We start from the raw sequence: 57,671 nt of genomic DNA, 5'->3' as shown, positions 1-57,671 counted from the left end.
GACGAGCTGACGCTGGGCGGCAAGATTCTCGACTACTTCTGGCACTTGGCGCTTCCGGTCACGGCTCTGGTCATCGGCAACTTCGCGACCCTGACCCTGCTGACGAAAAACAGCTTTCTCGACGAAATCAACAAGCAGTACGTGATCACAGCGCGGGCCAAGGGCCTGAGCAAAAATCGCGTGCTCTACGGTCATGTCTTTCGCAACGCAATGCTGATCATCATCGCGGGTTTTCCTGCCGCCTTTATCGGTATGTTCTTCACCGGTTCGCTGTTGATCGAAGTGATCTTTTCCCTCGATGGCCTTGGCCTGCTCAGCTTCGAAGCTGCCATCAACCGCGACTATCCCGTCGTGTTCGGCACCCTCTTTCTGTTCACCCTGCTCGGCTTGGTGGTCAAGCTGATCGGTGATCTGACCTATACATTGGTCGATCCACGAATCGACTTCGAAAGCAGGGAGGCCTGAGATGCAGCTGTCGCCGCTGAATCAGCGCCGCTTCGCCCTGTTCAAAGCCCACAAGCGCGGCTGGTGGTCGCTTTGGATATTTCTCACCCTGTTCGTGCTGAGTCTCGGTGCCGAACTGATTGCCAACGACAAGCCGATCGTAGTGCGCTTCGACGGCGGCTGGTATTTCCCCGTATTCGAACGTTATCCGGAGACGGTGTTCGGCGGCGAATTCCCGCTGCAGGCCGATTACAAGGGGCCGTACATCCAGGAGCTGATCGAAAAGAAGGACGGCTGGATGATCTGGCCACCGATTCCATTCCATCACTCCAGCATCAATTACGACCTTCAGGTGCCTGCGCCCGCCCCGCCGTCATGGAGTAACTGGTTGGGTACCGATGATCAGGGCCGCGACGTGTTGGCCCGGATCATCTACGGTTTCCGCATCTCGGTATTGTTCGCCCTGACCCTGACGCTGATCAGCTCAATAATTGGCGTGATCGCCGGCGCGTTGCAGGGATTCTACGGTGGCTGGGTGGATCTCGTCGGACAGCGGGTACTAGAAATCTGGTCCGGACTGCCGGTGCTCTATCTACTCATCATTCTTGCAAGCTTCGTGCAGCCAAATTTCTGGTGGTTGCTCGGCATCATGCTGCTGTTTTCCTGGATGAGCCTGGTCGATGTCGTGCGGGCCGAGTTCCTGCGTGGACGCAACCTTGAATACGTCCGCGCTGCACGGGCGTTGGGCATGCGCAACGGCGTCATAATGTTCCGTCACATCCTGCCGAATGCGATGGTGTCGACCATGACCTTCATGCCGTTCATCCTGACCGGAGCAATCGGCACGCTAACCGCTTTGGACTTCCTTGGCTTCGGCCTGCCGCTTGGCGCCCCATCACTGGGTGAACTGGTGGCGCAAGGCAAAGCGAATCTGCAGGCGCCATGGCTTGGCATCAGTGCATTCATGGTGCTGGCCATCATGCTGACTCTGCTGGTATTCATCGGCGAGGCCGCTCGCGATGCCTTCGATCCAAGGAAATAGCATGGCTGAGAATCTGATAGAGGTCCGCGATCTGGCCGTCGAGTTCGTCACCGGGGACCGGGTCCAGCGGGTCGTCGAAGGTGTTAGCTTCGATATCCGCAAGGGCGAGACCCTGGCACTGGTGGGAGAAAGCGGTTCCGGCAAGTCCGTCACGGCTCATTCGATCCTGCGCCTGCTGCCCTACCCGCTCGCCCAACATCCAGCTGGTGAAATCCGCTACGCCGGTGAAGACCTGCTCAAAGCGACCGAAAAACGCATGCGTGGCATACGTGGCGACCGCATCGCGATGGTGTTCCAGGAGCCGATGACGTCGCTCAACCCATTGCATACCGTTGGCAAACAGATCAATGAAGTGCTGCAGATTCACAAGGGGCTCAACGGCAAGGCCGCCACGGCACGCACCCTCGAGCTTCTCGAACTGGTCGGCATTCCAGAACCCGCCAAGCGTATACGGGCCTATCCGCACGAACTGTCGGGCGGTCAGCGTCAACGTGTGGTGATCGCCATGGCGCTGGCGAACGAACCCGAACTGCTCATCGCCGACGAACCGACCACAGCGCTGGACGTAACGGTCCAGCTGAAAATCCTGGAGCTGCTCAAGGATCTGCAGGCACGCCTGGGCATGGCGCTGTTGCTGATCAGCCATGATCTTAATCTCGTTCGCCGAATCGCTCATCGTGTATGTGTCATGCAGAGCGGTCGCGTCGTCGAACAAGCGCCTTGCGAAGAATTGTTTCGTTCGCCCCAGCACCCCTATACCCGGGAGCTGCTTGCGGCGGAGCCTAGCGGCGATCCGGTAAACGTTGAAGCATCGTCTCCGACGTTGCTGGAAGTGAATGATCTGCGCGTCTGGTTCCCTATCAAGAAAGGGTTATTCAGGCACACCGTCGATCACATCAAAGCGGTTGATGGTGTCACCTTCAGCTTACCTAAGGGCCAGACGCTGGGCATCGTCGGGGAAAGCGGCTCGGGGAAGTCTACGTTGGGGCTTGCGATCCTGCGGCTATTAGCCAGCAATGGCGAGATCCGGTTTCAGGGTCAGGCACTGGAGAAGATGTCGCAACGTTCGGTACGTCCGTTGCGGCGTCAAATGCAGGTCGTGTTTCAAGACCCATTCGGTAGTCTCAGCCCCCGAATGTCGGTCGGCCAGATTGTTGGCGAAGGGCTTAGCATCCATGGAATGGGCAGTGCTGAGGAACAGGCGCAGGCGATTATCGATGCACTGGTCGAGGTTGGGCTCGACCCGGAGAGCCGCCACCGCTATCCCCACGAATTTTCCGGGGGCCAGCGGCAGCGTATCGCGATAGCCAGGGCTCTGGTGCTCAAGCCGGAGCTGATCCTGCTGGATGAGCCAACCTCAGCCCTGGATAGAACCGTACAGCGGCAAGTCGTGGAGCTACTACGCTCGCTACAGGCCAAGTACAACCTGACCTACCTGTTCATCAGCCACGATCTGGCGGTGGTACGGGCGCTGAGCCACCAGATGATGGTCGTCAAGCAAGGCAAGGTCGTTGAACAGGGAGTGGCCGAGGCTATCTTCACCACTCCCCAACATCCATATACACAGCAGTTGCTGGAATCCGCCTTCATGGTGCCAGCGGCTGAACAACCAGAAGAGGGACAAGCACATGGGTTTTCTTACCGGTAAGCGCGTACTGATTGTTGGCGTCGCCAGCAAATTGTCGATCGCCTCGGGTATCGCCGCCGCCATGCATCGCGAAGGCGCTGAGCTGGCTTTTACCTATCAGAACGAAAAGCTCAAGGGGCGCGTCGAAGAGTTCGCCGCCGGCTGGGGCTCAGGTCCGGAGCTGTGCTTCCCGTGCGACGTTGCCAACGACGATGAGATCGTCCGGGTCTTTGAAGAGCTAGGCAAGAAATGGGACGGCCTGGACGGTATCGTTCACTCGGTCGGCTTCGCTCCGGGCGATCAGCTCGACGGTGACTTCACCGACGTCACCACTCGCGAGGGATTCAAGATCGCTCACGATATCAGTGCCTACAGTCTGGTAGCGCTGGCCAAGGCCGGTCGCCCGATGATGAAAGGTCGCAACGGTAGCATCCTCACCCTCAGCTATTTGGGCGCCGAGCGCACCATGCCCAACTACAACGTGATGGGCATGGCCAAGGCCAGCCTTGAGGCAGGCGTTCGCTACCTGGCCGGTAGCCTCGGGCCAGAAGGCACCCGTGTCAACGCCGTATCGGCGGGCCCGATCCGCACATTGGCGGCTTCTGGAATCAAGAGCTTCCGCAAAATGCTGGCAGCTAACGAGAAGCAGACACCGCTGCGTCGCAACGTCACCATCGACGAAGTCGGCAACGCCGGCGCGTTCCTCTGCTCAGATCTCGCTTCCGGTATCAGTGGTGAAATTCTCTACGTCGACGGTGGCTTCAATACCACCGCAATGGGTGCGATCGAAGACTGAACCAACGCCCACAAAAAACCCGCACTAGGTGCGGGTTTTTTGCATCTGAGCGAATCGAATCAGAAGGTTTCGATGTCAGCGTTGGCGTGAAGCATCTGCCGGTAGGCAGCGAAATCCTGCTGCCCACTACGCGAGGCCAGGAAGCGGCGATAGCTTTGCTTGTCCTCTTCAGACAGCTCGGCTTCCGGCTCGCTAACTCCACTTAGGCGAACGACTACGAAGTCCCCACCGGAAAGCCGGACGCTGCCGTAAGTCGGCGTTTCATTCGTCTCCGGCTTCGGCATCCGGAACACCTGCTGAAGCACTGCCGGATCAACGCCTTCATGGTTGCGCGAAGCGGCCTCTACCACCTGCCATTGCTGCTCAGCCTGCACGCCTTCGCGCAGTCTGGCAACTAGCGCCTCGCCTGCCTCACGCGCCTGGTCAGCCGCTTTGCTGCGCTGCAGTTGAGCGACGATGTCGTCTTTCACTGCATCGAACGGCTTCACTTCCGGTTGTAGGTGCTCCTTCACACGCACCGCAACAACGGTGTCCGGATCCAGTTCGATGACACTGCTGTTGGCGCCATCTATGAGAACTTCTTCGCTGAACGCCGCCTGGATAACCTGCCTATTGGCTGCAACACCGCTGCCACCGCCCTCACGTCCGAACGCCTCGGTCGTATGCACGGACAAGCCTAGCTCCTGAGCCGGCTGGGCGAGGTCGGAGGATTCGAACGCGGTATCTTCCAACAACTTGGTTGCTTCGACGAAACGCTGCTCGACCTGTTGCACCTTGAGCTCACGAACCAGCTCCGGTTGCATGCTTTCCAGCGTAGGAACTTCAGGCGATTGCACACCCAACAGCTTGATCAGATGCCAACCAAAGTCAGACCGGACAGGAGCCGATACCTGTCCTTCTTCGAGCGCATACAGCGCTTCTTCGAACGCCGGGTCATAGACCCCCTGACCGGCAAAGCCCAGATCGCCCCCTTCGTTGGCCGAACCCGGGTCGTCGGAGGTTTCTTTGGCCAATGCCGCGAAATCCTCACCAGCAGACAAGCGCTTGGCAATTTCGTCGATCTTCGCTTTGGCCTCAGCGTCGCTGGAACCATCTGCCTCGATCAGAATATGCGCGGCACGGCGCTGCTCGGCAAGATTGGCGATGCGCTGTTGATAGAGGTTAGTCACTTGCTCGTCCGAGACATCAACCTGATCGAAGAACGACTCCTTCTTCAGCTCAACGTACTGAAGAACAACCTGCTCAGGTGAGCGGAAACGATCAGTGTTCTGTTCGTAGTACTCGCGCGCCTCATCGTCACTGACTTCAACCACAGTCGTATCTGCCGGCACGGTAATGGTGGCGAAATCGCGAGTTTGCTGTTCCAGTCGAGCAAAGGCTTCAATCTGATCATCCGTGACGAAACCGGAACCAGAAATACCGGCACGCAGCTGCCCAATGAGCATTTCCTGCTTCAACAGCTTACGAAACTGGAATCGGGTATAGCCCATCTGCTGGATGACCTGATCGAACCGTGACGCGCTGAAAGCGCCGTCGACTAGAAATTCAGGCGTCTGCAGTATCAGCTGATCGAGCGCAGCCTCCGAGAAAGCGAAATCGGCTTCACGAGTGCCTTGTAGCAAAAGCGCACGATCAATCAGCGCTCGCAGAGATGATTCGCGAACTAACCTGTCATCCAGAAGTGAGGGGTCGAAATCACCTCCCAACTGCTGGGTCAGCTGTCGGCGCTGCATGTTCATTGCCTGGTTGAGCTCATCCTGCGATATTTCTTCGCCATTGACCTCGGCGGCAGTTCGGCTGTTGCCCGCACTATTGAATATGGCCTCGAAGCCTGTAAGCGCCAACAGCACAACGATGATGCCGATGATGGTTTTGGCAATCCAACCTTGTGAATTGTCCCTGATGTTCTGAAGCATGCGTCCCCCAGGAGTCAGCTGCGCAATGATCGTTGCAGCGCGGGTGGAATCCGAATAAAAGAAAGGCGCATCCAGGGATGCGCCTCTCGGAGCTTTGGAGCGGTTGGACCTTATCCCCCAGGCCCGAACGCAACAGGCCGAGCCTGTTCGGTTAACCGCTCCAAGCCAGGGCCAGCGCTAACTGACAACTGGCCGGATCGAAAACGCTTAGTTGACAGCGTCTTTCAGAGCTTTGCCGGCTTTGAAACCTGGGATCTTGGCGGCGGCGATGTTGATTGGCTTGCCGGTCTGAGGGTTACGGCCAGTGCGGGCGGCGCGCTCCTTGACAGCGAAAGTACCGAAACCAACCAGTACCACGGAATCACCAGCCTTCAGAGCACCAGTGACGGATTCAATCACTGCATCCAGCGCGCGGCCAGCAACAGCTTTCGGGATATCAGCAGATGCAGCGATGGCATCGATCAGTTCCGACTTGTTCACTCTAAGTCCCCTTATTTCTGTTGAGTCGTATCTTTAATTTTTTGGGTGTAAGCAAAGCGGTGCCGAAATAGCGACGACACAAGGGGCCGGCTTATATCAAGGCCGGCGAAAATGTGTCAACAAAGCCTTTCAGACTAATGCGTGCTGATTCGCTCCTTGGAATCAGGCTCGCGCTTATCGTCCTTTGCAACAATCTCGGAAGCCGCATCGGGCAAGGGCTCCGGCGCGTATTGCAGCGCAATTTGGAGGACTTCGTCAATCCACTTCACCGGTTTAATCTGCAGGTCCTGCTTAATATTCTCAGGAATCTCTTTCAGATCACGCTGATTTTCTTCGGGAATGATCACAGTCTTGATTCCACCCCGATGCGCAGCGAGCAGTTTCTCTTTCAATCCACCGATAGCCAATACCTGACCACGCAACGTGATTTCTCCGGTCATCGCAACTTCGGCGCGAACCGGAATCTGCGTAAGCGCTGACACGAGCGCCGTGCACATTCCAATTCCCGCGCTAGGTCCATCCTTGGGTGTTGCACCTTCCGGCACGTGGATATGGATATCCTGCTTCTCATGAAAATCTACCGGAATCCCCAGGCTTTTGGCTCGGCTACGCACGACCGTAAGCGCCGCGGTGATCGACTCGCCCATTACATCACCGAGCGAACCCGTCTTGGTCAACCGGCCCTTGCCGGGCACCACAGCGGCCTCAATCGTCAGCAGCTCGCCGCCAACCTGGGTCCAGGCCAAGCCCGTCACCTGGCCCACCTGATCCTGCTGCTCGGCAAGCCCGTAGCGGAACTTGCGAACGCCAAGGAAGTGCTCGAGTGATTCGGCGGTAACCTTCACCTCGAAGCTCTTCTCCGCAGCATGTTCCTTGACCACTTTCCGGCAGACCTTCGCCACCTGACGCTCCAGGCTGCGAACGCCAGCCTCGCGGGTGTAATAACGGATGATGTCGCGGATCGCCTCTTCCTCGAACAGCAGCTCGGTCTTTTTCAGTCCGTTGGCCTGTATCTGCTTCGGGACCAAGTAACGAATCGCGATGTTGATTTTCTCGTCTTCGGTGTACCCCGGAAGACGGATTATCTCCATACGATCCAGCAAGGGAGCCGGGATATTCATGGAATTCGCAGTACACAGGAACATTACGTCGGATAGGTCATAGTCGACCTCGAGGTAATGGTCGTTGAAATTATGGTTCTGCTCTGGGTCGAGCACTTCAAGCAACGCCGACGCCGGATCGCCACGCATGTCGTTGCCCATCTTGTCGATCTCATCGAGCAGGAATAGCGGATTGCGCACGCCGACCTTGCTCATCTTCTGGATCAACCGGCCAGGCATCGAACCGATATAGGTCCGCCGATGGCCTCTGATCTCGGCTTCGTCCCGCACCCCACCCAGCGCCATCCGCACGAACTTACGGTTGGTGGAGCGCGCAATGGACTCCGCCAGCGAAGTTTTACCCACGCCCGGCGGGCCGACCAGGCAGAGCACCGGTCCCTTGAGCTTTTTCACGCGTTTCTGGACCGCAAGGTATTCAAGAATGCGATCTTTAACTTCCTCGAGGCCGTAGTGGTCGGCATCGAGCACTTCCTCAGCCTTGGTCAAATCCAGACGCACCTTGCTCGCAGCCTTCCAAGGCACATTTATCAGCCAGTCGATATAGGTCCGAACTACAGTCGCCTCGGCAGACATCGGCGACATCTGCTTGAGCTTATTCAGCTCGGCCGTCGCCTTGGCGTGGGCGTCCTTGCTCAGGCCAGCGTTCTCGATGCGCTTCTTCAGATCATCGATTTCGTTATGACCTTCGTCGATATCGCCCAGCTCTTTCTGGATGGCCTTCATCTGCTCGTTCAGATAGTACTCACGCTGGCTACGCTCCATCTGCTTCTTCACGCGCCCACGAATGCGCTTTTCTACTTGAAGCAGATCGATTTCGGCATCAAGCAGCGCCAATACGTGCTCGACCCGGGCCGGTAAATCGATGATTTCGAGAATCGCCTGTTTCTGCTCGATCTTGAGCGCCATGTGCGCTGCCATGGTATCGACCAGACGCGCCGGCTCATCAATGCTGGCAAGTGATGAAAGCACCTCGGTAGGGACCTTCTTGCCAAGCTGAACGTACTGCTCGAACTGACTCAGCAGACTGCGAGTGAAAACTTCCGCTTCGCGCTCTTCGATGCCGGTCTCGTCGATCAACGACACCTCGGCACGACAATGGTCGTCCACATCGTAAAAGCGGTCTATGACACCACGCTGCTCGCCTTCGACGAGAACCTTGACGGTGCCGTCCGGCAGCTTGAGCAACTGCAGAACGGTCGCAACCGTGCCCACACGGTAAAGCCCGTCTTCAGCAGGATCGTCATCAGCCGGGTTCTTCTGGGCCAGCAGCAGGATCTGCTTGTCACCCGCCATGGCGGACTCGAGCGCCTCGATGGACTTTTCCCGGCCAACGAACAGCGGAATCACCATGTGCGGGTAAACCACGACGTCGCGCAGCGGCAAAAGGGGCAATTCGATGGTTGTCTTCATAAATTCAGCTCTACGACGGCCATACGGCGGTGAACGGGGAAACACCCTGGCAATCAAGATGAGGGCGCGCAGGGCAAAAAACAAGGAGGCGGCAGAAAAGCAAAGGGGCCCGGAGGCCCCTTGTTACGTTACGCGTCCGGCGCAGCCTTCGCAGGCGGCTCACTGCTCTCGTAAATAAGCAGCGGCTGGGAGGTCCCTTCGATGACGCTTTCGTCGATGACCACCTTGCTGACATCCTTCTGCGAAGGAATCTCATACATGGTATCGAGCAGCACGCCCTCCAGGATCGAACGCAGACCGCGCGCTCCGGTCTTGCGCTCCAAGGCACGGCTAGCCACGGCCTTGAGTGCGTCGGTACGGAACTCGAGATCTACGCCTTCGAGTTCGAACAACTTCCCATACTGTTTGGTCAGCGCATTCTTGGGTTCGGTCAGGATCTGAATCAGCGCCGCCTCGTCCAGCTCATCGAGAGTCGCGATGACAGGCAGACGACCAACGAACTCTGGAATCAGGCCGAACTTGACCAAATCGTCAGGTTCCACGGCACGCAGCGACTCACCGATCTTCTTGCCAGGATCCTTGCTGCGAACCTCGGCATTGAAGCCGATACCGCCCTGGGTCGAGCGGCCCTGGATAACCTTCTCCAGACCAGCGAACGCACCGCCACAGATGAACAGGATGTTGCGCGTATCTACCTGCAGGAACTCCTGCTGCGGATGCTTGCGACCACCCTGCGGCGGTACCGAAGCGACCGTACCCTCGATCAGTTTGAGCAGTGCCTGCTGTACACCTTCGCCCGACACATCACGGGTAATCGAAGGGTTATCCGACTTGCGGGAAATCTTGTCGATCTCATCGATGTAGACAATGCCCATTTGAGCCTTCTCAACATCGTAATCGCATTTCTGCAACAGTTTCTGAATGATGTTTTCAACGTCTTCGCCTACGTAACCCGCCTCGGTGAGGGTGGTGGCGTCGGCAATGGTGAACGGCACATTCAACAGCCGTGCAAGCGTCTCGGCGAGCAGCGTCTTGCCCGAACCGGTCGGCCCGATCAGCAAAATGTTGCTTTTGCCCAGTTCGACTTCTTCTTTCTTGTCGCGCTGATTGAGTCGCTTGTAATGGTTGTACACAGCCACTGCCAAGATCTTCTTGGCGCGCTCCTGACCAATGACGTACTGGTCGAGAATGCCGCTGATCTCTTTGGGTGCAGGCAGTTTTTGCGCGCTGCTTTCAGCCTGTGCCTCTTGCACCTCCTCACGGATGATGTCATTGCACAGGTCGACGCACTCGTCGCAGATAAAGACCGAGGGCCCGGCAATCAACTTGCGTACTTCATGCTGGCTTTTGCCGCAGAAAGAGCAATAGAGCAGCTTGCCGGAATCCTCGCCGTTGCGGGTGTCAGTCATTCGATCGATCCAATCGGGGAAGGCTTGAAACACAAGATGAAGGCAATCGTGGGCTTTTTCAAGCCCACACTACAGCCGGATATCGCCGGGCGGTGTGATCAGACTGCCATCTGCCGCTGGGCCAAGACCTGGTCAATCAGGCCGTACTTGACTGCTTCTTCGCCACTCATGAAGTTGTCACGGTCGGTGTCGCGCGCAATCACTTCCATCGGCTGGCCAGTGTGCGCAGCCATTACCTTGTTCAATCGCTCGCGAATCGTGAGAATTTCGCGGGCGTGAATCTCAATGTCAGACGCCTGCCCCTGGAAACCACCCAGCGGCTGGTGAATCATCATTCGTGAATGCGGCAAGCAGTAACGCTTGCCCGCTGCGCCGCCCGTCAGCAACAGGGCGCCCATGCTGCAAGCCTGACCGATGCAAATCGTGGAAACGTCGGGTTTGATGAACTGCATTGTGTCGTAGATCGACATACCTGCAGTAACCGAACCACCGGGGGAGTTGATGTACAGGTGAATATCCTTCTCGGGGTTTTCCGCCTCGAGGAACAGCATCTGCGCAACGATCAGGTTGGCCATGTAATCTTCCACTTGGCCGACCATGAAAATCACCCGCTCCTTCAGGAGACGGGAATAGATGTCATACGCACGCTCACCACGAGCTGACTGCTCGATGACCATCGGCACCAGGCCGCCAGCCGCCTGGATATCTGGTGCTTGCATAAACGAATTGCCGGACATTTCCAACGAAACTCCCTATGTCATGCCGCAAAGACATAAGCCAGCGCGAGGCTGGCTTATGAATGCATATAAACGGTGAAGAGACTCAGGCAGCTTGCGGAGCTTCCGCAGGCTTCACTGCTTCTTCGTAGGAGACCGATTTGTCGGTCACTTTAGCCTGCTGCAGGACAGTATCTACAACTTGTTCTTCGAGCACAACAGAACGGACTTCGTTCAATTGCTCGTCGTTCTTGTAGTACCAGGACACGACCTGCTCCGGCTCTTGATAAGCGGAAGCCATTTCTTCGATCAGCTCGCGAACGCGAGCATCATCAGGCTTGAGCTCGTACTGCTTGACTACTTCGGCAACGATCAGACCCAGCACGACGCGGCGCTTAGCCTGCTCTTCGAACAGCTCGGCCGGCAGTTGGTCAGGTTTGATGTTGCCACCGAATTGCTGAACAGCCTGAACGCGCAAACGGTTCACTTCGTTGTCGATCAGTGCTTTCGGGACTTCGATCGGATTGGCACTGACCAGCCCTTCCATGACCTGGTTCTTGACCTTGGTCTTGATGGCTTGGCGCAGCTCGCGCTCCATGTTCTTTTTCACTTCGGCCCGGAAGCCTTCGAGGCCGCCTTCTTGTACACCGAACTGGGCGAAGAACTCTTCGTTCAGCTCCGGCAACTGAGGAGCCTCGACGCTGTTGACGGTAACGGTGAACTCAGCAGTTTTACCGGCGAGGTCGAGATTCTGGTAGTCCTCCGGGAAAGTCGGGGTGATGACCCGCTCTTCCCCGGCCTTGGCGCCAACCAGCGCGGATTCGAAGCCCGGAATCATGCGACCGGATCCCAGAACGAGCTGGGTGCCTTGCGCCGAACCACCGGCGAAGGCTTCACCGTCGATCTTGCCGACGAAATCGATGTTCAGCTGATCGCCGTCTTCGGCAGCACGGTCGGCCTTTTCAAAACGAGTGTTCTGCTTGCGCAAGATGTCGAGCATGTTGTCGACGTCGGCATCTGCCACTTCGGCTTGCAGGCGCTCGATCTCGACGCCTTCGAAGCTGGCAACCTTGAATTCGGGAAAAACTTCGAAAGTCGCGACGTATTCCAGATCCTTGCCCTTCTCGAACACTTTCGGCTCGACGGCAGGCGCGCCGGCGGGATTCAGCTTCTCGGCCACCACGGCTTCGTAAAAGGTGGCCTGGATCAGATCGCCCAGCGCTTCCTGGCGTGCGGCAGCCTCATAACGCTGACGAATGACGCTCATCGGCACCTTGCCGGGACGGAAACCTGGGATCTTTGCACGGCTGGCGGTCTGTTGCAGACGCTTGTTGACTTCGTTCTCGATGCGCTCGACCGGCACGCCAATGGTCATGCGGCGCTCAAGAGCGGAGGTGCTTTCAACAGAAACTTGCATGGATTTTCCTCGTTGCACAGACATAAGCCGGCGTTCCGGCCCCAGAATGGGCAAGCATTCTAGTGGCTCGAATCATAGAAGTCACCCCGATCGTCAGCGGTCAACCGAACGGAGCCTCGACCGGAGGTTCGAAGACGCCGTTAGTGAAAAAATGCAGGCAAAGCCCCGGCGGCGCAGGCATCTCGACGGTCAATAAAAATGATAGGCAACGCCATGCGACGCTCACTATGATCAGCGCAATGACAGCCTCGGTTCCGATTCGCCAATCCTGCCCGCCCGCCGCCTGCATTTGCGGCCGCGAGCAGTTATTGGGCACGCCCAACAGCGATGCCCGCATCCTGCGCCTGACCCTCCATGAAGAGAATCGGCTGCTGGAACGGCTGGAGAACCTGACTAGCCTGGGCGACCTCGAGCGCATGCAGCAGCGGATGTACCAGCAATTGGGCATTCGCGTGGAGATCGCGCCGGGACACAACGAAGTGCGCAGCATGCGCGGCATCCGCGTTGAGATAGCCGAGCTGCCTGGGCTGTGTCGTAAAACGCGCCAGTCGATTCCCGCCGCGATTCGACGGGCATTGCAGAAGCGGCCGGAAATCGCCTTCAGCCTGCTCAACGCCCAGGACTTGCTGCGCGATACCTGATGAGCCGCCATTGCGTCTAACCAGAACCGGTAATAGCACTCCATGACACCTTCTGCGATAGTTGCTCGGCCAGTCGCACTGCGGCTGGCATGCCGTTCGCTCACAAGGCGCTCGGCGCTCGCGACGCCCTTCGATATTCGCTGCGCCCACCTTGCGCAGCTCGCCGCGTCCTTTCGCGCAACCCGCGCGCCCCGATGGCCGACCCGCTATCCTTTGCACCTGTCGCTGCTCGCCAGCGCCTGGCCGTTCGCCAAATAAAACCAAGACCGATCCGAACAAGGACGCCTCATGAAACTGACCCGTTGCTTTACCGCGCTGGCTGCCGCTGTCGCCCTGTCTGCAACCTTTGCCGCTTCGGCCCGCGAATATTCCGTTTCCACCGTGCTGTCCGATGCCTTTCCGTGGGGCCAGGCCGCGCAGAAATGGGCCGACCTGGTCGAGGAACGCTCCGGAGGTGAAATCACCCTGCGTGTTTACCCCAACGCTCAGTTAGTCGCAGGGGATCAGACCAAGGAATTCTCCGCCATGCGCTCCGGGTTGATCGATATGGCGGTCGGCTCGACTATTAATTGGTCGCCCCAAGTGCCGGAGCTGAACCTGTTCTCCCTGCCCTTCTTGATGGCCGATAGCGCTGACCTCGACGCCATCACTCAAGGCGAAGCCGGTAAACAGGCTTTCGCTGCCATTGAGAAACGCGGCATCGTTCCACTGGCCTGGGGTGAGAACGGTTTTCGCGAAATATCCAACTCATCCAAGCCGGTGAAGACCCCAGCCGATCTTGCCGGTCTGAAGATCCGTGTGGTCGGTTCCCCGCTATTCCAGGATACCTTAACCGCCTTGGGTGCCAACCCGACCCAGATGAGCTGGGCCGATGCCAAGCCGGCGCTCACTACCGGCGCGGTAGATGGCCAGGAAAATCCGCTGGCGGTGTTCGACGTGGCGCGCGTTGATCAGGTTGGCCAGAAATACCTCACGCTCTGGCACTACATGGCCGACCCGCTGATCTTTGCGGTCAACCAACGCGTCTGGAAACAACTGCCGGAAGCCGATCGCGAACTGCTACGTCAGGCCGCCATCGACGCAGGCAAGTGGGAGATCGAACTGTCGCGCAGTGGCGAGGCCAAGCGCCTGGAAGACATCCGCGCCCGCGGCGTCGAAGTGACCGAACTGAGCGACGCCGAGCACCAGGCATTCGTCGACGCGACCCGCAGCGTACACGAGAAGTGGACGCAGAAGATCGGTGCAGATCTGATCGAAGCGGCACGCGCGGCCATCGCTGAGTAAACGTTCTGCCCGGCGGCCTCGTGCCGCCGGGATTCGAGGGAATCCATGAACAATCGAAAGGACGCGCGCTTGGAGCGCGTGCTAGCCACACTGGCGCTGGTTTTCATCAGCCTGATCAGCCTGGCCAACGTAGTGGTGCGTTATTTCACCGATGCTTCCTTTGCCTTCACTGAAGAGCTTTCCGTCTTTCTGCTGGTGATCCTGACCTTTGCCGGTGCCTCGGTGGCGATGCGCAGTAACCGTCACATTCGCATAGGTTTGATCGAGCGCCTTTTTCCACGCCTGCGCACGCCGCTGATTCTTCTGCAATGGCTCGCCAGCATATTGGTGCTTGGCCTCGTGGTCTGGTTCGGCGGCCAGTTCGCGCTGGAAGAATTCCAATGGGAATCGGAGTCTCCCGGCCTTGGCCTGCCGAACTGGTGGTATGTGATCTGGCTACCATTGCTGGCTCTGTCGATGTCGGTGCGACTGACTCAAATGACCGTCGACCGACTGCGCGGGAGGCTCTCTGATGAGCCCTGATTTCTGGATGCTCGCAAGCTTCCTGCTGTTGCTGCTGATCGGCGTGCCGGTGGCATTTTCTCTGGCGCTGTCGGGCGCGATCGGCATTCTCGCTGGGCTCTCGCCGGACATGTTGGCAACGCTCGGCACCAATACCTACAACGGCGTCGCCAAGTATCCGCTGATTGCCATTCCATTATTCATACTCACCGGCCTGGTATTCGAGAAATCCGGGGTCGCGCTGCGTCTAGTGCGCTTCGCCCAGGCAGTGATCGGCCCACGTCATGGCGGCCTGGCGATGGTTGCGATCCTGGTGTGCTTGATCATGGGCGGAATGAGCGGTTCGGGTCCAGCCGATGCCGCGGCGGTAGCCATGGTGATGCTGCCGAGCATGACTCGCGCGGGCTATCCCAAGCCGTTCTCCGCCACGCTGATTGCCGCCTCGGCTTCCACCGCTATCCTCATTCCACCTTCGATCGCGCTGATCCTCTATTCGATCGTCGTGCCGGGCGTCGATCTACGTGCACTATTCGCCGCGGGTCTGTTCCCGGGAATCCTTGCCGGTCTGGTGTTGTTGCTGCCCGCATGGTTACTTTCACGGCGTTATGGTTGGGAAAACCCTGAAAGCGCCGAACGGCCGCCGTTGGGTGAAAGCTTTCGCCAGGCGTTACCCGCGCTCTTTGCGCCGGTGCTGATTCTCGGCGGCCTGCGCAGCGGCTTGTTCACGCCCACCGAAGCGGCCGTGGCCGGCGTGACTTACGGCGTACTGATCGGCCTGTTCGTCACTCGCGAACTGGATTGGCGCAACCTCTGGCGACTGTGCGGCGAGGCTGCGGTGATTTCTGGCGTGGTCATGCTGATCATCGCTCTGGCCGGCATCTTCGCCTGGGCCGGAACCATGCTCGGCACGTTCCGTCATCTGGCCGAGTGGCTGATCTCGCTATCAAACAACGGCACGGTACTGCTCATCCTGGTGATGATCGCCGTGCTGCTGGCCGGCATGTTGCTAGACGCCATCTCCATCTACCTGATCCTAATGCCCATTCTGATTCCGGTGATGCAGCACTTCGGCTGGAATCCGGTGTGGTTCGGCATTCTGCTGGCAATGAACATCGCCATCGGCCAGTTCACGCCACCGGTTGCAATCAACCTGATGGTTACGGCCGAAGTCGCCAAGATTCGGCTGGAACAAACGGTTGGCTGGGCCATGCTGTTCGTACTGGTGATGGGAAGCGCACTCGGGCTGGTGGCGATCTTCCCGGAAATCGCGCTGTGGCTTCCGCGCGTGCTGGGGTACGCGGTCTAGCGGTACGTCACTATTGCCGTCTTGCTCGATAGAGCGTGCAAGACGGCAACGTTGGGACCGGCAACGACACCCACTGCACTTCAGTTGGGCTTGCGTACCTAAGTTGCGCAGGCCCCGATCCGCTCCCATCTGCCTGACCGGCGACTCGCACGGCATCATCGCGTCAAGCAGGCATGTCGATCGCCAGCGCATCCGATAACGCTTCATCGAAGCCCATCACGCCTATCGACTGCCGCTTCGCCAGGGTTATCCAGCCTCAACATCTATAGTCATTCAAGCCGCAAAGAATCGGCGCCCGTCAACGTGCGCAAGCACAACGTGCATTTTTGCAGATGCACTATGCGGCAAGCCTCATTGATGCAGAGAAATTTGCACTCTAGGATCAGGACAGCCGTATCCAATAACAACAACCGCTAGGACCCACCATGACCCAGTCAAGTGCCATCCCCACAGTCAAACTCCTGATCGGCGGTGAGCTGGTCGAATCGGACACTAGCGAGTGGCGGGACATTGTCAATCCGGCAACCCAGGACGTACTGGCCCGTGTGCCGTTCGCCACCGAGGCTGAAATGGATGCGGCAGTCGCGAGTGCAAAAGAAGCATTCAAAACGTGGCGCAAGACGCCCATCGGCACTCGTTCGCGAATATTCCTCAAGTACCAGCAGTTGATTCGAGAAAACATGAAAGAGCTGGCGGCGATCCTAACCGCCGAACAAGGTAAGACCCTACCGGATGCTGAAGGAGATGTGTTCCGCGGTCTGGAAGTTGTCGAGCACGCCGCAGGCATCGGTAATTTGCAGCTGGGCGAGCTGGCTAATAACGTCGCTACAGGCGTTGATACTTATACGCTGCTGCAGCCACTGGGCGTCTGCGCCGGCATCACGCCGTTCAACTTCCCAGCGATGATTCCGTTGTGGATGTTCCCGATGGCCATCGCCACCGGTAATACCTTCGTGCTGAAACCATCCGAACAGGACCCGATGGTAACGATGCGTCTCGCCGAACTGGCGATGGAGGCCGGCGTACCCCCAGGCGTGCTCAACGTCATCCATGGCGGGGCCGATGCGGTAAACATGATCTGCGATCATCCGGACATCAAGGCTGTTTCCTTCGTGGGCTCCACCAAGGTCGGTACCCACGTCTACAACCGGGCCAGCCAGGCCGGTAAGCGCGTGCAATGCATGATGGGCGCGAAAAACCACGGCATCATCATGCCCGACGCACACAAGGAGCAGACGCTTAACAACCTGCTCGGTGCTGCGTTTGGCGCTGCGGGGCAGCGCTGCATGGCGTTGTCGGTGCTGATTCTGGTCGGTGAAGCACAGAGCTGGTTGCCCGACTTGGTAGCTAAGGCCAAGACCCTAAAGGTCAACGCGGGCGCTGAAGACGGTACCGACCTCGGTCCGGTGGTCTCTTGCGCAGCGCTTGATCGCATCAGCTCACTGATCGAACGCGGCGTTTCGGAAGGCGCCGAATTGGTACTCGATGGACGCAACCCAAACATTGCCGGTTACGACAAAGGCAATTTCGTCGCGCCGACGATCTTCTCCGGGGTAAAGCCGGAGATGAGCATCTACCGCGAAGAGATCTTCGGACCAGTGCTCTGCGTGATGCAGGTCGATACCCTCGACCAGGCGATCGAGCTGATCAATGCCAACCCCAATGGCAACGGTACCGCCCTCTTCACCCGTTCCGGCGCTGCGGCCCGGCACTTCCAGGAAGAGATCGATGTGGGTCAGGTGGGCATTAACGTGCCGATTCCAGTGCCGGTGCCGATGTTCTCATTCACAGGTTCGCGCGCCTCCAAACTCGGTGATCTCGGCCCCTATGGCAAACAGGTTGTGCAGTTCTATACCCAGACCAAGACCGTCATTCAACGCTGGTTTGACGAGAACGAGGTTGGCGGGCCCGTGAACACTACAATCAATTTGAAATGACCACCGTCCGCGCCGTGTCTATCACGGCGCCGACAGCTGCCCCTAATAAGAAGAAGGAAATGGCCATGCATATCGGATTTCTCGGACTCGGCAACATGGGCGGGCCCATGGCCCACAACCTGCTGAAAGCAGGCCATCAGGTCAGTGTCTATGACCTGTCCCCCACGGCGGTTTCCGGGCTGGTGACGGCCGGCGCAAAGGAAGCCACCTCGCCTGCTGCAGTTGCCCAGGCAGGGATTGAAATGATCATCACCATGCTGCCGGCTGCCACCCACGTGAAGCAGGTTTATCTCGGCGAGGACGGCTTGCTCGCCCATGTACCCGCCGGCGTGTTGTTAATCGACTCGTCGACAATCGATCCGATGAGCGCACGCGAAGTCGCCGCCGCCGCATCAGCAAAAGGTAACCCGATGCTCGACGCACCCGTGTCCGGCGGCACGGGCGGTGCGGCTGCCGGCACCCTGACGTTCATGGTAGGAGGTACTGACGCGGACTTTCAGAAAGCGCAGCCTATTCTCGCGACGATGGGCAAGAACATCGTCCATTGTGGCGGCAGCGGCAACGGCCAAGTGGCCAAGGTCGCCAACAACCTGTTGCTCGGCATCTCCATGATCGGCGCTGCCGAAGCCATGTCCCTGGGCGTCGCGCTGGGCATGGATGCCAAGGTCCTTGCCGGCGTAATCAACTCGTCCAGCGGGCGCTGCTGGAGCTCCGAGATCTACAACCCTTTCCCCGGCGTGGTTGAAAACAGCCCGGCCTCGCGCGACTACAGCGGCGGCTTCGGCACCGACCTGATGCTCAAGGACCTTGGGCTGGCCAGCGAAGCGGCCAAACAAGTACGCCAGCCGGTTATCCTCGGTGGTCTCGCGCAGCAGCTGTACCAGGCCTTCAGCATGCAGGGCAACGGTACGCTGGATTTCTCCGCGATCATCAAACTCTACCGCCAGGAGGATCGAACATGACCCAGGCAGAAGCGCCGGTATTGATCGAGGTTCGTAATCGCGTCGGCTATCTCACCCTTAACCGCCCAGCCGGGCTGAATGCTGTAACGCTGCTAATGGTCCGCAACCTTCATCGGCAGCTGCGGGACTGGGCTGACGATCAGGATGTGGTTGCCGTGGTATTGCGGGCCGCTGGCGAAAAGGCCTTCTGCGCTGGCGGCGACATTCGCTCGCTGTACGACAGTTATCAGAATGGTGAAAACCTGCACCGCGTCTTCTTCGAGGAAGAATATGCACTGGATCAATACATCCACGCCTACCGCAAACCGCTGTTGGCACTGATGAATGGGTTCGTCCTTGGCGGTGGCATGGGGCTGGTCCAGGGCGCGTCGCTGCGGGTGATTTCCGAGCGTACGCGCATGGGCATGCCGGAGGTCGGCATCGGCTATTTCCCGGATGTCGGCGGCAGCTATTTTCTTCCCCGCCTGCCAGGCAATCTCGGCATTTACATGGGCATTACAGGTAACCATGTAAGCTCGGCCGATGCGCTGTACGCCGGCCTGGCTGATTACTGCGTCCGCTACGAGCGGTTCGCTGAACTGGAACAACGCCTGGATCAGCAGGACTGGCGCGCGCCAGCCCAGGAAACTATGACGAATCTGGTCAGTTCCATGGGCCGCACCGAGCTGCCGGATGCGCCATTCAAGGCGCTCTTCCCTGCCATCGAAAAGCATTTCGCCTACGACAGCATCGCCGACATCCGCCAGTCACTTGCCGAAGAAAACCGTCCCGAGTATCGCGACTGGGCAGCCGAAACCCTCAAGATCATCGACAGCCGTTCGCCGTTGTCACTCAGCGTCACGCTGGAAATGCTCCGTCGCGGGCGCACGCTATCGCTCGCGGAGTGCTTCCGCATGGAGCTGCACCTCGACCGCCAATGGTTCGACCAGGGCGACATCATCGAAGGCGTTCGTGCATTGATAGTCGACAAGGACAAGAATCCGCGCTGGAACCCGCCTACGCTGGAAGAAGTAACGCCAGAACGCGTGGCAGCCTTCTTTGCTGGCGTCTGACCCAAGGGGCTTCACATGCAAGACATCGAACTGAGCGAAGAACAGCGGATGATCCGCGACATGGCGCGCGACTTCGCCCGCGCCGAAATCGCGCCGAAGGCGCAGGCGTGGGAAAAAGCCGGCTGGATCGACGACGACACCGTGACGCAGTTGGGTGAACTCGGGCTGCTGGGCATGATCGTGCCCGAGCAATGGGGTGGCACCTATATCGACTACGTTGCGTACGCGCTGGCTGTCGAGGAAATCTCCGCCGGTGACGGTGCCATTGGCGCATTGATGTCCATTCACAGCTCGGTCGGCTGTGGCCCCATCCTGAAATACGGCACGCCGGTGCAGCAAGACGAATGGCTGCCGGACTTGGCGACCGGTCGCGCCATCGGCTGCTTTGCCCTCACAGAACCCCAGGCAGGTTCCGAGGCGCACAACTTGCGCACGCGTGCCGTGTTGGATAACGGTGAATGGGTGATCAACGGCGCCAAGCAGTTCGTCAGCAACGGCAAGCGCGCCAAGATCGCAATCGTCTTCGCCGTCACCGATCCGGAGCTAGGCAAGAAAGGACTGTCGGCGTTCCTGGTGCCTACCGACAATCCCAGTTTCATCGTTGACCGCATGGAAAGCAAGATGGGTATCCGCGCCTCGGACACCTGCGGCGTGACCCTTCGCGATTGCCGCATCCCGGAAGCCAACTTACTAGGCCCGCGTGGCAAAGGACTGGCCATTGCTTTGTCCAACCTCGAAGGTGGCCGGATCGGTATCAGCGCCCAAGCCTTGGGTATCGCCCGCGCAGCATTCGAAGCCGCGCTGGGTTACGCCCGTGACCGTATCCAGTTCGACAAACCGATCATCGAGCACCAAAGCGTGGCGAATATGCTGGCAGACATGCATACCCGGCTCAACGCAGCGCGTCTTCTGATTCTGCACGCCGCCCGCCTGCGCAGCGCGAACCTGCCATGCCTGTCCGAAGCGTCCCAGGCCAAGCTGTTTGCTTCCGAGGTCGCGGAGTACGTCTGCTCCAAAGCCATGCAGATTCATGGCGGCTACGGCTATCTCGAGGACTATCCGGTGGAGCGCTACTACCGCGACGCTCGGATTACCCAGATCTACGAAGGCTCCTCCGAGATACAGCGCCTGCTGATCGCGCGTGAACTCAATAACTATGGGCTGTGACGGCAGCGCCCGAAGTGTGACGGCCGGGTAGTAGCAAGGGGGCGCCAGGCACTTACTTGTAATCATTGATGCAAGGCATAACGCAACGGACAGCAACTCGGCGTGGCGCGACAAAAGCCATCCAACGCTTGGCCGTTAGATGAAACACCTCGAAAGCAGTATTCCGAGTAACGGATGTCAGCAAGCACGGGCGCCGCGCCGTTTTCGTCGTCCGACATCCCAAACAACAATAAGAAGGATACGAAGATGCTCAAAGGTACGATGCAGCAGACCCCGCTCATGATCAGCGGCATTCTGACCCACGCGGCCGTTGCCCATGGCGACCGGGAAATCGTTTCGCGACTGGTCGACGAGCCTCAATGGCGTTATGACTACGCAGGCCTGGCAAAACGCGCTGGCCAAGCTTCCGCAATGTTGCAGAAGCTTGGGGTCAAGCCTGGCGACCTGGTGTCCTCCATGGCCTGGAATACCCATCGTCACTTCGAGCTGTTCTTCGCTGTGCCTGGCATCGGCGCTGTCTTGCACACTGCTAATCCTCGGCTATCCGATGACCAGATCATTTACACCCTCAACCACGCAGGAAGCGCTGTGCTGCTATTCGACCGCAGCTTTCTTGCTGTAGTCGAGCGTGTGCGGCCACGCCTGGAACACGTCCGCACCTTCATCATGCTCTCGGATGCCCAGCGCACGGACCCCGGCAATATCGGTGCACTGAGTTACGAAACGCTCATCGCCGACGAGCAACCTGTCAGCGACTGGCCGCAGTTCGACGAAAATGCGGGGGCCATGCTCTGCTACACCTCCGGCACTACCGGCAACCCGAAGGGCGTGGTCTACAGCCATCGCTCCGTGGTGTTGCATGCCATGGCCGCAGGCCTGACCGGCGCCTTCGGCTTCTCGGCCTTCGACTGCATCATGCCCTGCTCCTCGCTCTATCACGCCACCGCCTGGGGCGTGCCGTTTACTGCCGCAATCAACGGCTGCAAATTCGTCCTGCCCTGCGACAAGATGGACGGCGCGAGCCTGCAAGAGCTGATCCAGGCAGAAGGCGTGACCTTCTCCGGGGGCGTACCAACGATTTGGAACATGTACCTCAATTATCTGGAGCGCACCGGGGAGTCCACCGGCGAGCTCAAATGTCTGGTGATTGCCGGCTCCGCCGTGCCCCGCGCATTGGCAGAGAAATTCGAAACCAAATATGGCGTCAGCGTTCGCCAGCTGTGGGGCATGACCGAAACCAGCCCACTCGGCGTAGTTGCCACCCCGACGCCCAAGCTCGCCGCCATGGGCGAAGCCGCAACCAACGAGGCTATCTGGACCCGTCAGGGCCGGCTTCAATTCGGCATCGAATTGAAGATCGTCGACGAAGCTGGCAACGAGCTGCCGCATGACGGCACCACCTCCGGCGCGCTGCTGGTCCGCGGGCCCTGGACCGTCGAACGCTACTTCCGCAGCGATGCCAGCGCCCTGGATGCTGACGGTTGGTTCGACACCGGCGACATCGCCACACTCGACCCCAACGGCTATATGCGCATCACCGATCGCAGTAAGGATGTGATCAAGTCCGGCGGTGAGTGGATCAGCTCCATCGATATAGAGAACATCGCCGTGGGCTGCCCCGGTGTACGCGTTGCCGCGGTCGTCGGCGTGACTCACGAGAAATGGGAAGAACGTCCCGTCCTGATCATTGAGCCCCACGACGATGTCGAGATCTGCGTCGAAACCGTGCTCGCCTTCCTGGAGCCGCAGATCGTCAAATGGTGGATGCCCGATGCCGTCATCATCGACAGCGTTCCGCTGACCGCTACCGGCAAGATCGATAAGAAGACTCTGCGCGACCGTTATCGCAACCATCTGCTGGAGATGAGCACGAGCGCGGCAAGCACTTAGGCCGTGCCGTCCACCCTACGATTGAACAAAGGGCGTAGGTAGATCGCGCTTTCCCGATCCACCGATAGATGCTGGCGGCAAGTGCAGGAAGCGATCTCCGTTACTTGGCGCCACTGAGCGGCTTTATGACGGCTGCGACGACAGGTTAGCGTCCGGACTGATGATGACGCTGTCATTTCGATACGCGAGCGCCGGATAGAGGCGCTATGCGTCTGGCCGCTACGCCTCGGGGGCTAACGATGTCGAACGATGAAAAATAACCCCGCCAAGGTCCTCTACTCGGCCTGCGTGTGCTGGAGTTCGCCAGTATCGGCCCCGGCCCACATTGCGCAATGTTGCTGGCCGACCTCGGCGCCGAGGTGATCCGCATCGAGCGCGAGGGCGGCAACGGGTGGCCCAACCCAGTGGCTGATCGTGGCCGCAAACGGTTGACGTTGGACATCCGCACCGAAGCCGGGCGCGAGCAATGCCTGACGCTTTTGGAGAGCGCCGATGTGCTGATCGAAGGCTTTCGTCCCGGTGTGATGGAGCGGCTGGGCCTTGGGCCAGAACACGTCCATGCGCGCAACTCGCGGTTGGTTTACGGCCGCATGACCGGCTGGGGCCAGAGCGGTCCACTCGCCCAGGCTGCGGGACATGACATCAATTACCTAGCGATCACCGGCGCACTGGCAGCGATAGGTGGCCGCGAAGGCCCGGCGATTCCGCCGCTCAATCTGGTAGGCGATTTTGGCGGCGGCTCGCTGTATCTGGCGTTCGGCATCATGGCCGCGCTGTGGGAGCGAGAACGATCGGGCAAGGGGCAAGTGATCGATGCTGCGATCGTCGACGGTGTGTCCTCCATGATGACCTTCTTCGCCGGCCTCTTGCCCCGCGGTGCAATCTCCCTCGAACGCGAGCGCAACCTGCTCTCAGGCGCGGCACCGCATTACCGCTGCTATACCTGCGCCGATGGTCGCGAGATCGCCGTTGGTCCGTTGGAACCGCAGTTTTTTGCAGAGCTGATGCAGCGAATCGATGCGCCGGAAAACCTGCGACAAGGCTGTGCCGACCCGGACCGTTGGGAAGAACAGAGCGAACAGCTCGCCGCCCTGTTCGCCAGCCGAACCCAAGCCGACTGGTGCGCCCTACTCGAAGGTAGCGACGCTTGCTTCGCGCCGGTGCTCACCCTGGAAGAAGCCGTGCAACATCCGCACATGCACCAGCGCGGCGTCTATCGCAGCATTGACGGCGCGCTGCACGCCGCGCCGGCGCCGCGCTTCTCGCGGACGCCGGGGGCGATACGGGACTCGGTAGATGCAGCAGGTTGGGATTGAGTAGCTTAGATAGAACGGCGCTTAGTTCAACCACCATCAACTCCGACATGCACCAACACCACAGCAGATCGGAAAAGCGCTCTAACTGACTCCGAACACCATAATCGCGAGCAACAAGGGCCAGCCCAATCAGGCAGTCTCCCGCATGCCTAATTTCGCGCACCGTCGCGACCATTGCCAAACGAGTCGGGACAGGCGCGCCGCAATTTCATCAATTTCTTCTTCGGTGCAGATCAAAGCCGGCAGCAGACGAATCGTTTGCCCACGCGTGACGCTGATCAACAGCGCTTCATGCTCCAATGCATAGGCTACGAGCTCGCCGCACGGACGATTCATTTCGATACCGACCATCAGACCGAACGCGCGAATCGCTACCACGCCATCACATCCCCCGAGCCCCTGGCGCAGCGCGCCCTCAAAGCGCTGCCCCATGGCTTTCGCATGTTGCGGTACGCGATCACGCTCCATCACATCGACGACAGTGCAGCCTATTCGACAGGCCATTGGATTGCCGCCAAAAGTTGAGCCGTGGTGGCCGGGTGAAAAAAGGTCCGCCGCAGCACCTCTGGCCAGGCATGCGCCGATTGGAAATCCGTTGCCGAGGCCTTTGGCCAAAGTGATTACGTCCGGCAAAACACCTGCATGCTGGTACCCGAACCATGCACCAGTGCGCCCGAATCCCGTCTGCACCTCATCGACCATGAACAGCCAGTCATTTGCAGTACAGAGGTCTCGCAGCGCCTGCATATAGGCAATAGGCGCAATGCGTACACCGCCCTCGCCTTGCACTGACTCGACCAGTACCGCAACGATATTGGAACATTGCGATGCAAGTTCCATGACTGCGTCGATGTCGGCATACGGCGCCCGCATGAAACCTGGCATAAGCGGCTCGAAGCCCCGATGGACGCTTGGGTTGCCGGTTGCGGCCAACGTTGCGAGTGTGCGGCCGTGAAAACTGTTCTCCATCACCAGAACGACTGGTTGAGCTACTTTCCTGCGGGTCGCGTGCAAGCGAGCCAGTTTTAGCGCCGTCTCGTTTGCTTCCGCTCCAGAATTGCAGAAAAACGCTCGCCGCATCCCTGAGATCGCACAAAGTCTCGAACCGAGCGAGTCCTGCCACTCGATCCCGAACATGTTCGAGGTATGCATCAACCGGCCCGCCTGATCGGCAATGGCTGCGGTTATCTCAGGGTGCGAGTGACCGAGGTTGGTCACCGCAACCCCTGATATGGCATCGAGATACTCCCTACCGTGGGTATCCCACAGGCGGATACCCTGGCCACGGGAGAAGTAGACCGACTGCCTGGCATAGGCATGCATCAGATGAGAGCCCTGATCATCCACAACTGTTACTCCATTAATGAAAGCAGTGTTGCGCTCTGTGTTAACGGCCGAAAGCTATGCTCCGTGCCCAGTACCCGGATTCCGCTTGGGCCGACTTCGAGATAGCGCCGCTCGCCATCAGACACCTGCATCTCGACACGATAGCCCTCGTCTGCCGGAAGACGCTGAGCGATGTCTTGCATCGCCTCCAACGCCCATGGCGCATCAGATTCGAAATGGCCAAGATGCTTTTGGTAGCGGCCAATGTTCAGGCGGTAGACAGGCATGGCAATCATTCCTTAGCGAAGAGAGGGAACCGAGTCGAAAGGCGCAGCTCGACCGAGTCGCTTTGAAGAGTTAGCGCAAGAGACTCGACCACTTTGCGGCTGGCAGACTGAACGGCGTCGGTGAGATTCATGCCGGTCAGCAGCGCTGCGGCAAGTGCGGCACTGAAGAGGTCACCGGTTCCCTTAGGCGATACGTTGACTCGCTCATGCTCGATCACCTCGGCGTATGTTTTCGTCACCACCACTACGTACATGCGACCCATAGGCCAATCGCGTTTAGCTGCGCTGGTAACCACGACCCACTGGGTGCGCCCAATCAGTAGGCTGCGTGCGGCATCGATAACCTCTTCGAGCGTTTCAGCCTGGCGACCGCACAGGCGCGCCAGTTCGAAAGCATTGGGTGTAAGGCCATGAGCAAACCGGAGCAGATGATCCTGAAAGGCACGCACCATCGAGGGGTCTACGTACATCCCGCAGTCATCGTCACCGAGCACAGGGTCCAGCTGAACGCATATGTCGGAAAACTTCCCTAATACGGTACCCAGCCAGCGCGCTAAAACCGCTGCCTGGGTTGTGTTTCCGAGGTAGCCCACCAGGATGGTTTTAACCGAGCGCAAGGCATCCCGGGCCTCCAAGTCTTTCAGATAGCCGGCGAACCAGCTGGTCGGAAGCGCACCGCCATGTACGGTTGGGTAGTGAGGGGTATTGCTGAGCACTACGGTGGGTATGGCCCCTACAGCAAGTCCGCTCGCATGGAGCACAGGCACGGCGACGCTGTTACCAACGCATCCGTAGACCACCTGCGATTGAATTGAAATCACGTCGAGTGAAAGCGGCTCTGTACCTGACATATCGGCGAAATCCCTGCTGGCAGCCATCAATGCATGCTCCAAATTTGCAGCCTGCCGATGATCCGCGGCTGTAGAGACCACAGCCTAAGCTGGCGTTGATTCGATTGCCTGGGTAGCAACCTTTGATCTGGAGTGTAAGATTGTCCTGTGATCAAGTAAACATTGTCATAGGACAATATGGAAATTATAAGCAAAACCGCAGCCGATATCTTCGAAACGATACGAAGCCAGGTTCAGACGCATCAGTTGAACCCGGGTCAGACGCTACCGCCCGTAAGGCAGCTAGCTTCCGAGCTTGGGGTCAACCGCAACACAGTTGCCGCTGCATACAGACGTCTGGTAACGGCAGGTATCGCCGAGACCCGGGGGCGGCTCGGAACCGTGATCTGTGAAACGGCTAGTCCCGGCGAGCAGGAAGGTCGGATCGGTCACACTCGGCTGACCGATTTGTCGAGCGGCAACCCGAACCCGACGTGGTTACCCGATCCGGTTCTTGCACTGTCTCAGCGTAAATCCCATCTGCGGCTTTACGGCGACGCACCTGTTGATCCGGTCTTTCAGGACGCAGCCTATCGGTGGCTAGTCGACGACTGCCCCTCGCCTCCAGAAATCGACCTGAGCCATGGCGCAGTGGACGCCGTTGAACGGCTGCTGGCCACCTACCTTGCTGCGGGGGACAAGGTTGCGGTCGAGAGCCCATGCTTCATCAGTAGCATCAACACGCTGCGTATCGCCGGCTTACAGGCTGTCGGCATTCCGGTAGACGAGCAAGGAATGCAAGCAGGCGCGCTCGCGGACGCTTTAGCGAAGGGAGTACTGGCAGTCCTGATCACGCCTCGTGCGCACAATCCCACCGGATCGAGCGTCAGCGCCGAGCGGGCTGAGGAATTGCGGGTAGTGCTTGAGCGGTACCCGCACGTTTTCGTACTAATAGATGATCACTTCGCATTGCTGTCCGACTCGCAGTTTCACCAAGTCATTCCCTCTTCCACCAGACGCTGGGCGTTGATCAGATCAGTATCCAAAGCGTTCGGGCCGGACCTTCGGCTCGCTGCTGTCGGCAGCGATCGCGAGACATCGCAGCGGTTGCGGCTGCGACTGGCGCCAGGCACCACCTGGGTGAGCCATCTGCTGCAGGATATCGCTCATACCTGTCTGACATCGCCCCTGTTCGCAGAGCAAATCGAGCACGCCCGTGCCGACTACAAAAATCGCAGAGACGTTCTGATTGATGCGCTCAGTGCTCAAGGGATACAGGCCCAACGTCCGTGCGATGGGCTCAACGTCTGGGTACCGCTCAGAGAAGACGTCGAGCCGATCATTTTGCGTCTGGCCCAGCGAGGCTGGGTCGTTCGCAGCGGTACGGGGTTCACCGTTCAGGAGCCGATACGCGGCATTCGCATCACCACTTCGATGCTTGATGCTGACCAGGCTGCCCGCTTCGCCGAAGATCTAGGTAGTTGTTTCTGATTGCACAGCGAACCGGCCGGATTTGGCGGGCTCCTGTTCAATTCACCGTCCGGCGCCGCTGCTTCAATGCGTGCGCAACGTCGCGAGCCAATGCCGGCACGCTAATAGGGTTCAGGTTTCCGATACTGATCCGCACGGCCGCTGGGCTTTCCAGCCTGAACGGTGACCCCGCCTGGATAGCCCAGCCCAACGATGCCAGCGTCTGTACAACCGAGGTCTCGTCCGAGACGGGCAACCATACGTGCAGCCCCTCCCCCTGAGCAGGCACAACCACTCCCAGGTCGTTTAGGCCACGAATTAAGGCCGAACGCCGTTCCAAGTACTCTGTTCCTACCCTTGCCAGACGACTGCTATCGAGCATCTTCTGCCAAAGGTGTCCTGCGAGTCTTTGCAACAACAGGCTGACCCATCGAGGGCCGAGCGCCTGCTGACGGTGCATGCTCTTGATCACATTGGGGCTTCCTGTGACCACCGAAACGCGCAGATCTGGTCCTAGGAACTTGCTTACCGATACGACGTAGAGCCAGCTAACCGGCTCGCGGTTGAAATCCAAGGGTTTGGCTGCGCTGAGCGGTCCCCAATGATCGTCGAGAATGAGTAGCGTATCGGGCGCGCCTGCAAGCGTATCGACCCACGCCTTCCAACGGCCTCGGCTAAGGCAAAAGCCGGTGGGGTTGTGGGCGCGCGGCGTCAGGATGACCGCCGCCGCAGAACGAAGAACTTCAGCAGATGGAACCATGGCGCCTTCTGCATCTACCGGGACAGGAACAGCCTTAAGCCGCAAGCTTGCCAATAGGGCAAGCGCTGGCGGCCAGCATGGATCTTCCACGACCACTTTGCTGCCCGGCCGGCAGCGTAGACGAAGCGCGCGCTCCACCGCATCGAGCGCTCCGGAGTAAACGCCCAGCTCCTGGCAAGGAATTCTTTGCTGAGACAGCCAATGGCCGGCAACCTCGAGCAGCTGCGGATCGTTACTTTGGACGTCATAGCCGGATTGACTCTCCGTGAGCCAGCCAGCTTCGATGGCAGGCAAGGTCGCCCCGTCAATATTTCCGGAGGCCATGTCTCGCAAACCGTCCGGAATAGTGGTTTGGGTCTCGGCCCTCGGCATCTCGCTCGCAACGCGCGTTCCGCGCCGTCCGTCAGTAACTATCAGGCCTGCATCACGCAGCAGCTTATAGGCCGCAGCCACTGTGTTTGGGCTGACTTGGCGCTGCTCCGCGAGTGATCTGACGGCAGGCAACATGGCGCCGTCTTGGTAAAAACCCGAACGAATTTGCTGCTCGATCGATTCGGCAATCTCGACAGCGGTCGATCCGTTAGATATTGTATTCATACATTCATTCTATTGTATTGGTACATAAATGCAAACCGTCCTTGTCATTCGTTTTCTAGCTTTCGAAGATCTCGGCTCGCTGCAGCAAATTCTTGTTGGCCGCGGATACCAAATCGAAACATTGGACGCGAACCTCGAATCGCTCGCGAGTCACGATCCGTCAGCCCCCGATCTGGTCGTTGTTCTAGGCGGACCAATCGGTGCTTTCGACGAAGCGAAGTACCCGCTCCTGAAGGCCGTTCTGTCGTTCGTAGAACAACGTCTCCAGTGCGGTAAGAGAATATTGGGAGTTTGCCTTGGTGCTCAGCTGATAGCACGGGCACTGGGCAGCAACGTAGGTCCAATGGACCAAAAGGAGATCGGCTTTGCGCCGGTATCTCTCACGGATGCGGGCCTGCAGTCCTGCCTGGAGCCGCTAAGTAGCGGCGTACCGGTACTGCACTGGCATGGGGATCAATTCGAAATCCCCGCTGGTGCGACGCATCTCGCCGCCACCGAAATTTGCCCGAACCAAGCGTTCGCTATAGGCAACTCGGTTTTAGCCCTTCAGTTCCACCTTGAGGCGAACCCGCATCATATCGAGCCCTGGCTCGTCGGCCACGCAGGTGAGCTCGATAGCATCAAGCTCGATCCGCGCGTCATAAGAGACCAGGCGCAGGCATGCGGGGAGGAACTGCTCACCGCCGCTCAGATGATTTTTGCATCCTGGTTGGATAGGAACTGACGGAGCCGCGCAAATGTTACTCGGGACGATTCAAACCATCATGACTGGAAGAGCGGTGCCATTCACTCGGCCTGGGACTTTCAGCGGAATCAATAAAAGACCACGCCTGGGCTCGGTTAGCGTCGGGATTGAGGGATTCGAGGGTGACGAGCAAGGAGATCGGCGCGTGCATGGAGGACCCGACAAGGCCATTCATCACTACCCGTACGACCACTATCGGCACTGGAGAGAAGCGTTTGGGCATCGAGAATTACTCGCTGCCCCTGGGGCCTTCGGTGAAAACATATCGACCGTTGGGGTCACCGAAGAAAATATTTGCATGGGAGACATCATCTCGTGCGGTTCCACAGTGCTAGAGGTTTCACAAACCCGACAGCCTTGCTGGAAACTTGATGATCGCCTCGGAATAAAAGGCGCTGCATTCGAAATGCAGCGCAGCGGCAAAGTTGGTTGGTACTACCGGGTATTGGAACCAGGGACAATCGAAGCCGGCGCTGCGCTGGACTTGCTCGAACGACCGAACCCCGAGTGGCCTCTGCGCAAAGTGCTTCAGCTCCTTTATGTAAACACCATGAACTTGGACGCATTGACGCGCCTCCAGTCGCTTCGGTTGCCGCCCTCCTGGCAGAAGCTTGTGGCAAATCGAATCAGGACCAGCACTGTTGAATCATGGGACAAGCGACTGGGCGGGCCAGAACCCGATGCAAGCGAATCACATGACGACGCGTTTTCCCCTAAAGCGCGCCGGCTTGTGCGCGATGCCCAGATCCCCAATGCCCCAGTCACAGCCGAGATGCAAAGTGAAAAGCATCAACGAGACACTTAATTATGAAGTGGTTCGCCAGTTCACGTTGGCTGCACTAGTCTGGGGCGTACTGGGCATGGGAATGGGCGCATTCATTGCAGCTCAACTCGTTTGGCCAGCACTGAACTTCGACTTGCCGTGGACTAGTTTCGGACGAATCCGCCCTATCCATACGAACCTCGTCATCTTCGCATTCGGTGGCAGCGTTCTGTTCGCCACGTCGCTATTCGTAGTGCAGCGGACATGTAGAACACCGCTTATCTCTCCTGTCGCTGCAAAGTTCGTATTCTGGGGATGGCAGCTAGCGATCCTTGCGATGATCATAAGCTACGCGCTGGGCTATACCACTTCGAAAGAGTATGCAGAGATGGAATGGCCGATCGCTGTCTGGGTCACGGTTGTTTGGGCCGTCTATATCTACTTGTTTTTCGGGACAATAGCCAAGCGGACAACCCAGCACATCTATGTGGCCAATTGGTTCTTCGGAGCATTCATCATCGTGACCGCAATGGTCCACGTTATTAACCATGTCGCCGTACCGGTCAGTGTGCTCAAATCATATTCAATGTATTCGGGAGCCACCGATGCGATGATCCAGTGGTGGTACGGACATAGCGTCGTCGGATTTATATTGTCGATCGGTTTTTTGGGGATGATGTATTACTTCGTACCCAAACAAGCTGACCGCCCCGTCTATTCGTACCGGCTTTCGATCGTACATTTCTGGGCAATCATCAGCTTATATATCTGGGCTGGTCCTCACCATCTGCACTACACCGCTTTGCCCGATTGGGCGCAGAGCCTGGGCATGGCCATGTCGATAATTTTACTGGCGCCAAGTTGGGGCGGGATGATCAATGGTGTAATGACGCTGTCAGGTGCGTGGCACAAATTGCGCACCGATCCAATCCTTCGTTTCCTGGTGGTATCTCTTGCCTTTTACGGGATGTCGACCTTTGAAGGTCCAATGATGGCGATCAAGACAGTCAATGCGCTATCTCACTACACCGACTGGACCATCGGCCATGTTCATGCAGGCGCGCTGGGTTGGGTTGCGATGATCTCGATCGGCACGCTGTACAACATGATTCCCGAGCTATGGGGCAAGAGCCGGATGTACAGCATCAAGCTCATCGACGTGCACTTCTGGCTCGCAACAGCCGGGACCGTTCTCTACATCGCCTCGATGTGGGTAAACGGTATCACGCAGGGCTTGATGTGGCGGGCAGTCAATGACGACGGCACCCTTACTTACTCCTTCGTCGAAACCCTGGAAGCAAGTCACCCAGGTTATGTGGTGCGCCTCCTGGGTGGATCGCTCTTCGTGATCGGAATGGTTTTAATGGCTTACAACGCTTGGTGCACGTTAGTTATTCCGGCGGAACGATTCACCACTGCTCGACGCCCTTCTACTGCCGAGGTTGTTTGATGAGCTTGTTATTGATGCTAATCGGGACGATAGCTGGTGCTGGGCTCTTCGCTTATTCGATATTGAGGCTAACAGAACAGGATGTCCTTGATGCTTCTCATCTCCCATTTGCTGATGAGCCAGATTACAAACCGCAGGCATTATTCAAGGCGTAGGCCAAGCGATCTTCAAGTCTAGCTTTGTTGATTACGAAGCAACTCCACTCGTTCAGATAATCCGTCTTCACTCTCGAGATTCTAATGTCCAATCGCAGTCATTACGCCCCTGTGCCAACCAAAATGGCTTTCAGTCGAATCGATCGCCTTCCTGCGTATGTTTTCAATGTAACGGCAGAATTGAAACTCGACGCCAGACGCAGAGGAGAGGACATTGTCGACCTCAGCATGGGTAACCCGGACGGTGCGACTCCCCCACACATCGTGGCGAAGCTTTGTGAGGTCGCCCAGCGGGACGACACTCACGGATATTCGAGCTCAAAAGGTATCCCTCGGCTACGTCGCACAATCACACAGTGGTACCAGAGCAGATACGACGTCGAGATTGATCCCGAAACGGAGGCAATCGTCACGATCGGTTCAAAGGAAGGGCTTGCGCACTTGATGCTAGCGACACTGGATGCCGGGGACACGGTGCTAGTGCCCAACCCAAGCTATCCGATCCATATTTATGGCGCTGTGATCGCTGGCGCTCAAGTCCGCTCCGTACCACTTGTTTCAGGTGTGGATTTTTTTATCGAACTGGAGCGGGCCATACGCGAATCCATCCCAACGCCGAAAATGATGATTCTTGGCTTCCCATCGAACCCCACCGCGCAGTGTGTCGATCTCAATTTCTTCGAACGGGTGATTGCTCTCGCCAAGCAATACGGAATTCTGGTCGTGCATGACCTCGCTTACGCAGACATTGTGTTCGATGGCTGGCAAGCCCCTTCGATCCTGCAGGTGCCTGGGGCCAAGGATGTTGCAGTCGAATTTTTCACATTGTCGAAAAGCTACAACATGGCCGGATGGCGCGTTGGCTTTATGGTTGGAAATGCTGAGCTCGTAAACGCCCTGGCACGCATCAAGAGCTATCACGACTACGGCATGTTTACCCCACTACAAGTCGCCGCAATCGCTGCATTGGAGGGCGACCAGAACTGCGTGAAGCATATCGCTCAGACCTACCAAGCCCGCAGAGATGTCTTGGTCTCGGGATTGCGAGCCATTGGCTGGGCGGTGGAGCAGCCAAAGGCAACCATGTATGTCTGGGCAAAGATACCCGAGCGGTATCAGCAACTAGGCTCGCTTGAGTTTGCAAAAAAACTACTGGCAGAGGCCAAGGTTGCGGTATCTCCCGGTATCGGTTTTGGCGAGTATGGAGATGACCATGTCCGCTTTGCGCTTATAGAGAACAAGAGTCGCATTCGTCAGGCGTTGCGAGGAATTCGGTCGATGTTAAAGGCGGAAGTCTCTGAGTTTGAGACCGCCCCAGCGGAAAGCCGGTAGGGTGAATATCGCTGCATCCATCCCATGCAGTAATCATCACCACCGAGTCATGTCTGGGGATCGAAGTGCGATACGCAGCCGAATTCACTCCCCCAAATTGCGCGCAATCACCAACCGCTGAATGTCACTGGTCCCTTCGTAAATCTGGCAGACCCGAACATCGCGGTAGATGCGCTCCACCGGGAAGTCCTGCAGGTAGCCATATCCACCAAGCGTCTGGATCGCCGCCGAGCAAACCGTCTCGGCCATCTCGGAGGCGAACAGCTTGGCCATCGAGGCTTCGACGAGTGCAGGCTGTCCGGCCTCGCGCAGTGCGGCGGCATGCAAAACCATCTGCCGGGCGACCGCAATCTGGGTCGCCATGTCAGCCAGACGGAAGGCGACGGCCTGGTGCTCGCTGATCGCCTTGCCAAATGCCTCGCGCTCACGGGCATAGTCGCGTGCCGCTTCGAATGCCGCGCGGGCCATGCCCACGGCCTGCGCCGCGATGCCGATGCGCCCGCCTTCAAGGTTGGCTAAGGCGATGCGATACCCCTCACCCTCCTCGCCCAGACGCTGGGATTCGTGCACCCGCATGTCTTCGAAGGCCAGCTGGCAAGTGTCTGACGCGTGCTGGCCTAGCTTGTCCTCGACACGTACTACCTGATAACCAGGCGTGTCCGTTGGCACGATGAAGGCGCTGATGCCGCGCTTGCCGGCGTCAGGGTCGGTCACGGCGAAAACGATTACCGTGCCGGCGTGCTGGCCCGAGGTTATGAATTGCTTGGCGCCGTTGATCACGTAGCCTTCGCCATCACGCCGCGCGCGGGTGCGCAGGCTGCTGGCGTCGGAGCCAGCATGGGGCTCGGTCAGGGCGAAAGCACCGATCTGCGCGCCGCTCGCCAATGGCGCCAGGTATCGCTCCTTCTGTTCTTCAGTGCCGAAGCGCAAAATCGGGACGCATCCAACCGAGTTGTGCACGCTCATGATGGTCGAGCAGGCACCGTCGCCGGCTGCGATCTCTTCCAGTGCCAGCGCATAGGCGATATAGCCGGTCTCGCTACCGCCCCATTGCTCGGGGCAAAGCATGCCGAAGAAACCGAGCTCGGCCATTTCCTTGATTGCCTCGGCCGGGTAGCGATGTTCACGGTCCCAGTCCGCAGCGAAGGGCTTGAGCCGCTCCTGAGCAAACTGCCGGGCCATATCGCGGATGCTGATTTGGTCGTCGTTGAGCAACATGACAGGTCCTCAGTCGAGCAATTCGATAGCCATGGCTGTCGCTTCGCCACCGCCGATGCAGATGGCAGCAATGCCTTTACGCAGGCCACGGTCGCGCAATGCCGCGATCAGGGTCACGAGAATGCGCGCACCGGATGCACCGATTGGGTGGCCTAGCGCACAGGCGCCGCCGTTGACGTTGACCTTGGCGTGATCAAGGCCCAGCTCGCGCATGGTGACCATGCTGACCACTGCGAACGCTTCGTTGATCTCGAACAGGTCCACTTCATCAAGACGCCAGCCAGTGCGTTCCAGCAGCTTGTGGATGGCTCCGATCGGGGCCGTCGGGAAAAGATTAGGCGCATCGGCGAAAACGGCATGCCCATGAATCACTGCCTGAGCCTTCAAGCCTCGACGCTCGGCTTCGGAGCGGCGGGTCAGCAGCAAAGCGGCGGCACCGTCAGAGATCGAACTTGAGTTGGCTGCAGTGACGGTGCCCCCTTCGCGGAACGCCGGTTTGAGTGATGGGATCTTGTCCGGCATCGCTTTGGGCGGTTGCTCGTCGTCACGAATGGTGCGCTGCTCGCGCCCCTGGGTAACGTCCAGCGGGACGATTTCACTGGCGAAGCGGCCACTGGTGATCGCGTCGCGAGCGCGCTGCAACGATGTCAGCGCGTACGCGTCCTGCTCTTCACGGCTGAAGCCATGGTTCTGCGCGCAATCTTCGGCAAAGGTGCCCATCAGCCGGCCCTTGTCGTAGGCATCTTCTAGACCATCGAGAAACATGTGGTCGAGCACCTTGCCATGTCCCATGCGATAGCCGCTGCGTGCCTTTTCCAGCAGGTACGGCGCGTTGGACATGCTCTCCATGCCGCCCGCGACGATCAGATCGACACTGCCAGCGCGCAATGCATCGTGCGCAAGGATGGCCGCCTGCATGCCCGAACCGCACATTTTGTTCAGCGTCGTGGATGCGGTCGCTTTACCCAACCCGGCGCCGAGCGCCGCCTGACGGGCCGGCGCCTGGCCGAGGCCGGCCGGCAGCACACAACCCATCAGCACTTCCTGCACCTGTTCGGCGACAACACCGCTGCGCTCAACCGCCGCGCGAATCGCAGCCGCGCCCAGCTCCGGCGCGCTGAGGCTTTTCAGATCACCCTGAAAACCGCCCATGGGCGTACGGGCGCTGCCCAAAATCACGATTGGATCGTTGTTCATCATGTATCTCCCGATTATTTGGCGGCCATGCGCAGCGCGCCGTCGAGGCGGATCACTTCGCCGTTGAGCATGTCGTTCTCGATGATGTGGCGCACCAGCGCCGCGTACTCATTCGCTCGCCCCAGACGCGGCGGGAACGGCACTCCGGCTGCCAACGAGTCGCGTACTTCCTGGGTCATGGCGGCCATCATCGGCGTCTCGAACACGCCCGGTGCGATGGTCATCACGCGAATGCCGTGACGCGCCAGTTCGCGTGCGGCCGGCAGCGTCATGGCGACTACGCCGCCCTTGGATGCGGCATAAGCGGCTTGGCCGATCTGTCCGTCGTAGGCGGCAATGGAAGCCGTGTTAATGATCACACCTCGATTGCCTTGCACATCCGGCTCACCGCGCGACATTGCCTCAGCGGCCAGGCGCAGCATGTTGAAACTGCCGATCAGGTTGAGGCCGATGACCCGGCTGAAACTCTCCAGCCCGTGCGGGCCCTGGCGACCGAGAACCTTTTCGCCGCTTGCAACGCCGGCGCAGTTGACCAACCCATGCAGGCCGCCGAAATGTTCTACCGCCGCATTCACTGCCGCCTGCGCCGCGGCCTCGTCACACACGTTGGTGACCACACCGTGAGCGCTTGCGCCCAGCGCTTCGCTGCGCTCGTTCAACAGCTCGGCGTTGATATCCGCCAGCACGACCTTCGCGCCCGCGGCGATCAGCGCTTCGGCAGCTGCCGCACCCAGACCGGAAGCGCCGCCGGTGATCAGAAAAACCTTGTCTTGAATGTTCACAGCATGACCTCACGAAAATGTTAGGGATCGCTGCAGACGCGCTGCCGGATCTCGCTGGTTCCATCTTCTTCAGACCGGTTTACCCGGACAATGGTCGTTGCACGCAATCGCGATGACTGTTTTGGCCAAATAACCTGCACGGCGCGGCGTAGCCGACATCCATAGCAAGGCTACGCTTCCGTACTATCAGTTTGGGCCGCTAGATGGCTCAGCCTTGTTCGCCTCACCCCAGCACTCTCCCCAACGGGGCGAGGAAGCCAGTAGCCGGACGTATCGAGCAGGCTTTGACGACGAGACCGAGGGCAGCGGCAGCGCTGGTTGCCTCAAAACAAGGGTGGTTGGAGCGCCATCAGATCTAATCCGACGAACTTGCCGATCTCGCTTGGCTGGGCCTGCAGCTTATGCGTCTGGAGCGCGGCGCTCCTCGCTTTTGAAGGAACACGCTTGGCCTATTCATCGGCGCTGAGGATCAATCCACGATACTGGCCCGGATTGGTGCCGGTCCACTTGCGGAACGCCTTGTAGAAGGAGCTGACATCGGCGAAACCGAGGCGCTCGGCGATTTCGGCGTAGGTGATACCGGCGTCTGCCAACCACAGCGTGGCCATCTCCTGACGTACCAGATCCTTGATCGCCTGGTAGGGCATTCCGGCTTCGGCCAGTCGCCGACGCAACGTCGAGGGTGAGACGCACAGCGTTTGCGCGAGCAGTTCGCTGGTCGGCCATCGATCCGCCGGCAGCTCGCGCAGCTGTGCCTTGATGCGGCTGGCGAGGCTGGTGGTGTCGCGGTATTTGACCAGAATGTTGGCCGGGACATGAGTCAGAAAGTCGTGCAGTTCCTGCTCGCTGCGTCGCACTGGCAGGTCCAGCATCTCGGCGGCAAAAATGATCCGAGTGCTGGGTCGGGCGAAGCGCAGGTTGTCTGAGAACATCACCCGATAATCATCGGTATAGGCTGGTTCGGCGCAGCGCAGTTCCACGGCCAACAGCGGGATGCGCCGCCCGATCAGCCAGCACGCCAGGCCGTGCACCAACATCCAGAACGTGAAGTAAGTGAACGCCCTTGGTGGCGGTGAATCCGCATGCTCCAGCAGTACGACTTCAGCCAGGCTCTCGCTGCGGTGCAGCTTGCCGTGAAAATGTTCGAAGGTCAGGCCGAAAAAATCCAGCGCCAGCCGCAGCGCACCGTCGAGCGTCGGCTGTGCCATGGCCGCACGTGCAACGAAGGCAAAGCTGCCCGTACGCATCCGCCGTGAATCCATGCCGAAGAACTCGTCATCGAAACGCCGCGCCAGACGGCGCCATAGCTTGCTGTACTCGACCACATCGATCCGCGCCGCCGGGTCATCGAGGTCGATCGGTGAAACATCCAGAGCTTGCAGCAGCACAGTGGCCGTCTGCGTTGGCGTCATGAAGGCCTGCAGCGCTTCTTCCACCAGCCGTACGGAAATGGTGCCCTTGTCCTCGCGCATCATGCTCGCCCCATCATCTGATCCTGGCTGCTGGCGGCGACCTCACGAAGGAAATCCCAGCACACGCGCATCCGCGCCAGGTCCTTGTTTTCAACCGGCATCAGCATCCAGAAGGTGCGGGTGAACTCGATCTCCTCGACCAGAACCTCTTTCAACAAGGGTTCCTTGCGGGCGGCAAACGCCGGCAGGATCGCCAGCCCAGCGCCGGCAGCAACGGCTTCCTGCTGCGCAAGAATGCTGGTGCTGCGCAGCGAGTGCTGGCGCGGCCGCATGATCTCATCGAGAAAGTTCAGCTCTTTGCTATAGAGCAGGTCCTCGATATAGCTGACGAAAACGTGGTTGCTCAGATCATCCCGATTGCGGATCGGTGGGTGCTGCGCAAGATAAGTCTCCGAAGCGTAGAGCCGCAACACGTAATCGGTCAGTTTGGTGATCACATAGGGGCCGCGCTCCGGGCGCTCCAGCGTGACGACGATATCCGCCTCATGCCGCGCCAATCGCACCGAACGCGGAACCGCCAGCAAGTCCACGCCAAGGTGCGGATAGTCGCGGGTCAGATTGGCCAGCTGACCGGCCAGCATCACAGTGCCGTAGCCTTCGGTGGCGCCGATGCGCACCTGGCCGGAGAGCTTGTCGGCGCTCAGGCTCGGTTGTTCGATCGAGGTAATGGCGCTTTCCATGGCCTCGGCTTGCACCAACAATTCGCGACCGGCTTCGGACAGGCGATAGCCCGCCTTGGCGCGAATGAACAGTTGCCGGTCCAGGGTTTTCTCCAGTGCCTGCACGCGTCGCGCCACCGTCGTGTGATCGACTGCCAGGCGTCGCGCGGCGACGGTCAGCTTGCCCGCCCGGGAGAGTTCGAGAAAGAAACGCAGGTTGTCCCAATCCACTTCAGGCTCCATCCATTTGGCTTGAGCGTGCCAACTTGTGCAAAAACACAGAATACCTCTGCATTTCGCACCATGGGTTTACTATTTTTACGCTGCTAGGCTCGTTCATCGAACGCTGTTTCGCCTAACGACAATTCCGACAAGAAGGAACCGACATGAGCCAGAAGATTCAGCTCGAAATGCGCGACCACACGGCCTTGTTAACCATTGCCAACCCACCGGCGAATACCTGGGATCGGGAATCGCTGGCCGCTCTGGAACAGATGATCGGACAACTCAACGATGATCCGAACGTGTACGCGCTGGTGATTACCGGCCAGGGCGAGAAGTTCTTTTCTGCGGGTGCCGATCTCAACCAGTTTGCGGATGGGGACAAGCAGAGTGCTCAAGAAGTCGCCGCGCTGTTCGGGCGCGCCTTCGAAGCGCTGAGCCATTTTCGTGGTGTTTCCATCGCCGCCATCAATGGCTATGCCATGGGCGGTGGGCTGGAATGTGCGCTGGCGTGCGATATCCGTATCGCCGAGGAACACGCGCAAATGGCGCTACCGGAAGCCAAAGTAGGACTGCTGCCCTGCGCCGGCGGGACGCAGAACCTGCCCTGGCTGGTTGGTGAAGGTTGGGCCAAGCGGATGATCCTCTGTGGTGAGCGCATCGGCGCTCAGAAGGCAGAAAAGATCGGTCTGGTCGAAGAAGTGGTGCCGCGTGGACAGTCGCTGGAGGTCGCGCTCAAGCTTGCCGAAGGCGTCAGCGCACAAAGCCCCTCCTCAGTCAGCCGCTGCAAGCGTTTGGTGATGAACGCACGGCAGGCGCCGCAATCCGCCGGCTGGCCCGCTGAGCGCGAGTTGTTTGCCGAGCTGTTCGATACGCAGGACCAGAAGGAAGGCGTCAATGCCTTCCTGGAAAAGCGCAGCGCCAAATGGCAGAACGCCTAAGTAACTCGGACTCGCGGATATGGGCTTCGAGCTGACAACAGCTTCGCGCCGAGTGCTGGCATTCATCAACGCCCAACATCGCGTCTCAAACCATTCTGTAGGGCCGAATTTATTCGGCCAATGCCCTGCAACCGCCTAACACGGCCGAACAAGTTCGGCCCTACGGGTGGTGATTTCCTGCGCGTCCAGGCAGGGTTCCCACGCAGAGCGGAACCAACCGTTCAGCAACACCGACATCGCATCCCAAACCCATCCGTAGGGCCGAATTTATTCGGCCGATGGCCCCGCAAGCGCCAACGCGGCCGAACAAGTTCGGCCCTACGGGTGATGATTTCCTGCGCGTCCAGGCAGGGTTCCCACGCAGAGCGGAACCAACCGTTCAGCAACACCGACATCGCATCCCAAACCCATCCGTAGGGCCGAATTTATTCGGCCGATGACCCCGCAACAGCCCAACACGGCCGAACAAGTTCGGCCCTACAGGTGATGGTTTCCTGCGTGTCCAGGCTGGGTTCTCACGTAGAGCGGAACCAACCGTTCAGCAACACCGACATCGCATCCCAAACCCATCCGTAGGGCCGAATTTATTCGGCCGATGACCCCGCAAGCGCCAACGCGGCCGAACAAGTTCGGCCATACAGGTGGTCGTCCCCGTCGAAATGCAAGCGCGACGTTCTGTGTCCGCTATTTGAAGTTGCGCTTGATCAGCTTTTCCAACCAGCCCACGATGCCGGAGCGGAACAGCAGCACGCACAGTACGAAGATCACGCCCAGAATCACATGCACCCACTCGCCCAGCGGGCCGCTGGATAGCGAGCTTTGCAGCGTCACCACAACGGTCGCTCCGACTATCGGCCCGAGTAGCGTGCCAACCCCGCCCAGCAGCGTCATCAGGATCACTTCGCCAGACATGTGCCAGTGCGCATCGGTCAAGGAGGCGAGCTGGAACACCACCGTCTTGGTCGATCCGGCGAGCCCAGTCAGCGCAGCGGAGATAACGAACGCGAGTAGCTTGTGCGCGTCGACGTTGTAGCCCAACGACACCGCCCGCGGCTCGTTCTCGCGGATCGCCTTAAGCACCTGTCCATAGGGCGAATGAATGGTGCGTTGGATGATCGCGAAGCCAAGTACGAACACCGCCAGCACGAAGTAATACAGGGACATGTTGTTTTGCATATCGAACAGCCCAAACAGATGTCCACGCGGAACCCCCTGCATACCGTTTTCACCGCCGGTGAACGGCGCCTGGACGAAGACGAAGAAGACCATCTGCGCCAGCGCCAGAGTGATCATTGCGAAATAGATGCCCTGTCTGCGAATCGCCAGCAGCCCGAAGATCACGCCTAGCACCGTAGACGCCAGAGTTCCGACCAGGATGCCGAGTTCCGTGCTAAGGCCGCTGTAGGTGCTGAGCATGTAGCCGGTGATATAACCGCCACATGCGAAAAAGGCCGCGTGGCCAAAGGACAGCAACCCGGCATACCCCAGCAGCAGGTTGAAGGCACAGGCAAACAGTGCGAAGCACAAGAACTTCATCAGAAACACGGGGTAGACCATCATCGGCGCGACCAGCGCCACCCCCAGCAGGACCAGATAGAAAATGTTCTGGCGCCGCCGGGCAGCACGGCGACGCTCGCGTTCGGCATTTGCCCGGATGGTCATCGGAGACGCTTGAACGCTTTCCTGAGTCGACATGTTCATGCCTCCTTACCAAACAGGCCTGCCGGACGAACAAGCAGGACCAGAACCATGATCACGAAGATCACCGTGTTTGCCGCCTCTGGGTAGAACACCTTGGTCAAGCCCTCGATCAGCCCCATCGCGAGGCCGGTAATGATTGCGCCCATGATCGAGCCCATGCCACCAATCACTACCACCGCGAACACCACGATCAGCAGGTTCGAGCCCATACCAGGCGTGACCGCATAGATCGGCGCGGCCAGCACGCCGGCGAAGGCCGCCAGCGCCACGCCGTAGCCGTAGGTCAGGGTTACCAGCAACGGCACGTTGATGCCGAACGCCTGCATCAACTTTGGGTTTTCCGTACCGGCGCGCAGATAGGAGCCCAGGCGGGTCCGTTCGATCATGTACCAGGTGGCGAAGCACACCGTCAGCGCGGCGACGATGACCCAGCCGCGGTAGGTCGGCAGGAACATGAAGCCCAGGTTATGTCCGCCCTTGAGCATTTCAGGCATCGGATATGACGAACCCGACACGCCGAAAAGTTTGACGAAGCTGCCTTCGACGATCAGCGCCAGGCCGAACGTCAGCAACAGGCCATACAAGTGATCTTCACCGGCGATGCGCCGTAGCAGGCCGCGCTCGATCCCCATTCCCAGCAAACCGATCAGTAGCGGCGCCAGCAGCAGCGCTGCCCAATAATTGATGCCCAGGTAGTTCAGCCCGAGGAATGCCGCGAAGGCGCCCAGCATGTATTGCGCGCCGTGAGCGAAGTTGATGATGCGCAGCAAGCCGAAGATGATCGCCAGACCAAGGCTCAGCAGCGCATAGAACGACCCGTTGATCAGGCCGAGCAGCAACTGCCCGAACAACACACTCAGGGGAACGCCGAAAACGAGAGTCATGATTCACTACCCAGAAAAGTCCGTGACGCCCCGGCCATCAGCGGCCGGGGATGGCTCGGGTCAGGCCGGTCAGTTCTTGGTAACCAGCTTGCACTGACTTTCGGAGAGCGGGCGGAATGCGACGTCGCCTGGGATGGTGCTAACGATCTCGTAGAGGTCCCATTCGCCCTTGGATTCGGCCGGTGTCTTGACCTTTACCAGGTACATGTCGTGGACCATGCGACCGTCCTCGCGGATGGTGCCGTTCTTGGCGAACATGTCGTTGACCGGCGTCTTGGCCATCTGCGCGCGAACGGTTTCGGTGTCGTCGCTGCCCGTCTCTTTCACTGCGTTCAGGTAATGGGTGGTCGCCGAGTAGATGCCGGCATGCACCATGGTCGGCATGCTGCCCATGCGCTCTTCGTAGCGCTTGGCCCAGGCGCGGGTCTCCTCGTTCATGTCCCAGTACCAGCCGGTTGTCAGCATCAGGCCCTGCGTCACTTCGAGCCCCATGGCGTGAATGTCGTTGAGAAACACTACCATGCCGGCCAGACGCTGCCCGGATTGGGTCACGCCGAATTCGCTGGCGGTTTTCAGCGAGTTGACGGTATCAGCGCCTGCGTTGGCCAGCGCGACCACATCGGCGCCGGAACCCTGTGCCTGCAGAATGTAGGACGAGAAATCGCTGCTCGGGAACGGATGGCGAACGGCGCCGACCACGCTGCCGCCCTCAGCCTCGACGACTTTCTTGATGTCGGCTTCCATGGCATGACCGAACGCATAGTCGGCGGTCAGGATGAACCAGCTCTTGCCGCCATCCTTGAGTACTGCGTTGGCGGTGCCGTTTGCCAGCGCGAAGGTGTCGTAGGTCCAGTGAATGTGGTTGGGCGAGCAGAACTCGTTGGTGATGCTCGATGCGGCGGCCCCCGAGATCAGCGCGAGCTTGCCGCCCTGCTCCACCACCTTGCTGGCTGCCAGCACCACGGAGCTGGCCACCATGCCGGTCACCATGTCGACGTTGCGCTCATCGATCCACTGGCGCACGGTGTTGGCGCCCACGTCAGGCTTGTTCAAATCATCGGCGTTGAAGGTAACGATCTTCTTGCCATCGACACTGCCCCCGAAGTCCTCGATGGCCATCTTCAGCGCTTCGAGACCGCCCGGGCCGGACAGGTCGCGGTAGGTGCCGGACATGTCGGCAAGGTAGCCGATGCGAATTTCGTCGTTGCTGATTTCCGCCTGGGCGGCACCGGTGATCATGCTCGAAACCAGAACGGTGGCTGCGGTTTTCTTGATGATTTTCATAGTCACTCACTGTGATTGTTTTTGTTGTTTTGCCTTTCGTTGATGAGCTCGCCGGCGCGCACTTCAATCCGGCATACCTCCTGACAAAGGGTCGTCAGACCCCCAGACAGCTATTCAAAAACTCCTTTTTCGAATCCAGTTCGGCAGCGCTGATTTCTTCGATGATCTGACCGTGTTCCATCACGTAATGACGGTCCGCCAGTGGCGCCGCGAAACGGAAATTCTGCTCCACCAGAACGATGGTCAACCCGCGTTTCTTCAACTTGATCAGCACCTCGCCGAGTTTCTGCACGATCACCGGCGCGAGGCCTTCGGTGATTTCATCCAGCAACAGCAGATTGGCGCCGGTACGCAGGATGCGCGCCATGGCCAGCATCTGCTGTTCACCACCGGACAATCGCGTACCCTGGCTGAAGCGGCGCTCATAGAGGTTGGGGAACATTTCGTACAGCTCGTCCAGTCCCATGCCGCCACTGCGTACCGTTGGCGGCAACAACAGGTTTTCCTCGACGCTCAGGCTGGAAAAGATGCCCCGCTCTTCCGGGCAATAGCCAACACCCAGCCGGGGAATCTGGTGGGCGGGGATGCCGATGGTTTCGTTCCCGTTGACCACGATCGAGCCGGTGCGGCGTCCGACCATGTTCATGATGGCGCGCAAGGTGGTGCTGCGACCGGAACCGTTGCGCCCGAGCAATGTGACCAGCTCGCCCCGCCCGACCACCATGTCGACGCCATGAAGGATGTGGGACTCGCCATAAAACGCATGCAGGTCATCCAGCCGCAGCTGGTCGCGATCGGCCAGAGGCGTCATGCGTGAGCCTCCTCTGCAGCGGCTTCGCTGCCCATGTAAGCCTCGCGTACCAGAGGGTTGGCCGACACGGTTTCATAGTCGCCCTCGGCCAGCACGGCGCCACGAGCCAAAACCGTGATGCGGTCGCAAAGACGGCTAACCACGCTGAGATTGTGTTCGACCATCAGCACAGTGCGGTTTTGGGCTGCGCGGCGCACCAGCGCGACGACCATGTCGACGTCCTCACCACCCATGCCCTGGGTGGGTTCATCAAGGAGCAGGACGACCGGGTCCAGAGCCAAGGTGGTTGCCAGTTCGAGTGCGCGCTTGCGACCGTAGGGCAACTCGATGGCGAGCGTCTGGGCAAAGGATTGAAGATCCACGTCAGCCAGTAGCTGCATGGCCCGCTCATCCAGATCGCGCAGCGTTCGCTCGGATTTCCAGAAGTGGTACGAGTTGCCCAGCTTCTGCTGCAGCGCTACTCGCACGTTCTCCAGCACCGTCATGTGACCGAACACCGCGGAAATCTGGAACGAACGCACCAGTCCGAGCCGGGCAATCTCGTTGGCCTTCATGGCAGTAATGGATTTGCCGCGATAGAGAATGTCGCCGCGAGTGGGCTTCAGGAATTTGGTGAGGAGATTGAAGACGGTGGTCTTGCCGGCGCCGTTCGGGCCGATCAGCGCGTGGATGTGACCCTTCTGAACGCGAAGATCAACGGAATCCACTGCGGTGAAACCGCGAAATTCCTTGGTTAAGCCGCGCGTTTCCAGCACGAACTCTGGTGCCATGAGATGCCCTCTAACCTTGATTATTGTTGTTGGTTATGGCGCAGGTCGCTGGATGACCTTTACGTAAACGATAACAATCGATTCGATCAGCAGGCAAGCTCCAATTTCAAACGATCGATTGATCGGAACAACCGATTTTTTTTGCCCGTCATCGGCGAATCCTCATTGAAGTTAGCCGAAAAAAACCGGGCCACAACAGCCCGGTAAAAACGATCAACGAGGAGGTATTTGAATCAACCGCAGGGCTATTACCACAGCGCCATGGTGTAGCTCAGGATCAACCGGGTTTCGTCTATATCGCTGCCGAAATTACTGCGTACGGTCGCGTTGCGCACTTTCAGGCCAAGGTTCTTCATCGGTCCGCTCTGAATCACATAGGCGATGTCAGTGTCGCGTTCCCATTCCTTGCCTTCGCTGGCGCGGTCGACAACATTGACGTTGTCGCCGGTCACGTAGCGGGTCATCAGACTCAAACCGGGAATGCCCATGGCAGCGAAGTCATAGTCATAACGGACTTGCCATGACTTCTCATCTTCGTTACCGAAGTCATTGATCTGCAAAAGATTGATCAGCGAGTTATCGCCACCACTGATGTAGGCGAAACCGGTATCGCCACTCATCTTCTGGTAGCCGCCAGTGAAGCCATGGCCACCGATCTTGTAGGTGAAGAGCGCCCCGAACGCATTATTGTCGACGTTGCTGCCGCCGTCGTCGGTGGAGCGAACGTAGCGCAGATCGGTCTTGAAGCTCTGGTTTTCACCGATTGGCAATACATGCACGACGTTGAAGTTGTGCTGGTCGTAAATGCCATCCAGCCCGCCGTAGTAGTAGCTGCCGGTCAGCTCAGGAGTGAACTGGTAACGGCCACCAGCAAAGACGAATTCGTCGCTGGTCGCCGTGCTGCCCAAAACGATATTTCTCGCACCGCTGGTGAGCGCAGTCATTTCTTCGTAATTCGAAGAATCGCGATAGCTAGTGCGGTCGAGCATACCCAGGTCGAGAGTAAGGCCATCGATTTCCCTGCTCTGCAGCCAGGCGCCACGGTAGATGTTAGGCAACAGGCGGCTGTCGTTGCGCATCACTACCGGAATGATCGGTTGCAGTGTCCCAACATGTAGCGTCGTACTGGACATCTTCGCCTTGGCGGTCAGACCTGCGGTCCCGTAGTCGTCCTGAGGCTGATTAGACGAATCCCGTAACAAAATACCGGTATTGCTGCGATCCGGGCTGGAATCGAGCTTGACGCCCAGCAGGCCGACAGCGTCGACGCCAAACCCAACAGGGCCCTCGGTGTAGCCGGACTCGAACTTCAGAATGAAGCCCTGGGCCCATTCCTCGGCCTTAGATGGCGCAGCGCCGGTGCGAAAATCGCGGTTCATGTAGAAGTTGCGCAGCTCGATAGCCGCTTTGCTGTCGTCGAAAAACGCGGCTGATGCCGTCGTCGACATGCCCAACGCGGTGGCCGCCAGGCTACTGAAGACGAAGAAACGGCTTAGGGGTTTCAGGTGCATAGTCATCTCTCTTGTTATTGTCTTGGTTGATGCAGCTGTTACGACCGGCCTCGCTCCGACCGGTCGGGCTTTACCGCGTTGCGGTAAATCGATGCTGCCGCTCAGCCCGCGGCAGCTCTGGGCACCCGGCCCAGTAAATAGAATTCATCATTGGGCGGCGTACGCGCCATCGACACCAGGCGGTTGGATAGACCGAACAGCGCGGCAATCGCACCGATGTCCCAAATGTCATCCAGAGTGAAGCCCAGTTCTTCCAGACGCGCCTGCCAAATGTCATCCAGCACGCCGCGATGCGCAGCCAGATGCAACGCGAAGTCGAGCATCACCCGCTGACGCTCACTGATTGGCGCAGTGCGATAGTTGACCGCAACCTGATCGGCGATCAGCGCGTCCTTCGCCAGGATGCGCAAGATCGCGCCATGGGCCACCACGCAATACAGGCAGCCGTGATCGGCGCTCACGGCCACCACGATCATTTCCTTTTCCGCCTTGGTCAGGCTGTCGGACTCCCTTTCCATCAATGCATCGTGATAGCTGAAGAACGCCCGAAATTCATCGGGTCGATGGGCCAACATCACGAAGACGTTGGGTACGAAGCCTGCTTTTTCCTGCACCGCCAGAATGCGCTCATGCACATCGGCAGGCAGTGCATCCAGGTCGTCGACCAGCGGGAAGCGACTGATAGCTTGAGTCATCGGCTAACTCCTTATCCGGAAATGCAGCGGCTGGGCCTGCCAGCAGTTCTTATTGTTCAGCGAGCCCGAGCTCGGCCACGCTCACTTCACGCATACGGAATTTCTGCACCTTGCCGCTGATGGTCATGGGGAAGTCATCGACGAACTTGAAGTGCCGTGGAGTCTTGAAATGCGCGATCTTGCCTTTGCAGAAATCGCGAAGATCATCCGGGCTGGCTTCATGCCCCGGATGCAGCTTGACCCAGGCGACGATCTCTTCGCCGTAGGTCTTGTCCGGTACCCCGATCACCTGAACGTCCGCGACGGCCGGATGAGTGAAGAGAAACTCCTCGACCTCGCGCGGGTACACGTTCTCACCGCCACGAATGATCATGTCCTTGTTGCGCCCGACGATCTTGAGATAGCCCTCGTCGTCCATGATTGCCAGGTCGCCGGTATGCATCCAACGCGCTCCGTCGATGGCACCAGCCGTTGCTTCTGGGTTGTTCCAGTAGCCCAGCATTACGCTGTAACCGCGGGTGCAAAGCTCGCCGATCTGTCCGCGCGGGACGATGCGGTTGTGCTCGTCCACCACCTTGCTCTCCAGATGCGGCTGGGTGCGTCCAACGCTGGTGACGCGACGCTCCAGGTCGTCGTCGGCCGCGGTCTGGGTCGAGACCGGACTGGTCTCGGTCATGCCGTAGGCAATCTGCATTTCGTTAAGGTGCATGTCGTCGATGACACGCTTCATCACCTCGATCGGGCAGGTGGAGCCGGCCATGATCCCGGTACGCAGATGACTCAGATCCAGCGATTGGCGCTCCGGATGATCGAGCATGGCGATGAACATGGTCGGCACGCCGTACATGCCCGTGGCTTTCTCTTCAGCTGCGGCTTGAAGGGCGGCGAGCGGTTCAAAGGCCGCGCTCGGGTAAATCATCGTGGTGCCGTGGGTCACGCAGCCGAGGTTGCCCATGACCATGCCGAAGCAGTGATACAGCGGCACCGGGATCACCAGCCGGTCGTGCTCGGTGAGCTTCAGGCTTTCACCGACCATGTAGCCGTTGTTGAGAATGTTGTAGTGGCTGAGCGTGGCGCCTTTGGGAAAACCCGTGGTGCCGGAGGTGTACTGGATGTTGATTGGATCATCGAACTGCAGCTGCTCGCCGCATTGACGCAGCTGGTCGGGGCCGACGCCTTCGGCCATCTCCATCAGGCTTTGCCAAAGCAGCATGCCATCCACCGGTTTGTCGCACAGGCTGATCACGCCGCGCAGCTCCGGCAACATATGGCTCTGCAAGGCGCCCACCGCGGAGCGCTCGAGCTCAGGTAGAAGCTCATGAAGCATCGCGTGGTAGTCGGACGTCTTGAAGGCATCGGCGCAAATCAGCCAGCGGCAGCCGGATTGCTTGAGCGCGTATTCGAGTTCGTTGAGGCGATAGGCCGGGTTTATGTTCACCAGCACCACGCCCACTTTGGCCGTTGCGAACTGGGTGATGCACCACTGTGCGTTGTTCGGCGACCAGATGCCCAGCCGATCACCAGGCTGAAGGCCGAGCGCCAGCAAACCGCGAGCACAGCGATCCACCTCTTCGGCCAGCTGCGCCCAGGTGTAGCGTAGGTTCTGATGACGCACGACCAAGGCCTCACGGTCGGAGAACCGCTCGACCGCCCGGTCGAACGCCGCACCAATGGTCATCGCCAATAGGGGTTTGGTCTGCGGTCCGCAGGTGTAGCTCGGAAGACTCATGTCGGAACTCCTCAGTCTTATGTTTGTTATGAGGCCTTGCCTTCCCGGAGGCTGGAGTGTTGACAGTCATTCCGGGCATTGGTTACGTTAACGTAAAGGTAACAGCGTGACAACCCACCGCACCCTACAGCTAAAACGGGTGTCGGAAGCAGTAAGAGCGGGGCCGAATGTCCGGTGAACCCATTCCTCCCGGCGCGCGGCACCATCGACCCGAACAATTACAAGACAGCAGGTGGCGACATGAACTATTCCGGACTCAACTTTGCCCTTGGCGAAACCGTCGACATGCTGCGCGATCAGGTACGCGGATTCGTTGCCGACGAAGTGGCGCCGCGCGCCGAGTCCATCGACCGCGACAACCTGTTCCCCGACGACATGTGGCGCAAGTTCGGCGACATGGGCCTGCTCGGTATCACCATAGACGAGGAATACGGCGGCGCAGGAATGGGTTATCTGGCGCACGTCATCGCGCTCGAGGAAATCAGCCGTGGCTCGGCTTCGGTCGGCCTGTCATACGGCGCGCACTCCAACCTCTGCGTCAACCAGATCAACCGCAATGGCACGCCGGAACAGAAGGCGAAGTACCTGCCCAAACTGGTCTCAGGCGAGCATATCGGCGCACTAGCCATGAGCGAGCCGAACGCCGGCTCCGACGTGGTTTCGATGAAGCTGCGCGCCGATCGTAAAGGCGACCGCTTCGTGCTCAACGGCAGCAAGACCTGGATTACCAACGGCCCGGATGCCAACACCTATGTGATCTACGCCAAGACTGACCTGGACAAGGGTCCGCACGGCATTACCGCCTTCATCGTCGAGCGCGACTGGAAGGGTTTCTCGCGTGGCAACAAGTTCGACAAGCTCGGCATGCGCGGCTCCAATACCTGTGAGCTGTTCTTCGATGACGTCGAGGTGCCGGAAGAGAACGTGCTGGGCGTCGAGAACGGCGGCGTCAAGGTGCTGATGAGCGGCCTGGATTATGAGCGCGTGGTACTCGCCGGTGGCCCTGTCGGAATCATGCAGGCCTGCCTCGACGTGGTGGTGCCCTACATCCATGACCGCAAGCAGTTTGGCCAGAGCATCGGCGAGTTCCAGTTCATCCAGGGCAAGGTGGCCGACATGTACACCCAGCTCAACGCCAGCCGCGCCTACCTCTATACCGTGGCCCAGGCCTGCGACCGCGGTGAGACCACGCGCAAGGATGCCGCCGGCGTCATCCTCTACACCGCCGAAGCGGCGACTCAAATGGCGCTGCAGGCGATCCAGATTTTGGGCGGCAACGGCTACATCAACGAGTTTCCGACCGGCCGTTTGCTGCGCGACGCCAAGCTCTACGAAATCGGCGCTGGCACCAGCGAAATCCGCCGCATGCTGATTGGGCGTGAGTTGTTTAACGAAAGCAAATAAAAGGCGCTGAAGGCGAACTCGGTAGGTGGGCTTTAGCCCACCTTCCTCCGGCACGGCGGTGGGCTGAAGCGGAACGCCGCCCGGCCTACCCTACGGGACCGAGCGCATCCACCCCACGGATTGAACCGGAGCCGAACATGGCCATCCTGAACACCCAGATCAACTCCCGCTCGCCAGAATTCGCTGCCAACCGCGACGCGATGCTGGAACAGGTCGAAAACCTGCGCGCCTTGCTCGGCAAGGTCAGCGAAGGCGGCGGCGAAAAGGCCCAGCAACGCCATGTCGCACGCGGCAAGCTGCTGGTACGTGACCGCATCAACGCCCTCCTCGACCCTGGTTCGGCCTTTCTCGAGGTCGCGCCGTTGGCTGCTTACGAGGTCTACGGTGAAGACGTCGCCGCCGCTGGCGTGGTCGCCGGCATTGGCCGGGTCGAAGGCGTCGAATGCATGATCATCGCCAACGACGCGACAGTAAAAGGAGGCAGCTACTACCCGCTCACCGTGAAAAAACACCTGCGCGCCCAGACCATCGCCCAGCAGAACCGTCTGCCGTGCATCTATCTGGTGGATTCCGGCGGCGCCAACCTGCCGCGCCAGGACGAGGTATTCCCCGACCGTGAACACTTCGGACGCATCTTTTTCAACCAGGCCAACATGAGCGCCATGGGCATCCCGCAACTTGCCGTGGTGATGGGCTCCTGCACCGCGGGCGGCGCCTACGTACCGGCGATGGCCGACGAGACCATCATGGTGCGCAACCAAGCGACGATTTTTCTCGCTGGCCCACCCCTGGTCAAAGCCGCTACTGGCGAAGTGGTGACCGCCGAGGACCTCGGCGGCGCTGACGTGCATTGCAAGATCTCCGGCGTGGCCGACCATTACGCCGAAAGCGACGAGCATGCGCTGGCCATCGCCCGCCGCTGCGTGGCCAACCTTAACTGGCGCAAGCTCGGCACGGTGCAGCCCCGTCAGCCCAGAGCACCGTTGTATGCCGCGAACGAGCTCTACGGTGTGATTCCAGCTCAAGCCAAGCAGCCCTATGACGTGCGCGAGGTGATCGCGCGGCTAGTCGACGGCAGCGAATTCGATGAGTTCAAGGCACTGTTCGGTACTACGCTGGTCTGCGGCTTCGCCACGTTGCACGGTTATCCCATCGCGATCCTGGCGAACAACGGCATCCTCTTCGCCGAGGCCGCACAGAAAGGCGCGCACTTCATCGAACTGGCCTGTCAGCGCGGTATCCCGCTGCTGTTCCTGCAGAACATCACCGGCTTCATGGTTGGGCAGAAATACGAAACCGGCGGCATCGCCAAGCACGGCGCCAAGCTGGTCACCGCGGTGGCCTGCGCCCAGGTGCCGAAATTCACCGTGGTCATCGGCGGTAGCTTCGGCGCCGGCAACTACGGCATGTGCGGGCGCGCCTACGATCCGCGCTTCCTGTGGATGTGGCCCAACGCGCGCATCGGCGTGATGGGCGGCGAACAGGCCGCTGGCGTACTGGTGCAAGTCAAGCGCGAGCAAGCTGAACGCAGCGGACAATCCTTTTCCGACGACGACGAAGCGCAGCTCAAGCAGCCGATTCTTGAACAGTACGAGCGCCAGGGCCATCCCTACTATTCCAGCGCGCGGTTGTGGGATGACGGCGTCATCGATCCGGCGCAGACCCGAGACCTCTTGGGCCTGGCCATATCCGCCAGTCTCAACGCACCGATCGAGCCGACCCGCTTTGGTGTCTTCCGCATGTAGAAAAAAGCCGATAACGACGCTGGAGGCGTGACGTCCCGCCTTCAGCAAAGGGCCGTAGGCCTCGCTGCAGGAACCTGATATGAACACGTCTTCCTTTCAAACCATTGAACTCGAATACTCCACCAAGGGTTTCGCCACCCTCTGGCTGAATCGCCCGGAAAAGAACAACGCTTTCAACGCCGAGATGATCCGCGAGCTAGTGCTGGCCATTGATCAGGTGCAGGCGAACAAGGACCTGCGCTTCCTGCTGTTGCGTGGTCGCGGCAAGCATTTCTCGGCGGGCGCCGACCTCGCCTGGATGCAGCAGTCAGCCAAGCTGGATTTCCAGACCAACCTCAACGACGCCCGCGAACTGGCCGAGCTGATGTACAGCCTCTACCACCTCAAACTGCCGACCCTGGCGGTGGTGCAAGGCGCAGCATTCGGCGGCGCAGTCGGCTTGATCGCCTGTTGCGACATGGCCATCGGCGCTCACGACGCGCAGCTGTCGCTTTCGGAAGTGCGCATCGGCCTAGCACCAGCAGTGATCAGCCCCTTCGTGGTCAAGGCCATCGGTGAACGCGCCACGCGCCGTTATGCCATGACCGGCGAGCGCTTCAGCGGCGAGCGCGCATGCGAGCTCGGTTTGTTGTCCGAAACCTATGCAACGGCGGAACTGGATGATGGTCTTGATAGCTGGATCGGCAATCTGCTGCTCAATAGTCCACAGGCCATGCGCGCCAGCAAGGACCTGATGCGTGAGGCCAGCAGCGCTTCGTTGAGTCCGGCGCTGCGTCGTTATACCGAAAACGCCATTGCACGCATCCGCGTCAGCCCCGAAGGACAGGAAGGGCTGAATGCCTTTCTCGAAAAGCGCAAACCGGCCTGGTTAGGGGACGCTTGATGTCCGGGCTCGTCTGGAAGTCTGCCCCCTCTCCCCAGCCCTCTCCCCACGGGGGCGAGGGGGTTGTTTCGTGCAGCGATTGGGCCGTGACGTCAGCTCGCAGCGACGGCAACGATGGCAGCGCTGCGCCGTTACACCGAAAACGCTATTGCGCGTATCCGCTTCAGCTTGGAAGGCCAATAAGGGTTGAATGCCTTTTTGGAAAAGCGCAAACCGGCCTGATTAAGGGATGCTTGGTGTTCGGGTTCGTCTGGGACTCCACCCCCTCTCCCCAGCCCTCTCCCCAAAGGGGCGAGGGGGTTGTTTCGTGCAGCGATTGGGCTGCAGCACCAGCCCGCAGCACCGATACGCCCATCGACCGAACCCGCTTTTGGACATTAACCAGACGCGCTGACGGCTGTCACACCACACCATTGCCCCGCCTCACTCCGTCATCCCCTCGCCCCTTTGGGGAGAGGGCTAGGGTGAGGGGAAACGTACTCAAGGCCACGCAGGAGCCACAACAATGATTACCACCCTCCTGGTCGCCAACCGCGGCGAAATAGCCTGCCGCGTGATGCGCACCGCCAAAGCCATGGGCCTGACCACCGTCGCCGTGCACAGCGCCATCGACCGCGACGCACGCCATGCCCGTGAAGCCGACATCCGCGTTGACCTCGGCGGCGCCAAGCCAGCGGAAAGCTACCTTCAGATCGACAAACTGATCGCCGCAGCAAAGACCAGCGGCGCTCAGGCGATTCATCCCGGCTATGGCTTCCTCTCCGAAAACGCCGATTTCGCCCGCGCTATCGAAGACGCCGGGCTGATCTTCCTCGGCCCGCCCGCCTCGGCCATTGACGCCATGGGCAGCAAGTCCGCCGCCAAGGCACTGATGGATAAGGCTGGCGTGCCGCTGGTACCCGGCTATCACGGCGAAGCCCAGGATGTGGAAACTTTTCGCGTCGCCGCAGAGCAGATCGGCTATCCGGTTCTGCTCAAGGCCACTGCGGGGGGCGGCGGCAAAGGCATGAAGGTCGTCGAGCGTGAAGCGGATCTCGCCGAAGCGCTGCAATCGGCCCAGCGCGAGGCGCAGTCCTCGTTCGGCGACTCGCGCATGCTGGTCGAGAAGTACGTGCTCAAGCCGCGCCACGTGGAAATCCAAGTGTTCGCCGACAGGCACGGCAACTGCCTGTACCTCAACGAGCGCGACTGTTCGATCCAGCGCCGCCACCAGAAGGTCGTCGAGGAAGCGCCGGCACCGGGCCTCTCTCCCGAATTGCGCCGTGCCATGGGCGAAGCGGCAGTCAAGGCCGCGCAAGCTATCGGTTATGTTGGTGCCGGAACGGTGGAGTTTCTGCTCGACGCCCGGGGCGAGTTCTTCTTCATGGAAATGAATACCCGTCTGCAGGTTGAGCATCCTGTCACCGAAGCCATTACCGGTCTCGATCTGGTGGCCTGGCAGATCCGCGTCGCCCGTGGCGAACCGCTGCCGATTACCCAAGATCAAGTGCCGCTCAACGGCCATGCCATCGAAGTGCGGCTGTATGCCGAAGACCCGGATAACGACTTCCTTCCGGCCACTGGCACGCTCGACCTGTACCGTGAATCTGCACCAGGCCCGGGCCGTCGCGTCGACAGCGGTGTGGCCGAAGGCGATACGGTTTCACCCTTCTACGATCCGATGCTCGGCAAGCTGATCGCCTGGGGCGAAAACCGCGAGGAAGCACGCCTGCGCCTGTTGGCCATGCTCGATGAAACCTGTGTGGGTGGCGTGCGTACCAACCTCGCCTTCCTACGTCGCGTAATCAGCCACCCCGCGTTCGCGGCGGCCGAGCTGGACACCGGTTTCATCCCGCGCCACGAAACCGAGCTGATGCGCAAACCTGGTGAGCTGGCCGATGAGTTCTGGCAACTGGCAGGCGAACTCTTCGTGCAGACCGAGCCGGCCCGGGCCCGGGCCGATGACGCACATTCACCATGGACCGGCCGCACCGGCCTGCGCTTCGGCATGCCGGCGCAAATCGGTGTGCACCTGATGTGCAATGGCGAGAGCCGGACCGTGCGTGTCGGGAGCGAGGCGCAAGCCGCTTTGCGTAGGAGCGAGGGGGACGCCTCAGTCCTTGCTCGCGAAGCCGATACCGCGAGGTCCGCCGAATCTGCTTTCGCGAGCGAGCTCGCTCCTACAGGGGTCATGCGTCGTCCGAAAGCGATTCGCCAGGGCAAAACGTTGTATCTGGAGTGGAACGGTGAACTGCAAGCCGTGACCGCCTTTGATCCCATCGCCGAAGCAGAGGCGAGTCATCAGCACCACGGCGGTCTGGCCGCGCCCATGAACGGCAGCATCGTGCGCGTGCTGGTCGAGCCGGGCCAAAACGTCGAGGCCGGCACCGCGCTGATTGTGCTGGAAGCGATGAAAATGGAGCACAGCATCAGAAGCCAACAGGCCGGCGTGGTCAAAAGTCTGTTCTGTGCCGAAGGCGATATGGTCAACGAGGGTACGGTATTGCTGGAGATGGAGGACGCATGACGTATTCGAATCGGTGAGCTGAAGCGGAGCGCCGCCCGGCCCACCCTACGGGACATGGGAGCTGCGTAGGGTGGGCTTCAGCCCACCAGAAAACTAACAAGACGCGACATCGCCAATGGAGCTTTTATGACCCTGCCCAAAAACGTCCGTCTAGTCGAAGTCGGCCCGCGCGACGGCCTGCAGAACGAGAAGCAGCCGATCAGCATCGCCGACAAGGTGCGGCTGGTAGACGATCTCAGCGCGGCTGGCCTGCACTACATCGAGGTCGGCAGTTTCGTGTCGCCCAAATGGGTGCCGCAGATGGCCGGCTCGACCGATGTCTTTGCGCAGATCAGGCAGAGTCCGGGCGTGACCTATGCGGCCCTGACACCGAACCTCAAAGGCCTCGAAGCGGCCATCGAAGCTGGCGTCCGTGAAGTCGCGGTGTTCGGCGCCGCGTCCGAGGCGTTTTCGCAAAAGAACATTAATTGCTCCATCGACGAGAGCTTGGCGCGCTTTGTCCCGCTGATGGAGGCGGCGCGCGAAAACGGCATTCAGGTGCGCGGTTATGTGTCCTGCGTGCTGGGCTGCCCCTACGAAGGCGAGATCGATCCGAAGCGCGTCGCCCATGTGGCTCGCGAATTATTCGCCATGGGCTGCTACGAGGTCTCGCTAGGTGACACCATCGGCACCGGCACGCCGGGCAAAACCCGTCAGCTGATCGAGGCCGTCAGCCGCGAAGTGCCGCGTGACAAGCTCGCCGGGCATTTCCACGATACCTACGGCCAGGCACTGGCTAATATCTATGCCAGTCTGCTGGAAGGCATCTGCGTGTTCGACAGCTCGGTCGCCGGGCTCGGCGGCTGTCCTTATGCCAAGGGCGCCAGTGGCAACGTTGCCAGCGAGGATGTGCTCTACATGCTTAACGGCCTGGGCATCGAGACGGGGATCGATCTGGATGCGCTGGTCGCCGCGGGGCAACGCATCAGTGACATCTTGGGGCGACCCAACGGTTCGCGGGTCGCACGGGCTCGCAGCGGCACCTGACGCCGCACTTGTGTAGGAGGCGCACCCTCGCGGCGATGCGGACCGTAGGTCCGCCTGGAGCAGAAGAGTTTCGCCCCGAGGT

48 protein-coding genes (1 of these 48 running past the window's edge) are annotated in these 57,671 nt (G+C 59.4%); 25 read left to right on the top strand and 23 right to left on the bottom strand.

The features are described from left to right. The 4 genes in view from NA647_RS13250 to fabI are tightly spaced (at most 1 nt apart) and all read left to right on the top strand, a layout consistent with a single transcriptional unit that may run on beyond the window. Positions 1–465 carry the final stretch of a microcin C ABC transporter permease YejB gene (locus tag NA647_RS13250; RefSeq protein WP_181103783.1) on the top strand. It extends 609 nt beyond the left edge of the window, so the window shows 465 of its 1,074 coding nt (coding positions 610–1,074); its start codon lies off the left edge, out of view; the stop codon is at positions 463–465. A 1-nt stretch (position 466) separates the two neighbouring features. Then, entirely contained in the window at positions 467–1,486 is a 1,020-nt protein-coding gene (locus NA647_RS13245) for an ABC transporter permease (RefSeq protein WP_256058090.1), read from the top strand. Position 1,487: 1 nt separating this feature from the next. Further along, positions 1,488–3,134, top strand: a complete 1,647-nt coding sequence (locus NA647_RS13240; protein ID WP_256058089.1) for an ABC transporter ATP-binding protein — start codon at positions 1,488–1,490, stop codon at positions 3,132–3,134. Next, positions 3,115–3,909 (top strand): enoyl-ACP reductase FabI, encoded by a 795-nt coding sequence (gene fabI, locus NA647_RS13235; protein ID WP_256058088.1) that lies wholly within the window; start codon positions 3,115–3,117, stop codon positions 3,907–3,909. Before NA647_RS13240 ends, fabI begins: the two co-directional genes overlap by 20 nt. Before the next feature lie 59 nt (positions 3,910–3,968). Here the strand turns inward: fabI and NA647_RS13230 are convergent, their stop codons facing one another. From NA647_RS13230 to tig, 6 genes are all read right to left on the bottom strand, one after another. Then, positions 3,969–5,825 (bottom strand): SurA N-terminal domain-containing protein, encoded by a 1,857-nt coding sequence (locus NA647_RS13230; RefSeq protein WP_256058087.1) that lies wholly within the window; start codon positions 5,823–5,825, stop codon positions 3,969–3,971. Positions 5,826–6,032: 207 nt separating this feature from the next. Further along, positions 6,033–6,305: a nucleoid-associated protein HU-beta gene (hupB, locus tag NA647_RS13225; RefSeq protein ID WP_003282502.1), complete on the bottom strand. Its 273-nt coding sequence runs from the start codon at positions 6,303–6,305 to the stop codon at positions 6,033–6,035. A 134-nt stretch (positions 6,306–6,439) separates the two neighbouring features. After that, on the bottom strand, positions 6,440–8,836 hold the full coding sequence (gene lon, locus NA647_RS13220; protein WP_256058086.1) for an endopeptidase La: 2,397 nt from the start codon (positions 8,834–8,836) through the stop codon (positions 6,440–6,442). 128 nt (positions 8,837–8,964) lie between these two features. Then, positions 8,965–10,245, bottom strand: coding sequence for an ATP-dependent Clp protease ATP-binding subunit ClpX (gene clpX / locus NA647_RS13215; protein ID WP_131648641.1), 1,281 nt, complete (start codon positions 10,243–10,245; stop codon positions 8,965–8,967). 98 nt (positions 10,246–10,343) lie between these two features. Then, positions 10,344–10,982: an ATP-dependent Clp endopeptidase proteolytic subunit ClpP gene (clpP, locus tag NA647_RS13210; RefSeq protein ID WP_158189037.1), complete on the bottom strand. Its 639-nt coding sequence runs from the start codon at positions 10,980–10,982 to the stop codon at positions 10,344–10,346. An 85-nt stretch (positions 10,983–11,067) separates the two neighbouring features. After that, positions 11,068–12,378 (bottom strand): trigger factor, encoded by a 1,311-nt coding sequence (tig, locus tag NA647_RS13205; protein WP_256058084.1) that lies wholly within the window; start codon positions 12,376–12,378, stop codon positions 11,068–11,070. 239 nt (positions 12,379–12,617) lie between these two features. Here tig and NA647_RS13200 point away from each other — a divergent pair, with 239 nt between their 5' ends. From NA647_RS13200 to NA647_RS13155, 10 genes are all read left to right on the top strand, one after another. Continuing rightward, positions 12,618–13,019, top strand: a complete 402-nt coding sequence (locus NA647_RS13200; protein ID WP_256058083.1) for a hypothetical protein — start codon at positions 12,618–12,620, stop codon at positions 13,017–13,019. A gap of 288 nt (positions 13,020–13,307) precedes the next feature. Next, complete coding sequence (locus NA647_RS13195; RefSeq protein ID WP_256058082.1) at positions 13,308–14,303, top strand: DctP family TRAP transporter solute-binding subunit; 996 nt, start codon at positions 13,308–13,310, stop codon at positions 14,301–14,303. Between the two features lie 45 nt (positions 14,304–14,348). Continuing rightward, a complete protein-coding gene (locus tag NA647_RS13190; protein ID WP_256058081.1) occupies positions 14,349–14,825 on the top strand; it encodes a TRAP transporter small permease in 477 nt (158 codons plus the stop codon). Then, positions 14,815–16,110 (top strand): TRAP transporter large permease, encoded by a 1,296-nt coding sequence (locus tag NA647_RS13185; RefSeq protein ID WP_256058080.1) that lies wholly within the window; start codon positions 14,815–14,817, stop codon positions 16,108–16,110. Before NA647_RS13190 ends, NA647_RS13185 begins: the two co-directional genes overlap by 11 nt. A 425-nt stretch (positions 16,111–16,535) precedes the next feature. Continuing rightward, complete coding sequence (locus NA647_RS13180; protein WP_256058079.1) at positions 16,536–18,047, top strand: CoA-acylating methylmalonate-semialdehyde dehydrogenase; 1,512 nt, start codon at positions 16,536–16,538, stop codon at positions 18,045–18,047. A 65-nt stretch (positions 18,048–18,112) separates the two neighbouring features. Then, positions 18,113–19,009, top strand: a complete 897-nt coding sequence (mmsB, locus tag NA647_RS13175; protein ID WP_256058078.1) for a 3-hydroxyisobutyrate dehydrogenase — start codon at positions 18,113–18,115, stop codon at positions 19,007–19,009. Beyond that, positions 19,006–20,061, top strand: a complete 1,056-nt coding sequence (locus NA647_RS13170) for an enoyl-CoA hydratase/isomerase family protein (RefSeq protein WP_256058076.1) — start codon at positions 19,006–19,008, stop codon at positions 20,059–20,061. Before mmsB ends, NA647_RS13170 begins: the two co-directional genes overlap by 4 nt. Positions 20,062–20,076: 15 nt before the next feature. After that, positions 20,077–21,228, top strand: coding sequence for an acyl-CoA dehydrogenase family protein (locus NA647_RS13165; RefSeq protein ID WP_256058075.1), 1,152 nt, complete (start codon positions 20,077–20,079; stop codon positions 21,226–21,228). A gap of 246 nt (positions 21,229–21,474) precedes the next feature. Then, a complete protein-coding gene (locus NA647_RS13160) occupies positions 21,475–23,118 on the top strand; it encodes a long-chain fatty acid--CoA ligase (protein WP_423836476.1) in 1,644 nt (547 codons plus the stop codon). A 284-nt stretch (positions 23,119–23,402) separates the two neighbouring features. Then, complete coding sequence (locus tag NA647_RS13155) at positions 23,403–24,434, top strand: CaiB/BaiF CoA transferase family protein (RefSeq protein WP_256058140.1); 1,032 nt, start codon at positions 23,403–23,405, stop codon at positions 24,432–24,434. Positions 24,435–24,563: 129 nt separating this feature from the next. Here the strand turns inward: NA647_RS13155 and NA647_RS13150 are convergent, their stop codons facing one another. From NA647_RS13150 to pdxK, 3 genes are read right to left on the bottom strand one after another with little or no spacing between them, the layout of a single operon-like run. Further along, complete coding sequence (locus tag NA647_RS13150; RefSeq protein WP_423836475.1) at positions 24,564–25,781, bottom strand: aspartate aminotransferase family protein; 1,218 nt, start codon at positions 25,779–25,781, stop codon at positions 24,564–24,566. A gap of 5 nt (positions 25,782–25,786) precedes the next feature. Beyond that, the gene (locus tag NA647_RS13145; RefSeq protein ID WP_256058074.1) at positions 25,787–26,047 is read right to left on the bottom strand and encodes a cytoplasmic protein; all 261 of its coding nucleotides are present in this window, start codon (positions 26,045–26,047) and stop codon (positions 25,787–25,789) included. A gap of 5 nt (positions 26,048–26,052) precedes the next feature. After that, the gene (gene pdxK, locus NA647_RS13140) at positions 26,053–26,925 is read right to left on the bottom strand and encodes a pyridoxine/pyridoxal/pyridoxamine kinase (protein WP_256058137.1); all 873 of its coding nucleotides are present in this window, start codon (positions 26,923–26,925) and stop codon (positions 26,053–26,055) included. Between the two features lie 150 nt (positions 26,926–27,075). On the opposite strand from pdxK, the gene ptsJ reads away from it, so the two are divergent. Beyond that, the gene (ptsJ, locus tag NA647_RS13135) at positions 27,076–28,368 is read left to right on the top strand and encodes a transcriptional regulator PtsJ (protein WP_256058073.1); all 1,293 of its coding nucleotides are present in this window, start codon (positions 27,076–27,078) and stop codon (positions 28,366–28,368) included. Positions 28,369–28,405: 37 nt separating this feature from the next. Here ptsJ and NA647_RS13130 read toward each other — a convergent pair whose 3' ends face one another. Beyond that, on the bottom strand, positions 28,406–29,704 hold the full coding sequence (locus NA647_RS13130; protein ID WP_256058072.1) for an aminotransferase class I/II-fold pyridoxal phosphate-dependent enzyme: 1,299 nt from the start codon (positions 29,702–29,704) through the stop codon (positions 28,406–28,408). A 28-nt stretch (positions 29,705–29,732) separates the two neighbouring features. On the opposite strand from NA647_RS13130, the gene NA647_RS13125 reads away from it, so the two are divergent. The 4 genes from NA647_RS13125 to alaC all read left to right on the top strand — a co-directional run bounded on the left by NA647_RS13125 (position 29,733) and on the right by alaC (position 34,149). Beyond that, on the top strand, positions 29,733–30,428 hold the full coding sequence (locus tag NA647_RS13125) for a glutamine amidotransferase (protein ID WP_256058071.1): 696 nt from the start codon (positions 29,733–29,735) through the stop codon (positions 30,426–30,428). A 166-nt stretch (positions 30,429–30,594) separates the two neighbouring features. Beyond that, entirely contained in the window at positions 30,595–31,254 is a 660-nt protein-coding gene (locus tag NA647_RS13120) for an MOSC domain-containing protein (RefSeq protein WP_336604954.1), read from the top strand. Beyond that, positions 31,229–32,662 carry a cytochrome-c oxidase, cbb3-type subunit I gene (gene ccoN / locus NA647_RS13115; protein WP_256058070.1) on the top strand — a complete coding sequence of 478 codons (1,434 nt, stop codon included), beginning with the start codon at positions 31,229–31,231 and terminating at the stop codon, positions 32,660–32,662. Before NA647_RS13120 ends, ccoN begins: the two co-directional genes overlap by 26 nt. 239 nt (positions 32,663–32,901) lie before the next feature. Next, positions 32,902–34,149, top strand: a complete 1,248-nt coding sequence (gene alaC / locus NA647_RS13110) for an alanine transaminase (protein WP_272889681.1) — start codon at positions 32,902–32,904, stop codon at positions 34,147–34,149. A gap of 84 nt (positions 34,150–34,233) precedes the next feature. Here alaC and NA647_RS13105 read toward each other — a convergent pair whose 3' ends face one another. The 5 genes from NA647_RS13105 to NA647_RS13085 form a co-directional block, all read right to left on the bottom strand. Beyond that, positions 34,234–35,367 (bottom strand): acyl-CoA dehydrogenase, encoded by a 1,134-nt coding sequence (locus NA647_RS13105; protein ID WP_256058069.1) that lies wholly within the window; start codon positions 35,365–35,367, stop codon positions 34,234–34,236. Between the two features lie 9 nt (positions 35,368–35,376). Beyond that, complete coding sequence (locus NA647_RS13100) at positions 35,377–36,564, bottom strand: acetyl-CoA C-acyltransferase (protein ID WP_256058068.1); 1,188 nt, start codon at positions 36,562–36,564, stop codon at positions 35,377–35,379. A 14-nt stretch (positions 36,565–36,578) separates the two neighbouring features. Next, positions 36,579–37,346: an SDR family NAD(P)-dependent oxidoreductase gene (locus tag NA647_RS13095; RefSeq protein ID WP_256058067.1), complete on the bottom strand. Its 768-nt coding sequence runs from the start codon at positions 37,344–37,346 to the stop codon at positions 36,579–36,581. A 449-nt stretch (positions 37,347–37,795) separates the two neighbouring features. Further along, positions 37,796–38,821, bottom strand: a complete 1,026-nt coding sequence (locus NA647_RS13090; protein WP_256058066.1) for an AraC family transcriptional regulator — start codon at positions 38,819–38,821, stop codon at positions 37,796–37,798. Continuing rightward, the gene (locus tag NA647_RS13085; RefSeq protein ID WP_256058065.1) at positions 38,818–39,708 is read right to left on the bottom strand and encodes a LysR family transcriptional regulator; all 891 of its coding nucleotides are present in this window, start codon (positions 39,706–39,708) and stop codon (positions 38,818–38,820) included. Before NA647_RS13085 ends, NA647_RS13090 begins: the two co-directional genes overlap by 4 nt. Before the next feature lie 155 nt (positions 39,709–39,863). Here NA647_RS13085 and NA647_RS13080 point away from each other — a divergent pair, with 155 nt between their 5' ends. Beyond that, positions 39,864–40,640, top strand: coding sequence for an enoyl-CoA hydratase (locus NA647_RS13080; RefSeq protein ID WP_256058064.1), 777 nt, complete (start codon positions 39,864–39,866; stop codon positions 40,638–40,640). A 684-nt stretch (positions 40,641–41,324) separates the two neighbouring features. Here the strand turns inward: NA647_RS13080 and NA647_RS13075 are convergent. The 8 genes from NA647_RS13075 to NA647_RS13040 form a co-directional block, all read right to left on the bottom strand. Next, positions 41,325–42,335, bottom strand: coding sequence for a branched-chain amino acid ABC transporter permease (locus tag NA647_RS13075; protein WP_131648622.1), 1,011 nt, complete (start codon positions 42,333–42,335; stop codon positions 41,325–41,327). A 2-nt stretch (positions 42,336–42,337) separates the two neighbouring features. Then, positions 42,338–43,225, bottom strand: coding sequence for a branched-chain amino acid ABC transporter permease (locus NA647_RS13070; protein WP_256058063.1), 888 nt, complete (start codon positions 43,223–43,225; stop codon positions 42,338–42,340). Between the two features lie 69 nt (positions 43,226–43,294). After that, positions 43,295–44,509: an ABC transporter substrate-binding protein gene (locus NA647_RS13065; protein ID WP_256058062.1), complete on the bottom strand. Its 1,215-nt coding sequence runs from the start codon at positions 44,507–44,509 to the stop codon at positions 43,295–43,297. A 94-nt stretch (positions 44,510–44,603) separates the two neighbouring features. Next, positions 44,604–45,320, bottom strand: a complete 717-nt coding sequence (locus NA647_RS13060) for an ABC transporter ATP-binding protein (protein ID WP_256058061.1) — start codon at positions 45,318–45,320, stop codon at positions 44,604–44,606. Further along, a complete protein-coding gene (locus tag NA647_RS13055; RefSeq protein WP_256058060.1) occupies positions 45,317–46,090 on the bottom strand; it encodes an ABC transporter ATP-binding protein in 774 nt (257 codons plus the stop codon). Before NA647_RS13055 ends, NA647_RS13060 begins: the two co-directional genes overlap by 4 nt. 248 nt (positions 46,091–46,338) lie before the next feature. Beyond that, entirely contained in the window at positions 46,339–47,601 is a 1,263-nt protein-coding gene (locus NA647_RS13050) for an OprD family porin (RefSeq protein ID WP_256058059.1), read from the bottom strand. Between the two features lie 101 nt (positions 47,602–47,702). Next, positions 47,703–48,296: a peroxidase-related enzyme gene (locus NA647_RS13045; protein ID WP_256058058.1), complete on the bottom strand. Its 594-nt coding sequence runs from the start codon at positions 48,294–48,296 to the stop codon at positions 47,703–47,705. A gap of 49 nt (positions 48,297–48,345) precedes the next feature. Then, positions 48,346–50,025: an AMP-binding protein gene (locus tag NA647_RS13040; RefSeq protein WP_256058057.1), complete on the bottom strand. Its 1,680-nt coding sequence runs from the start codon at positions 50,023–50,025 to the stop codon at positions 48,346–48,348. A gap of 240 nt (positions 50,026–50,265) precedes the next feature. Between NA647_RS13040 and NA647_RS13035 the strand changes: the two genes are divergently transcribed. The 5 genes from NA647_RS13035 (at position 50,266) to NA647_RS13015 (ending at position 57,589) form a co-directional block, all read left to right on the top strand. After that, entirely contained in the window at positions 50,266–51,429 is a 1,164-nt protein-coding gene (locus tag NA647_RS13035) for an isovaleryl-CoA dehydrogenase (RefSeq protein WP_256058135.1), read from the top strand. A gap of 137 nt (positions 51,430–51,566) precedes the next feature. Continuing rightward, positions 51,567–53,174: a carboxyl transferase domain-containing protein gene (locus tag NA647_RS13030; protein ID WP_256058056.1), complete on the top strand. Its 1,608-nt coding sequence runs from the start codon at positions 51,567–51,569 to the stop codon at positions 53,172–53,174. A gap of 79 nt (positions 53,175–53,253) precedes the next feature. After that, the gene (locus NA647_RS13025) at positions 53,254–54,057 is read left to right on the top strand and encodes a gamma-carboxygeranoyl-CoA hydratase (protein WP_256058055.1); all 804 of its coding nucleotides are present in this window, start codon (positions 53,254–53,256) and stop codon (positions 54,055–54,057) included. A 505-nt stretch (positions 54,058–54,562) separates the two neighbouring features. After that, positions 54,563–56,563, top strand: a complete 2,001-nt coding sequence (locus tag NA647_RS13020) for an acetyl/propionyl/methylcrotonyl-CoA carboxylase subunit alpha (RefSeq protein WP_256058054.1) — start codon at positions 54,563–54,565, stop codon at positions 56,561–56,563. 126 nt (positions 56,564–56,689) lie between these two features. Then, positions 56,690–57,589 carry a hydroxymethylglutaryl-CoA lyase gene (locus tag NA647_RS13015; protein WP_256058053.1) on the top strand — a complete coding sequence of 300 codons (900 nt, stop codon included), beginning with the start codon at positions 56,690–56,692 and terminating at the stop codon, positions 57,587–57,589. The last annotated feature ends 82 nt before the right edge of the window (positions 57,590–57,671 follow it).

It is taken from the genome of Stutzerimonas stutzeri (assembly GCF_024448985.1).
In the GTDB taxonomy this organism is placed as follows: domain Bacteria; phylum Pseudomonadota; class Gammaproteobacteria; order Pseudomonadales; family Pseudomonadaceae; genus Stutzerimonas; species Stutzerimonas stutzeri_AP.
Note: the sequence above shows the minus strand (reverse complement) of the source record. Positions and strands in the feature narration are given on the sequence as shown.

Excerpts from the sequence above, each read along its gene's own strand:
- NA647_RS13245 (WP_256058090.1), top strand. The coding sequence starts at position 467 with ATGCAGCTGTCGCCGCTGAATCAGCGCCGCTTCGCCCTGTTCAAAGCC.
- NA647_RS13240 (WP_256058089.1), top strand. The coding sequence starts at position 1,488 with ATGGCTGAGAATCTGATAGAGGTCCGCGATCTGGCCGTCGAGTTCGTC.
- fabI (WP_256058088.1), top strand. The coding sequence starts at position 3,115 with ATGGGTTTTCTTACCGGTAAGCGCGTACTGATTGTTGGCGTCGCCAGC.
- NA647_RS13230 (WP_256058087.1), bottom strand. The coding sequence starts at position 5,825 with ATGCTTCAGAACATCAGGGACAATTCACAAGGTTGGATTGCCAAAACC.
- lon (WP_256058086.1), bottom strand. The coding sequence starts at position 8,836 with ATGAAGACAACCATCGAATTGCCCCTTTTGCCGCTGCGCGACGTCGTG.
- clpX (WP_131648641.1), bottom strand. The coding sequence starts at position 10,245 with ATGACTGACACCCGCAACGGCGAGGATTCCGGCAAGCTGCTCTATTGC.
- clpP (WP_158189037.1), bottom strand. The coding sequence starts at position 10,982 with ATGTCCGGCAATTCGTTTATGCAAGCACCAGATATCCAGGCGGCTGGC.
- tig (WP_256058084.1), bottom strand. The coding sequence starts at position 12,378 with ATGCAAGTTTCTGTTGAAAGCACCTCCGCTCTTGAGCGCCGCATGACC.
- NA647_RS13200 (WP_256058083.1), top strand. The coding sequence starts at position 12,618 with ATGACAGCCTCGGTTCCGATTCGCCAATCCTGCCCGCCCGCCGCCTGC.
- NA647_RS13195 (WP_256058082.1), top strand. The coding sequence starts at position 13,308 with ATGAAACTGACCCGTTGCTTTACCGCGCTGGCTGCCGCTGTCGCCCTG.
- NA647_RS13190 (WP_256058081.1), top strand. The coding sequence starts at position 14,349 with ATGAACAATCGAAAGGACGCGCGCTTGGAGCGCGTGCTAGCCACACTG.
- NA647_RS13185 (WP_256058080.1), top strand. The coding sequence starts at position 14,815 with ATGAGCCCTGATTTCTGGATGCTCGCAAGCTTCCTGCTGTTGCTGCTG.
- NA647_RS13180 (WP_256058079.1), top strand. The coding sequence starts at position 16,536 with ATGACCCAGTCAAGTGCCATCCCCACAGTCAAACTCCTGATCGGCGGT.
- mmsB (WP_256058078.1), top strand. The coding sequence starts at position 18,113 with ATGCATATCGGATTTCTCGGACTCGGCAACATGGGCGGGCCCATGGCC.
- NA647_RS13170 (WP_256058076.1), top strand. The coding sequence starts at position 19,006 with ATGACCCAGGCAGAAGCGCCGGTATTGATCGAGGTTCGTAATCGCGTC.
- NA647_RS13165 (WP_256058075.1), top strand. The coding sequence starts at position 20,077 with ATGCAAGACATCGAACTGAGCGAAGAACAGCGGATGATCCGCGACATG.
- NA647_RS13160 (WP_423836476.1), top strand. The coding sequence starts at position 21,475 with ATGCTCAAAGGTACGATGCAGCAGACCCCGCTCATGATCAGCGGCATT.
- NA647_RS13145 (WP_256058074.1), bottom strand. The coding sequence starts at position 26,047 with ATGCCTGTCTACCGCCTGAACATTGGCCGCTACCAAAAGCATCTTGGC.
- pdxK (WP_256058137.1), bottom strand. The coding sequence starts at position 26,925 with ATGGCTGCCAGCAGGGATTTCGCCGATATGTCAGGTACAGAGCCGCTT.
- ptsJ (WP_256058073.1), top strand. The coding sequence starts at position 27,076 with ATGGAAATTATAAGCAAAACCGCAGCCGATATCTTCGAAACGATACGA.
- NA647_RS13130 (WP_256058072.1), bottom strand. The coding sequence starts at position 29,704 with ATGAATACAATATCTAACGGATCGACCGCTGTCGAGATTGCCGAATCG.
- NA647_RS13125 (WP_256058071.1), top strand. The coding sequence starts at position 29,733 with ATGCAAACCGTCCTTGTCATTCGTTTTCTAGCTTTCGAAGATCTCGGC.
- alaC (WP_272889681.1), top strand. The coding sequence starts at position 32,902 with ATGTCCAATCGCAGTCATTACGCCCCTGTGCCAACCAAAATGGCTTTC.
- NA647_RS13105 (WP_256058069.1), bottom strand. The coding sequence starts at position 35,367 with ATGTTGCTCAACGACGACCAAATCAGCATCCGCGATATGGCCCGGCAG.
- NA647_RS13100 (WP_256058068.1), bottom strand. The coding sequence starts at position 36,564 with ATGAACAACGATCCAATCGTGATTTTGGGCAGCGCCCGTACGCCCATG.
- NA647_RS13090 (WP_256058066.1), bottom strand. The coding sequence starts at position 38,821 with ATGATGCGCGAGGACAAGGGCACCATTTCCGTACGGCTGGTGGAAGAA.
- NA647_RS13080 (WP_256058064.1), top strand. The coding sequence starts at position 39,864 with ATGAGCCAGAAGATTCAGCTCGAAATGCGCGACCACACGGCCTTGTTA.
- NA647_RS13075 (WP_131648622.1), bottom strand. The coding sequence starts at position 42,335 with ATGTCGACTCAGGAAAGCGTTCAAGCGTCTCCGATGACCATCCGGGCA.
- NA647_RS13070 (WP_256058063.1), bottom strand. The coding sequence starts at position 43,225 with ATGACTCTCGTTTTCGGCGTTCCCCTGAGTGTGTTGTTCGGGCAGTTG.
- NA647_RS13065 (WP_256058062.1), bottom strand. The coding sequence starts at position 44,509 with ATGAAAATCATCAAGAAAACCGCAGCCACCGTTCTGGTTTCGAGCATG.
- NA647_RS13060 (WP_256058061.1), bottom strand. The coding sequence starts at position 45,320 with ATGACGCCTCTGGCCGATCGCGACCAGCTGCGGCTGGATGACCTGCAT.
- NA647_RS13055 (WP_256058060.1), bottom strand. The coding sequence starts at position 46,090 with ATGGCACCAGAGTTCGTGCTGGAAACGCGCGGCTTAACCAAGGAATTT.
- NA647_RS13050 (WP_256058059.1), bottom strand. The coding sequence starts at position 47,601 with ATGCACCTGAAACCCCTAAGCCGTTTCTTCGTCTTCAGTAGCCTGGCG.
- NA647_RS13045 (WP_256058058.1), bottom strand. The coding sequence starts at position 48,296 with ATGACTCAAGCTATCAGTCGCTTCCCGCTGGTCGACGACCTGGATGCA.
- NA647_RS13040 (WP_256058057.1), bottom strand. The coding sequence starts at position 50,025 with ATGAGTCTTCCGAGCTACACCTGCGGACCGCAGACCAAACCCCTATTG.
- NA647_RS13035 (WP_256058135.1), top strand. The coding sequence starts at position 50,266 with ATGAACTATTCCGGACTCAACTTTGCCCTTGGCGAAACCGTCGACATG.
- NA647_RS13030 (WP_256058056.1), top strand. The coding sequence starts at position 51,567 with ATGGCCATCCTGAACACCCAGATCAACTCCCGCTCGCCAGAATTCGCT.
- NA647_RS13025 (WP_256058055.1), top strand. The coding sequence starts at position 53,254 with ATGAACACGTCTTCCTTTCAAACCATTGAACTCGAATACTCCACCAAG.
- NA647_RS13020 (WP_256058054.1), top strand. The coding sequence starts at position 54,563 with ATGATTACCACCCTCCTGGTCGCCAACCGCGGCGAAATAGCCTGCCGC.
- NA647_RS13015 (WP_256058053.1), top strand. The coding sequence starts at position 56,690 with ATGACCCTGCCCAAAAACGTCCGTCTAGTCGAAGTCGGCCCGCGCGAC.